Source organism: Microbacterium sp. NPDC089695, assembly GCF_044749085.1.
In the GTDB taxonomy this organism is placed as follows: Bacteria; Actinomycetota; Actinomycetes; order Actinomycetales; family Microbacteriaceae; genus Microbacterium.
The window spans coordinates 55,265-111,285 of sequence record NZ_JBIVHG010000003.1 but is presented as its reverse complement, the minus strand read 5'-3'; the positions used below and the strand labels follow the sequence as shown (position 1 = coordinate 111,285).

Here is a 56,021-nt window from a genome sequence, read left to right as displayed (position 1 = left end):
CCGCTCGAGCTGTCGCCGTCGTCGAACCTGCAGACCGGGGCCGTCGCGGCCTGGGGCAGGACGCTGGCCGACCATCCGTTCGATCTGCTCTATCAGCTCGGGTTCGCGGTGACCGTGAACGTCGACAACCGGACCATGAGCGGCACGTCCCTCACGCGCGAGCTCGCACTGCTCGTCGAGACGTTCGAGTACGACCTCGACGATCTCGAGTCCTTCCAGTTCAATGCCGCTGCGGGTGCCTTCCTGCCCGTCGAGGAGCGCGAGGAGCTCGTCGAGATGATCGCCGAGGGATTCGACGCCTGATCTGACCTGGCGATCGTCGCGGCTGGTCAGCGCTCAGGAAAGCCGGCGAAGAAGCCGACGAGCAGATCCGTGACCGCGACGTGCATGTCGTCGCGGGAGATCGTGGCCGTGCCGTCGCCCGCCTGCGCGCCGTAGTCGCCGAACGACGCGTGGGCGGCTCCGTCGATCTCGACGACCTCCGCGTCGTCCGGGAGGAGGTGTCGGGCGGCATCCACCTTCGCGGGCGTGGAGAGGCCGTCTTCGCTCCCCGAGATGCTGAGCACGGCCAGGTCGCTCGCCGACAGGTCGTCGGCGCAGTACGAACCGAACAGCACGAGCCCCTCGGCATCCGCGGCGAGCTGGCATGCCCGCACACCGCCGAGCGAATGCCCGCCCACGGCCCAGTCGTCGATGTCGGGCGCCGCGGACGTGAAGGCATCGAGCCCTCGCAGGTCGAAGAACGCGAGGTTCAGCCACGGATGCGTGATCACGACCGTGACGCCGTCGTCGGCGAGGCCCTGCAGGATCGACGCGTACGCCCACGGATCGACCTTCGCGCCGGGTACGAACACCAGACCGCGATCGGAGTCCCCGTCGGTCGGCGTCATCACGATGCCCTGCGGTGCGTCGTCGATGCGGATCGCAGGGTCGGCCCGCACCGCGGCGAGCGGTTCGGGCTCGGCGGCCATCACCCCGACCTGGCTCCAGACGAGGATGCCGCCCACGCCCAGCACGACGACGGCGAGAAGCCCCCAGAGCACGACCTTCCAGGCCCGGCGACGCCTCTTCTGCTGCATCTCCCCAGGCTACGTCCTCAGGCCGCGGCGCGGTGCCGCCTGCAGCGGTCGGGCGAGGGCGTCCTGCTCCTGTCGCACCGCCGCCCGATAGGCGTGGTTGTTGACGTAGTGCGCCATGCGATCGAGCGCGAGGTACCGGTATCCGCCCGTGACGTCGGGCCAGGGTGCGCCGACGACCCGGTCGCGGAATCGCGACGCCCGCTGCGGATCGTTCTCCACCGCGTCGAGATAGGACGCGAGGAGGTCGGCCTGTTCGTAGCGTCCCTGCCAGCCGATCCCGGATGCTTCGATCATGCCGACCACGTACAGTCCGTTGAACGACGCGGGGAACATGTTGAGGAACAGCCGCGGGGCGGCTCCTCGCCAGTGCAGGTGCTCACGCTCGACGAACGGGTAGTCCAGCGTGTAGCCGGTCGCGAGCAGCACGAGGTCGTAGTCGCCGCCGGACCCGTCGCGGAAGCGCACGCGGTTCCCGTCGAATCGTTCGACGTCGGCGCGGATGCGCAGGTCGCCCTGGCCCAGGTGGTTCAACACCATCGTGTTCACGATCGGGTGCGACTCGTAGATGCGGTAGTCGGGCTTCGGGAATCCGAACCGCTCCGGATCGCCCGTGAAGGCGCGCAGCACGCGGCTGTCGATCGCCTGCTTGAGGCGCGCGGGCAGCGGACGGCCCTGGTTGAGGGTGTCGCTGGGACGCCCGAACAGGTACCGCGGCACGAAGTAGTAGCCGCGCCGCACGCTCATGTCGACGGAGGTCGCATGGTGTACGGCATCCACCGCGATGTCGCATCCCGAGTTGCCCGCGCCGATCAGCAGCACTCGCTTGCCCGCCAGCTGCGACGGGGACTTGTAGGCGCTGGTGTGCAGGATCTCGCCGTCGAAGCGGCCGGGGAAGGTCGGGACGTGCGGTTCGGCGAGTGTTCCGTTCGCGAGCACGACGCCCGCGTACCACCGGGTCTGCTCACCGTCGGGCCCGGTACCGGTCACGTCCCAGCCGCCGTCTCGGGGCGTGAGACGGGTCACCCGCGTGCCGAACCGGAACAGGTCGGTGAGACCGAAGCGCTCGGCGTAGGCGCGGAAGTAGCGCAGCAGCACCCGGTGATCCGGGTAGTCGACGGTCGAGTCCATCGGGAACTCCGTGAACTCGGTGGTCGTGCGGGACGAGATCAGGTGAGCGGACTCGTACATCGTGCTGCGCGGGTTGTCGATGTCCCACAGCCCGCCCACGCCGTGCGAGGCCTCGTAGCCGTCGACATCGATCCCGCGGCGGGTCAGGGCGCGTGCGGCCGCGAGACCGGAAGGTCCTGCGCCGATCACGGCGTATCTGCTCATCCTGCTCCTCGCACGTCCTCGTGCCTCGCGCCGCCTCGTGCACACGTCGACGCCCCTGCCGATCGTATCGGCAGGGGCGTCGTGGCAGCAGTGGGCGCGGTCAGGCCCGCGATGCGGTCTGCCGGGACGCGACCGCATCGCGCACGGCCGGGAACAGCGGATGCTCGGGATCGAGCCCTGTCGTGCGCACCGTGAACGCGTGCGCGTCCTCCGCACGCAGCAGCTGCTGCAGCTCGACGGACTGCTCGTCCTCCGGATCCTCGAACTCGAGCGCGGCCGTGACGGCGCCGATCAGCGCGATCGTCGGCAGTCCTCGCTCGGCGGCCATCGCCGCGGGGCCGATGAAGCGCTCGTGCCGCGAGATCTTGCGCAGCGGCTGACGCCCCACCCGCTGCACGGTGTCGACCAGGGCGGGGTTGCGGAACCGCTCCAGGATCGTGGCGCGGTAGGCGGCGAGCTCGGCGGGGTCGAGTCCGTGCTCGGCGACGAGGACCGCCGAGGTCTCCTCGAGCGCAGCCGACACGCGGGCGGCGATGTCGGGATCGGCGAGCGCGTCGGAGATGCGCTCGATGCCGGCGCGCGCCCCGAAGTACGCGGTCGCCGCGTGACCGGTGTTGACCGTGAAGAGCTTGCGTTCGATGTACGGGCCCAGGTCGTCGACGAAGTGCGCACCCGGGATGCTCGGCAGATCGCCGCCGAACGCTCCCGACTCGATCGCCCACTCGAAGTACGGCTCGACCGTGACATCGACGCCGCCGTCGGCCGGCTGGCCCGGCACGATCCGGTCGACCGCGGTGTTCGCGAATACCGCGCGGGACAGCAGCTCTGCGGCATCCTCTCCCGCGGCCTTCTCGATCTCGGCGCGGAGGGTGTCGGTCGCGCCGATCGCGTTCTCGCAGGCCATGACCTGCAGGGGTGCCGCGTCGGGGGAGCGGCGGGCGAGCCCCGCGACGATCGTCGGTGCGACGAAACGCAGCACGGTCGGACCGACCGCAGTCGTGACGACGTCCGCCGTAGCGACCTCCGCAGCGACCCCTTCGGGGTCGTTCTTGCTGTTCACGGCGCGGAAACCCGTCACGACGTGATCGGAGCCACCGGGGCCGGCTTCGTGCACGGTGTACGAGTCGACCGCGTTGATCGCGTCGACCAGCGCGTCCGCGACGTCGGAGAACACGACCTCGTAGCCGCCTTCGTGCAGCAGCAGTCCCACGAATCCACGTCCGATGTTGCCCGCGCCGAAATGCACGGCCTTCCGGGGTGCGGGAGAGCTCATCAGGAGTTCACGTCCGCGAGCAGTGCGAACAGCTCGTCGGGCGTCTGCGCGGCGTTGAGCTTCGCGACGTCGTCCTCGTCGGAGAAGAGGATCGCGATCTGCGACAGGATCTCCAGGTGCTCGTCGCCGCGTCCGGCGATGCCGATCACGAACGTCGCCTGCTCGCCCGCCCAATCCACGCCGCCGTCGTAGCGGACGACCGAGAGCGCGGAGCCGAGGATCGCGTCCTTGGTCTCGTTCGTGCCGTGCGGGATCGCCAGGCCGTTGCCCATGTAGGTCGACACCGTCTCCTCGCGCTGACGCATCGCGTCGACGTAAGCGGGGGTGACGGCGCCGGCCGACACGAGGATGTCGGTGGCCTCCTGCAGAGCGGCCTCCTGCGTGCTGGAGCCGGAGTGGATGCGGACCTGGCCGAGGGTGAGGACGCCCATGGTGATTCCTTTCGGGTTCTGCGGATGTGGGGGCGGGGCGGATGCCGTGGCACCCGCCCCGCCCGGTCTGTCACTCGCCGGATTCGCGCTGCTCGCGCACCATCTCGACGACTTCTTCATACTGCGGTGCGTTCATGAAGTTGTCCACGGACACGTGCACCGAGTTCGGCGACTTCGAGCGCGCCCGATCCGTGAGCTGCTGCTGCGTGATCACGAGGTCGGCCGTGCCGTCGAGATTCGCGATGGCCTGGTTGGTGACCTTCACGTCCTCGATGCCCGCCTTCTTGAACTTGTTGCGCAGGACACTCGCGCCCATCGCGGACGACCCCATACCGGCGTCGCAGGCGAACACGATGTTCTGGATCGGCGTCGTGGCGACCGCGGTCGCCGTCGTCGCCGCCGCACCCGCGGTGCCGGATGCCGACGAGGCACGGAGGGCGTCCATCGCGGCGGAGGACTTGCCCTTGTTCGCCTCGGTCTGCGCGATCGCCGCGCCGAACGTGTCGCCCTCGGCCTCGAGATCGCGCTTGCGCGAGGCGCGCAGGATCACCGCGGTGATGAGGAACGTGACGACGGCCGCGATGACCACCGACAGGTACACGGTGAGGAGGTTGCCGACGCCGCCGCCGACCGCCGCAGCGGTCACGGCGATGATGCTGCCGGGAGCAGCCGGGAAGCCGAGGCCGCCGCCGAGCACCATGTTCGTCGTGACACCGGCCGCTCCACCCGCGATGAGCGCGAGGATCGTGGTCGGCTTGCTAAGCGCGTACGGGAAGTAGATCTCGTGAATGCCGCCGAAGAACTGGATGATCGCAGCTCCCGGTGCCGAGGCCTTGGCCGCACCGACGCCGAAGAACGTGAACGCGAGGAGCAGGCCGATGCCGGGTCCGGGGTTCGCCTCGATGAGGAACAGGATCGACTTGCCGGTCTCCGAGGCCTGCTCGATGCCGAGCGGGGTGAAGACGCCGTGGTTGATGGCGTTGTTGAGGAACAGCACCTTCGCGGGCTCGACGATGATCGAGACCAGCGGCAGCAGGTTCAGGGAGACGAGCCAGTCGACGGCTGCACCGAGCACCGCGCTGACGCCGAGCATGACGGGGCCGAAGGCGAAGAAGCCGACGATCGCGAGGATCATGCCGAGGATTCCGGCGGAGAAGTTGTTCACCAGCATCTCGAAGCCGGGGCGGATCTTGCCGTCCCACAGCTTGTCCATCTGCTTGGTGATCCAGGCCGCGATCGGGCCCATGATCATGGCGCCGAGGAACATCGGGATGTTCGTGCCGACGATGACACCCATGGTCGCGATCGTCGCGACCACGCCGCCGCGCTCGCCGTAGACCATGCGGCCGGCGGTGTTGGCGATCAGCAGCGGCAGCAGGTAGGTGACCATCGGGCCGACGAGGCCGACGTACGCGAAGAAGTTGCCCCCGTCGCCTTCCGCGAGGGCGGTCATGGCGCCGTTCCAGCCGATCGTGGCCGAGTCGCCGCCGCCGCCGATGATCTCGGCGACAGGGGCCCAGTGCCACCCGAAGGGGCTGTTCGCGCCGAAGAACCCGGCGGGGATGAACAGCATGGTGATGAAGCCCCACGCGATGAACGCCGCGATGTTGGGCATGATCATTCCGGACAGGAACGTGCCGAAGCGCTGCACGCCTGTTCGGAGGCCGCCCGATTTCGTCGCGGCCGGTGACGTCGTCGTCATGATGTCGTCTCTTTCTGGTGAGGGAGTGTCGCTGTGGCTTCGACCACGGCGTGGCGCGCACCGGCGGCGTCGTCGGCCGCCAGTGCCAGTTCGGCGAGGCTGCGGGCCTCGTCGAGAGTCCGTGCGGACAGGGTCTGGCGCACGTCCGCCAGGGCGGACGGTGCCATGGAGAGGCTCGTCGCGCCGAGGCCGACGAGCACGACGGCGAGCAGCGGGTCTGCTGCCGCCTCGCCGCAGATGCCGACGGGCTTGCCGAGACGGGCGCCCGCGGCGCCCACCTCCCGGACCAGGCGCAGCACGGCGGGGTGCCACGGGTCCTGGAATCCGGCGACCGATCCGAGGAGGCGGTCTGCGGCCATCGTGTACTGCGTGAGGTCGTTGGTGCCGATCGATGCGAAGTCCGCGTGGGCGAGCACGCGATCGGCGAGGAGGGCGCTGGACGGGACCTCGACCATGACGCCCGCGGTCTTCAGGCCGTATTCACGGGCGAGGGCCGTGAAGTAGGCTGTCTCCTCGACCGTGGCGACCATGGGTGCCATGACCCAGAGCTCGGCCTCGGTCGCGGCATCCGCCTCGGCGAGGGCCGTGAGCTGCTCGCGCAGGATGTCCTCGCTCGCGCGGAGCGCGCGGAGTCCGCGCAGACCCAGAGCCGGGTTCTCCTCGTGGGCGTCGTTGAGGAAGGCGAGCGGCTTGTCGGCACCGGCGTCGAGCATGCGCACGACGACCTTCTTGCCCGGGAAGGCCGCCAGGAGCTCCTGGTACGCCTCGCGCTGCTGCGCCACGGTAGGCGCCTGTGCGGAGGAGAGGAAAAGGAACTCGGTGCGGAACAGCCCGACGCCCTCGGCCCCACGTGCGACGGCATCGGATGCGTCAGCGGGCTTTCCCAGGTTCGCCAGCAGCGGGATCAGCGTGCCGTCGGCGAGGGCGCCGGGTGTCAGGGGAGCGGCGTCCGCAGAGCGGCGGGCCGCGGCGCGCTGCTCTGCGCGCTCCTTCTCGTCGTCGGTCGGATCGACCGTCACGATGCCGGCGGCGGCATCGACGATGACGCCGCGACCCGTCTCCAGCTCGGATGCCGCGGCGGCACCGACGATCGCGACGATGCCCTTCTCGCGGGCGAGGATCGCGGTGTGCGAGGTGGGACCGCCGTCGAACGTGACGAGCGCCAGGACCTGGTCGAGGTTCAGCAGTGCCGTGTCGGCGGGCGCGAGATCACGGGCGACGAGCACGAACGGGTGACCGGGGTCGGGCACGCCCGGCGCCTCCACGCCGCGCAGGCGGGCGAGCACCCGCTGTGCGATGTCGTCGAGGTCTGCGGCGCGCTCGCCGAGGTAGCCGCCGACGGCTTCGAGCGTCGCCCGGAAACCGGCGAACGCGTCATGAACGGCCCATTCGGCGGTCGCGCCGTCATCGATACGGGAGTCGACCTCGTCCTGCAGGGTCGGGTCCTCCGCGATCATCGCCTGCGCCTCGAGCACCTCCTGTGCCGACCCTCCGGCCGTCTCGCCGCGGGCCGTGAGCTCCTGGGCTACGGCGGCGATGGCCTCGCGGACGCGGGAGCGCTCGGCATCCGCGCCCTGGGCGCTCGGCGTGTTCTCGGGCGCGGGCAGCGCCTCGGTCATCCGGACGACCGGGCCCTGGGCGACGCCGAGTCCGATCCCCACTCCTCGCAGTTCGCTCATGCGCCGTCCTGGTCGTGGTCGGTGGTGAGGAGCTCGGTGAGCGTGTCGAGCACGGTCTCGGCGTTGTCGCCGTCCGCCGTGAGCGTGACGTAGTCGCCGTACTCGATCGCGAGCGCGATGACGCCGAGGATGCTGGCCGCGTTGACCGCCTTGCCGGAGTCCTTGGCGATCGTGACGGGGATGCCCGAGTCCTTGGCCGCCTGTGCGAAGAGCTTGGCGGGCCGGGCGTGGAGTCCGTGGGAGGAGCCGATCCGAACGGTGCGTGAAACGGTCATGGTGTTCCTTTCGGGGTGTTCCTGACATCGATGATCGAGCGCGCGAAGGCGAGCGTGCGAGAGCCGTCCCGGTCGGCGAAGACGTCGTCGGGGAGCAGGGCGACCGGGGCGATGACCGCGTCGCGGAGCGCATCGAGACGCGGTGCCATGTGCGGGCCCAGCAGGACGAGGTCGTGGTCGCTGCCGATGAGGGACCCTTCGGTGCCGGCCGCAGCGTCCCAGTCGAGCCCGGCGTCGGCCGCGGCGCGACGGAGTCGCTGTGCGACGAACGTGCTCGACGCGCCCGCGCCGCACACAATGAGGATCCTCATCGATGCCACCTTTCCTGAGAACATTCTGAGAACAGGTGCGGGCCGGGTGCCAACACGTTCCTTTCCGCCCCTGCGGAATACCGGTTTCGGAGCGGGCCGTTCCGGCACCTGGCAGGATGGAAGCCACGTCACGACAGTGCGGTCAGCACGGGAGAAGGGGAGGACGATGTCTCGGCAGCGCCAGGACCAGCTCCTCTCGACCCTGCTGCGGCGAGGCAGCTGGGCGACCGCGTCGAGCCTCGCCGATCAGCTCGGGGTGACGCCCCGGAGCATCCGCTCCTACGTCGCCGCGCTCAACGCGCGCACCGCCGACGCCGCCGCGATCGAATCTGGCCCTGCCGGCTACCGTGCCGGCGCGAGCGCACGCGAGGCGCTCCGCGCGCGGCAGGGCGGCGAGTCCGCACCGCGTGATCGCCTGCACGCGCTGGTGCGCGCCCTCCTCGACGACCCCGACGGCATCGACGTGTTCGGCATGGCGGAGCGGCTGCACGTCAGCGAGGCCACACTCGAAGCGGATCTCGCCCGCGTGCGCACGCTCCTGGACGACAGCGGTCTCGCCCTCGAGCGCGACCGCGAGGTCGTTCGGTTGCGCGGCGACGAGACGGCGCAGCGCCGGTTGCTCTCCCGCCTCGCGCACGATGAGATGGATGCCGCGTCGTTCCACCCCGAGACGTTCCGCCGGGCGCTCGCCGGGAGTGCCGTGCCCGCGCATGCCGTGGGGCCGTTCAAATCGGAGCTCGTGCGCGAGCTCGGAGGTCTGGGCTACTACGTCAACGAGCTCGCGATCTCCGACGTGCTCCTGCACATCGCGATCGCCGCCGACCGGGTGGCCGCCGGTCACGCGCTCGAATCCACCGCGGCCGGCGCACGTCCGGAGATCCCCGCCGTGGGGTCTGTGATCGCCCGGCTCGCCGAGCAGCACTTCGCGGTGGCCCTCGGCCCCGGCGACAGCGGACACCTGGCCTCCCTCGTGCTCACGCGCATCGTCGCGCCGGGGCAGGACGCGACGCGCGAGGTGGCTCGCAGCGGCGTCGACCCCGCGGTCGAATCCGCGGTGCGCGAGGAGATCGCCCGCGCCGCGGAGGACTTCCAGGTCGACCTCCTCGACGAGACGTTCGTGCTCCGACTCGCGCTGCACGTGCAGAATCTGCTGCGCCGGGCCGAGGAGAGCGCCCTCACCCGCAACCCGCTCACGCGCTCGCTGAAGACCTCGTACCCGATGATCTTCGAGGTCGCGGTGTCGATCGCGAGCGGGCTGCACGACAGGCTCGGCACGCCCATCCACGACGACGAGATCGCCTACATCGCGATGCACGTCGGCGGGCGGCTGGAGCGCAGCCGCAAGGCGGAGTCGATCCTCACCGCCACGATCGTGTGCCCGGGGTACTACGAGCTGCACGAGTTGCTGCGGTCGAGCGTGGACCGCTCTCTGGGCACGGCCATCGAGGTCACGAGCGTCGTCACGAACGTCGACCCGGACTGGTCGTCGTTCGACACCGACCTCGTGCTCAGCACGATCGAGCCCGGGGCATCGGGCGATCGGTTCGTGCGCATCCAGCCGTTCCTCACCGACGCCGACGTCGACCGCATCCAGCAGGCGGCCGGCCGTGTGCGCCGCGCGCGACGACTGGCGCGCCTGCGCACGGAGCTCGCCCGCTACTTCGTCGCCGAGGCGTTCGTCTCCCCGCTCCCCGACGAGGGGGAGGAAGCGATCATCCGACGTCTGGGCGGTCTGCTCGCCGACGCGGGGCTGATCGGCGAGGACTACATCGACAACACGATCGCTCGCGAGCGGATGTCGTCGACGGCGTTCACCGACTCGCTGGCCGTGCCGCACGCACTGCAGATGACGGCTTCGCGCACCGCGATCGCGATCGGGGTCGCCGACGGCTCGGCCGCGTGGGGCGAGGGGCGCGTGCAGGTCGTCGCCCTCGCCGCCTTCAGCGAGGGCGACCGCGCCGCGTTCCAGACCGTGTTCGAGCAGCTCGTCGAGGTGTTCAGCGAACGCGACAGCGTGCAGCGCATCGTGCGCCGAGGCACATCGTTCGAGGCGTTCCTCGACGAGCTGGTCGCCGTGATCGACGGCTGACCGGGCGGGAACGGATGGCGGCGTTGTATTCCGTCATGCCGTCATATGAGGAAGATTCTCGTTCTTTTGGTGGAAGTCAGCATCTAATCTGACCGACGAGGAGAGCGTCGCGAGAAGTCCGCGGCACCGCAAGATGTCGCGCTGTAGCTGCCGCGTCGACGGCTCTCTGGATCTCAGTGTCCGATGAGGAGAACCGATGAAGAGTGGAAACGACGTTGTGCGGGTGGCCTGCGCCCTGTTGATGACCGTCGCGCTCGTCGCGAACGGAGCCTCAGCCGCTAACGCTCAGGACACGACAGTGTCTGAGGCTCTCGACAGTGCGCCGATGAGCGAAGGCGTCCTGAACGGCCAAGAGGAGAGTCTGGCGCTCGAACTGTCAAGTGGTGAAGGAGACCTCGTCGCAATCAATGATGGTGTGCAGGAGGCGCGAATCTCCTACGACCTCGACTCAGGGGTGGCGTTGACCATCACCGCGCAAGACGACGCGAGCTCCGCGGGGGTGGAAACCACGGCACAGGTTCTCGATGATGAGAGCGCACGGCTCCTCAGCGTCTTCACGAACCCGAGTGACACTCTGGTGATGAACTACACGACCGAGATCCCAGACGGTTGGGTTCCCCAACTTCGCGCCGACGGTGGTGTGGACATCGTTCCGGGTGCCGTCCTTCGCGAGGGTCTGCGGGCCAACGGTCTGAGTGGCGAGTTCGTCCTCGCCACCGTCGATGCTCCGTGGGCGGTCGACGCAGCAGGCCAGGACGTCGAAACGTACTTTGAGATCAACGACGAACAGCTCCACCAGATCGTCAAGCCCGGCCAGGATGCCGTTTATCCGATCACCGCTGATCCCAGAGTTGTCGGACACGGGTACTACTTCTCGATCCACTACAGCAAGAAGGAAACCCGGGGCATGCGCGACACCGGCGCCGTCGTCGGGTTCATCCTCGCGGCTGGTGCCGCGATCGCAGCTCTACCTGGTGGTGTGGCCATCGCAGCCGTCCTATACACCGTTGGCGCAGGAGCGGTAGCGGCTATCGCAACGGTCGCGGGCAACGCATCTGGTGAGGACAGATGTCTGAAGCTGGATGTGCCGTCTTTCATTCCCACGAGCGTCAGGTGTTAGTGGGGTGAGCATGCTCTGGATGATGATGTCTGCGATGCTCTTCCTGGTCGTCTTCTTCTCGATCACCGCGCGATCGCGCAATAAGAAAAAGAACAAGCGACTGCCGAATCTCGACGAGTGACCGCATCACCGCAGATGCCCCGCGGGTGCGGTGAGGTCGTCTGTCAGCGAGATGGGTCGAGTACCCCCGCGAGCGTGTCGAGCACGGCATCCGCTCCTGCCGACTCGGCGGTCTCGAGCACCACCGCATCGCCCTTCGCGAGTGCGAGATCCATGATCGCGAGGACACTGCTGAGGTCGACCACGACGCCGCTGGACGTCTGCAGCGTCACGGTGTCGCGGTGCGCCTGGACGACCCGCACGAGCTCGGCCACGGGGCGGGCGTGCACGCCGTTGTGGACGCTGATCACGACGTGTCGGCGGGGCATGACAGCGCCTAGGACCTCTCGTCCAGCAGCTCGCGCACGGCCGATTCCAGCTCGTCGACCGCCTGCGCGGCGTGCGCGGACGAGTCGCCGGCCGCGTCGATGTAGACCTTGAGCTTCGGCTCGGTGCCACTCGGGCGCACGATGATGCGCGAGCCGTCGGCCAGCCGGTAGCGCAGCACATCGCCCGAGGGCTGCCCCTCCGCCGCCTGCAGCAGGTCCTCGGCTGCGGCGACCGCTCGGTCGCCGAACCGGGTCGGAGGCAGCGTGCGCAGCGACAGCATGACCTTCCCGATGATCGACAGGTCGTCCACGCGCACCGACACCTGACCGCTCGCGAAGTGGCCGTAGGTGTCGCCGAGCTCCACGAGCAGGTCGGCGAGCGAGGCGCCGCGCGCGTGGGCCTCCGCAGCGAGGCCGAGGATCGCGACGACCGCGGAGATGCCGTCCTTGTCGCGCACGGTCTCGGGGTTCACGAGGTAGCCGAGCGCCTCCTCGAAGCCGAACACGATGCCCGGGGCGCGCGAGATCCACTTGAAGCCGGTGAGCGTCTCGTGGAAGTCGAGTCCGTGGCGCGCCGCGATCGCGCCGAGGCCGGGCGACGAGACGAGCGAACAGGCCAGTGAGGCGCCGGGCGTCCCGGCAGCGGCGCGTGCGGCGCGAGCGCCGAGCAGCAGACCCACCTCGTTGCCCGTGAGCCGTCGCCAGCCGCCCTCGACGGACGCGTCGGGAACGGCGACGGCCAGGCGGTCGGCGTCGGGGTCGTTCGCGAGGATGAAGTCCGCCTGCACGCGCTTCGCGCGCGCGAAGGCCAGATCCATCGCCCCGGGCTCCTCGGGGTTCGGGAACGACACGGTGCGGAAGGTCGCGTCGGGCTGCAACTGTTCGCCCACGACCATCGGCTGCGGGTATCCGGCCGCCTTCACGATCGCCGAGACGGTCTCCCAGCCCACGCCGTGCATCGCCGTGTAGACCCAGCGCAGGCCCGACGCGGACTCGGGCGCGGGAGAGACGGCCGCGGTTGCGGCGACGTAGGCGGCGACCACCTCTTCGCCCGCGAGCTCGTACGCGGTCGAGCGGGGGAGGGCCGACACGTCTCCGGCATCCGCGACCCGCTGGATGTGCGCCGCGATGGCCGCGTCGGCCGGGGCGACGATCTGCGATCCCTGGTCGTCTCCGCCCAGATAGACCTTGTAGCCGTTGTCGTTCGGCGGGTTGTGCGAGGCCGTGACCATGACCCCCGCATCGGCGCCGAGGTGGCGCACCGCGAACGCCAGCACGGGCGTCGGCAGCAGACGGGGGAGGAGGATGGCGCGCAGGCCCGCGCCCGCGAAGATCTCGGCGGAGTCGGTCGCGAACACACGCGAATTACGACGTCCGTCGTATCCGATCACGACCGTCGGCGCCGCGCCGGCCGCCCGCTCGCGCAGGTAAGCGGCGAATCCGGCGGCGGCCTGTGCCACGAGCACGCGGTTCATGCGGTTGCTGCCGGCGCCGAGAGCGCCGCGCAGTCCGGCCGTGCCGAACGCGAGCCTGGCGCCGAACCGGTCGTCGAGATCGGTCGACGCGGCCTCGTCGCCGTTCCCGGCGCGGGTGATCAGGCCTGCGAGCTCGTCGCGGGTCTCGTGGTCGGGGTCCTGGCGCATCCATGCGCGCGCCTGTGCCAGGCGCTCGTCGTTCACAGCGCCTCGACCACTCGGGCGAGCAGCGCGGAGATGACCGGCTCGGCCTCGCGGCCCGCCTCGATCACCTCCGCATGGCTCAGCGGCGTCTTCTGGATGCCGGCGGCGAGGTTCGTGATGAGGGAGAACCCGAGAACCTCCATGCCGGCCTCGCGGGCGGCGATCGCCTCGAGCGCGGTCGACATGCCGACGATGTGACCGCCCATGTGCTTCGCCATCTGGACCTCGGCGGGCGTCTCGTAGTGGGGTCCGCGGAACTGCGTGTACACGCCCTCGTCGAGCGTGGGGTCGATCGTGCGTGCGATGTCGCGCAGGCGCGTCGCGTACAGGTCGGTGAGGTCGACGAAGGTCGCGCCCTCGAGGGGCGAGTCCGCGGTGAGATTGATGTGGTCGCTGATCAGCACGGGCTGTCCGGGCTTCCAGGTCTCGCGCACGCCGCCGGCGCCGTTCGTGAGGACCATGATCTTCGCACCCGTGGCGGCGGCGGTGCGGACGGAGTGCACGACCCTGCGCACTCCGTGGTTCTCGTAGTAGTGCGTGCGGGCGCCGATCACGAGCACGTTCTTGCCGCCGGGAGTGCGGATGCTCCGCAGAGTCCCGACGTGGCCTTCGAGCGCGGGCTTCGAGAATCCGGTGACCTCGGTCGCGGGGATGGTCGCGACGGTCTCGCCGATGATGTCGGCGGCCCTGCCCCATCCGCTGCCGAGCGTGAGAGCGATGTCATGGTTCTCGACGCCCGTGAGTCGGGCGATGTCGGCCGCGGCGGCTGCGGCGACCTCGCGCGGGTTCGCGGCCGGGTCGTCGAGAGGGTTGCTGTGGTTTTCAGGCATGGATCCACTCTAGGAAGGTGGACGGCCGGGGGCCAGGATTGCGGAAGAATGGAGACCATGTCTTCCACCCCTTTCGAACGCACTCAGCGCGTCGCCGTGCTCGGCGGCGGTCCCGGCGGCTACGAGGCGGCCCTCGCCGCCGCCCAGCTCGGAGCCGAGGTGACCCTGGTCGAGCGCGTCGGGGTCGGCGGCGCCGCCGTGCTGACCGACGTCGTGCCGTCGAAGAGCCTCATCGCCACCGCCGACGCGGCCGTCGCGATCTCCGAGGCCTCCGACCTGGGGGTGCAGTTCTACGCGAAGGGCGACCACGGCAAGCCGCTCAAGCCCGAGATCGCGATCAACCTCGCCGCCGTCAACAAGCGTCTGATCGCGCTCGCCGGCCAGCAGTCCGAGGACATGCGGGCGACGCTGCTCGAGGCGGGCGTGCGCATCCTGTCGGGTCACGGACGGCTCGAGGGCCCGAACGCGATCATCGTCTCGACCGGCCAGGGCGGCACGGACTTCGACCGCGTCGAGGCCGACACCATCGTCGTGGCCGTCGGCGCGTCCCCGCGCGAGCTCGACTCGGCCAAGCCCGACGGCACGCGCATCCTCACCTGGACCCAGCTGTACGACATGAAGGCGCTGCCCGAGCATCTGATCGTCGTCGGATCCGGAGTCACGGGTGCCGAGTTCGCCTCCGCCTACATGAATCTGGGCGCCAAGGTCACCCTGGTGTCGAGCCGCGAGCAGGTGCTCCCCGGTGAGGACCAGGATGCCGCGAAGGTGCTCGAGAAGGTCTTCAAGCGCGGCGGCATGGAGCTGCTGTCGAAGGCCCGGGCCGAGAAGGTCGAGGTGATCGACGACGGCGTCCGCGTGACGCTCGCCGACGGTCGCACGGTCGAGGGCAGCCACTGCCTCATGGCGGTCGGATCGATCCCGAACACGAAGGGCATCGGTCTCGAGGAAGCGGGCGTCGAGCTCACCGAGCAGGGCAACATCCGCGTGAACCGCGTGGCCCGCACCTCGGTCCCCAACGTGTACGCGGTGGGCGACTGCACGAACTTCTTCCCGCTCGCCTCCGTGGCGTCGATGCAGGGCCGCACGGCCGTGTTCCACGCGCTCGGCGACATCGTGATCCCGCTCGAGCTCATCAAGATCACGTCGAACATCTTCACGGCGCCCGAGATCGCGACCGTGGGCTACTCGCAGAAGGACGTCGAAGACGGCGTCGCCGACGGACTGGTCTACAAGCTGCCGCTCGCGGCGAACCCGCGCGCCAAGATGATGGGCATCAAGGACGGCTTCGTCAAGCTCATCGCCCGCAAGGGCTCCGGCACCGTGATCGGCGGTGTGATCGTCGCGCCCAAGGCCTCGGAGCTGATCTACCCGATCGCGGTCGCCGTCGAGCGCCGGCTCACGGTCGACCAGGTCTCGCGCGTGTTCGCCGCGTACCCGTCGCTGTCGAGCAGCATCACGGATGCCAGCCGCGCGATGCACCTCGTCAACATCAGCTAGGCGCTGACGCAGACGACAAGGGCGCCCCACCGCGGTGGGGCGCCCTTCTGCTGTGTCGTGCGCGTCAGCTGATCGTGAGGAGCTGGTGCCCGGCCGAGACGGTGGCCCCGGCATCCGCGTTGATGTTGCCCACCACGCCGTCCTTGTGCGCCTGCAGAGGCTGTTCCATCTTCATCGCCTCGAGCACCACGACGAGGTCGCCCTTGACGACCTGCTGGCCCTCCTCGACCGCGATCTTGACGACCGTGGCCTGCATGGGCGACTTCACGGCGTCGCCTGATGCGCCGGCGTTGGCGGCGGTCGCGTGGCTGCGGCGCGACGGCGGCACGGCGGCGGGACGCCCGGCGGTGCCGGCGGCGACGGCCACGCGGTCGGGCAGGCTGACCTCGAGGCGCTTGCCGGCGACCTCCACGACCACGGTGTGACGACCGGCAGCGGCGGCGGGGGACTCCAGCTCGCCGTCCCATGCGGGGATGTCGTTGACGAACTCGGTTTCGATCCAGCGCGTGAACACGCCGAACTCGCCGTCCTCCGCGGTGAAGGCCGGGTCGTTCACGACCTTGCGGTGGAACGGCAGCACGGTGGGAAGGCCCGCGACCTCGAACTCCTCGAGAGCCCGACGCGAGCGCTCGAGAGCCTCGGCGCGGTCCTTGCCGGTGACGATGATCTTCGCGAGCAGCGAGTCGAAGGCGCCCGACACCGAGTCGCCGGCCGTCACGCCCGAGTCGAGACGGATGCCTGGACCGCCGAAGGTCTTGAAGACGTGGATCGGACCGGGCTGGGGCAGGAAGCCGCGGCCCGGGTCCTCGCCGTTGATGCGGAACTCGAAGGAGTGACCCGACGGCGCGGGGTCGTCGTAGTCGATCGTGCCGCCTGCGGCGATGCGGAACTGCTCGCGGACGAGATCGATGCCCGTGACCTCTTCGGAGACCGGGTGCTCGACCTGCAGACGGGTGTTGACCTCGAGGAACGACACGGTGCCGTCCGCGCCGATCAGGAACTCGCACGTCCCCGCGCCGACGTAGCCGACCTCCTTGAGGATCGCCTTGGACGCGGAGTAGAGCTGTGCGTTCTGCTCGTCGGTCAGGTAGGGGGCCGGGGCCTCCTCGACGAGCTTCTGGTGACGGCGCTGCAGCGAGCAGTCGCGCGTCGAGATCACGACGACGTTGCCCTCGGCATCCGCCAGGCATTGCGTCTCGACGTGACGCGGCTTGTCGAGGTACTTCTCGACGAAGCACTCGCCCCGGCCGAACGCCGCGACGGCTTCACGGGTGGCGGACTCGAACAGCTCCGCGACTTCGTCGAGCTCGCGGGCGACCTTGAGGCCGCGCCCGCCGCCGCCGTACGCCGCCTTGATGGCGATGGGGAGGCCGTACTCCTTCGCGAACGCGACGACCTCGTCGGCTCCGGCGACGGGGCCGGGGGTGCCCGGAGCGAGGGGTGCGCCGACCTTCTCGGCGACGTGGCGTGCGGTGACCTTGTCGCCGAGCGCCTCGATCGCCTCGGGGGAGGGGCCGATCCAGGTCATGCCGGCGCCGATCACGGCGCGGGCGAAGTCCGCGTTCTCAGCGAGGAAGCCGTAGCCCGGGTGCACGGCGTCCGCGCCGGCGCGGCGGGCGACCGAGAGGATCTTCTCGATCTGCAGGTAGGTCTCGGCGCTGGTCTCGCCCCCGAGGGCGTAGGCCTCATCGGCGAGTCGGGTGTGCAGCGCATCCCGGTCCTGGTCGGCGTAGACGGCGACCGAGGCGATCCCGGAGTCGCGAGCGGCACGGATGATGCGTACGGCGATCTCGCCGCGGTTGGCGATGAGCACCTTGGCGATAGCAGGCATGATTGCCAGCCTAGCGAGTGGACTCCCGATCGCTTTGACGACTCCCCACAAGAAAGCCGCAGAAACGTCGAAGGGACCCTACGACCAGAGATCGGTCCAGCGGACGTCGAGCTGGGCCGCCAGTCGGCGGATCGTCGAGAGCGACATCCCGACGACGGTCGAGGGATCACCCTCCACGCGTGTGATGAACGCACCGCCCAGGCTGTCGACCGTGAACGCGCCGGCCACGTGCAACGGCTCACCCGACGCGACGTACGCCGCGATCTCGGCATCCGTGATGTCGTCGGCGAACGTGACAGCCGCCTCGGCGGTCGCCGTCGCCTCGACGGGGGCGGTGCCGGGGGACACCCGGTACACGGAGTGGCCGGAGTGCAGGATGCCGGTCGCGCCGCGCATCTCGTGCCAGCGACGGGTCGCCTCCTCGGGGGTGTAGGGCTTGCCGTAGACCCGGCCGCCGAGCGCGAACATCGAGTCGCCGCCGATCACGAGTCCGTCGAAGGAGCCCTCGTCGGCGAGGCGCCGGGCCACGTCGGCCGCCTTCGCCCGGGCGAGCAGGAGCACCAGGTCGGCCGGAGGGAGCGCGGCTCCGCGCTCGGCGGCTGCGGCCGCGGCCACGGCGTCCTCATCGACGTCGGGGGACTCCGTGAGGGGTTCGATGCCGGCCTGGCGCAGCAGCATGAGGCGGGCGGGCGAGGTCGAGGCGAGGCAGACGCGCATGTGCACCACCGTATCCTCGAAGGATGACTTCCTCCTCTGACCTGCTCGATCTGGACATCACCGGCATCGCGCACGGCGGTACCTTCGTCGCCCGTCATGAGGGGCGCGTCGTGTTCGTGTCGGACGCGATCCCCGGCGAGCGGGTGCGCGCCCGCCTGGACGCCGACTCGACGGGCGCCTCGAAGAGCTTCTGGCGTGCCGAGACGGTCGACGTGCTCGAGCCGTCGCCTCACCGCCGGTCGCACATCTGGGCGGAGGCCGACGTCGCGCACGCCCCCGAGTCGCGTCCCGGCGGCGCTGACCTCGGCCACATCGACCTCGCGCACCAGCGCGTCCTGAAGCGGCAGGTGCTCGCGGAAGCGCTCGACCGCTTCGCGGGCGGCGGCCTCGAGGTGCCCGCGATCGAGGCGGTCGACTCGTCGGACGGCACGGGATGGCGCACCCGCGTCACCCTGCACGTCGACGACGACGGTGCCGTCGGTCCCTACGCTGCTCGCAGTCACCGCGTCATCCGGGTCGGCGCGCACCCGCTGGCGAGGCCGGCGATCGCGGCGGCCGCCCTCGACCTCGCTGGCGGCCGTCCGGGGAGCATCGATCTGGTCGAGCCGGCCGACGGCGAGGTGCGCATCCTCCGCCGCGATCGGCACGACGAGCGTCCCGCACGTGGGCACGGTCGCCGGCCCGCCCCCGAGATCGTGTACGAGACGGTGGGGGATCGTCGCTTCCAGCTCGACGCGGGAGGGTTCTGGCAGGTGCATCCGCGCGCCGCCTCCGTGCTCGACGCCGCGGTCTACGGCGTGCTCGACGGGCACGTCGACGCCTCCGAGACGCACTACGACCTGTACGGCGGTGTCGGCCTCTTCTCCGCGACCCTGGGCGATCTTGGCGGCACCGACGTCGTCACGGTGGAATCCAGCAGGCGCGCGACCGCTCACGCGGCCGAGAACCTCGCCGCGCTCGATGTCACGGCGGTCACCGCCCGGGTCGACCGCTACCTCGCCGGCCTTCCGGCGACCGCCACGGCCGGAGCCGTGGTGCTCGATCCGCCTCGAGCGGGCGCGGGCCGAGCCGTCGTCGAGGCGCTGCACCGGCTCTCGCCCGATGCGATCGCCTACGTCGCCTGCGATCCGGTCGCGCTGGCCCGGGATCTCGGCACGTTCCGCGAGCTCGGCTGGCAGGTCCCGACGTTGCGCGGTTTCGATCTGTTCCCGCACTCCCATCACTTCGAGGTCGTCGCGCTGCTCACGCGCTGACCGCCCGCGCTCGCTCCTGATTCGGAATCAGTAGGCTGGGCGCATGAGCAGGGTCGCACTGATCGACGATCACGAGTCCGTCCGTCTGGGTCTCGAGGCCGCGTGCGCGCGTGACGGGGCGCAGACCGTCGTCTTCTCCGGCAGCACGGTCGGCTCGTACCTCGACTGGCGCGCGTCGACGTCTGCGGCACCTGCCGACGTCGTCGTGCTCGATCTCACTCTCGGTGACGGCACGACGGTGACCGAGAACGTCCGCTCCCTCGTCGCCGACGGCGCGAGCGTCGTGATCCACAGCGTCGCCGATCGTCCGGCCGCCGTGCGCGAGGCGCTCGTCGCCGGTGCCGCCGGCGTCGTGAGCAAGTCCTCCGCCCTCGACGACGTGCTCGACGCGATCCGCACGGTGGCGCAGGGCGATCCCCTCAACAATGTCGAGTGGGCGAGCGCGGTCGATGGCGACCGGGAGTTCGCGGACGCCCAGCTCTCCTCGCGCGAGCGCGAGGTGCTGCGTCTCTACGCGACCGGGCTGCCGCTCAAAGCGGTGGCCGAACGTCTCGGCGTGGCTTACTCCACCGCCAAGGAGAACATCACGCGCATCCGTGTGAAGTACGTCGACGTCGGGCGCCCCGCGCCGACCAAGGTCGACCTGCTGCGGCGGGCCATGGAAGACGGCATCGTCGCCGCCGACGGGGCCCCGAGTGCCCGCTGACCAGCTCAGCATCCGTGAAGCCTGGAGCAAGATCCCCTCTCCGGGCAGCGTGGAGACCGAGTTCGAGCGCTTCACCGGGACGCGGATGGAGCGGATCCTCGCGACCGTGGTCGCGATCGGATCCGCTGTCCTGGGCACACAGGCTCTGATCGCCGCATTGGCGACCACGTCATGGAGCGACGGCCCCCGCGTCGCGACGCTCCTCGCGGTGTACATCCCGCTCGCGGCGATGCTCGTCGGGTGCGTGATCGGCCGGGCGGTGCGCCTGGCCTCGGGTCTGTTCGCCGTCGTCTACGTGATCGCGCTCGGCGCCTGGCCGAGTCTCGTCGGCCCCGACGCCTCGGCGGCGGATCAGCCGTGGATCTTCTTCCTCGTGAACGTCGGGGTCGTCGCCGCGATGCTGGCTTTCCCGCTCTGGCTCCAGTTCGCGTGGGCCGTGGGTCTTCCGTTCGTGTACGGCTACGTGCGTCTCGTGGAGGGAGCGTTCGCGCGCGATTTCTGGGTCACGACCGCGTTCGACGTGTCGTTCACCCTCATCCTGGGCATCGTCATCATCTCCCTCGGGTGGATGTTCCGGTCGGTGGCCGCGGGCGTGGATGAGGCCCGGGCGCGCGCGGTGGCGTCCTACGCGGATGCCGCGGCCGCCGCGGCTGCGGAGGAGGAGCGCGTCGCGATGTCGGCGCTCATGCACGACAGCGTGCTCGCGGCGCTGATCGCCGTCGAGCGGGCAGAGGGCGACCGTGCGCGCGACCTCGCGGTCGGGATGGCACGTGAGGCCCTGACCCGGCTCGCGAACACCGAGGCCGCGGTGGCGCAGGAGGGCAGCGACGAGCCGATCGGTCTCGCGCAGATCGTGGTCGAGCTGCGCCGCGCGCTGTCGGAGCTCGGAGCCGATGCGCTCGTCGAGGAGCGCGGCGGCGTGGGGCTGATCCCCGGCCGCGCGGCGCGGGCGCTGGTGCTCGCGGCGCGGCAGGCACTCGGGAACGCCGTGACGCACGCCCACGGACGCGGCCTGCACATCGTGGCGGAGGGGCGTGGCGACGAGGGCGTCCTCGTCACGATCTCCGACACCGGGCCCGGATTCGACCTCGAGGCGATCGGCGCCGATCGCCTCGGTATCCGCGCGTCGATCCTCGCCCGCATGGCCGGCGTCGCCGGCACCGCGAAGATCGACTCGCATGCGCACGGTACGACCGTCGAGCTCGGGTGGGAGGCATCGTGAACCGGACGGTGCGCAGTGTGGCGACCTCGCTCGCGGTCGGGTTCGCGATGTACTTCGCCGCGCGCGGCGTGTGGTGGATCGAGCAGCCGACCGGTCCGCTGCTCATGGTGGCGGCGATCGGTCTGTACCTCGTCGTCGTGAACGCCGCGATCCTCTGGGATTCCGCTGTCGCGGTGAGGATGCCGCTGTGGACGGCGCTGGTCGCCCTGGTCTCGACGGCGCTCATCCCCGCGCTCGTGACGCTGTCGCTGGATCCCGCGACGCTCCGTGCTCCCTTCGCGACCTGGTACATCGGAGCGCTGGGACTGCTCGGCGTCGTGTGCGTGGTCCGGCGTCGATTCGTGATCGGATGGCTGAGCGTCCTCGTCCTGATCGCGGCGTCCTCCCTCGCCCTCGGGTTCCTCAGCGCGCTCTCCCTCGGGTTGGTCGGATCGATCATGTGGGTCGCCGTCGCTCACCTTCTCGTCATGTTCTGGGACAGGGCCGTGCGCGACACGGAGCGCCTCGCCGGCATCCAGCAGGCCGTCTCCGCGTGGCATGCGACGCAGCAGGTGCGCCAACAGGAGCGGCGCCTGCGCACGCAGTTCGCGCTCGCCGTGGCGGGCCCCGTGCTCGGCAGGGCGGTCGCGACCCGCGGAATGCTCGACGACGACGAGCGCCTCGAGGCGCGTCTCGCCGAGGGGCGGCTTCGTGACGAACTCCGTGGTGCCGACCTCCTCAACGATGCGGTCCGGGACGCCATCGAGGATGCTCGGCGACGGGGAGCGGTGGTGACCGTGTTCGACGAGGGCGGGCTCGACGACGTGGGCGAATCGCGTCGGGCCGAGATCCGCGACGAGCTCGCGACCGTGTTGCGGGCCGGCGACGCCGAGCGGTGGATCATCCGCGCCTCTCGCGATCCTCGGACGGCCGTCACGGTCGTCGGGCGTGCGGCGGCCGGTGCGTCGAGCGACGACGACGCCGTCGACGTCTGGCTCGAGATCCCCCGCGCGCCGACCGAGTGACTCTTCTCCTCGACTCCGGCCGGGGGAGGTGGCCGGAGGCGAGGGGAGAAGAGAATGGGCGAGGGGCGGCGAAGCCGCCCGCCCCTCGCCGCGCGGAACAGTTACCCGAAAACCGTCCGCAGGAGACCGGTCTGCGTCTGTCTACCCTGGGACAGAGAGACCAGCCGAACGCGAAGCGTCTCCTCAAGTCTCGGGGTTAATCACGTCGTTGTCTGTAGGTATTTTGGGGGACACGGAAATCGCGCGTGTGCGAGATGATGAGGCATGGTCATGCGGCGCGGAACCAACCTTCCCCGGATGGGGGATTTCAATCAATCCGTCATCCTCGAGGCGATTCGGCGGTCCGGTGAGGGGCTGAGCCGGATCGAGCTGGTCGACGCGACCGGGCTCTCCGCGCAGACCATCACGAACATCACCCGCCGACTCCTCGACGAGAAGCTGATCGTCGAGGCCGGGCGCACGATCAACGGCCCGGGCAAGCCTCGGGTCACACTGCGGCTCGTCGCCGAGAGCCGCTACTCGGTCGGCGTGCATCTCGACCCCTCGGTCATCACGGTGGTGCTCCTCGACATGGCAGGCACCGTGGTCCACCGGCACGTCGTGCGGACCCCCGACCGCGATCCGCATCGGATCGTCGAGACCATCGCCCGCACGATCGAGGCGCTCATCCGCGACGCGGGGATCGATCGGTCGCGGGTCGCAGGCGCGGGGATCGCCGCCCCCGGACCGCTGGATGCCGAGCGGGGCACCGTGATCGATCCGCCGAAGCTCGACGGGTGGCGTCGCGTGCCTCTGCGTGCCGTGCTCGCAGAGGCGACCGGCTTCGACGTGACGCTCGAGAAGGACACCACCGCCGCCGCCGTGGGGGAGCAGTGGACCGGACGGTGGGATGCCGACCGGTCGTTCCTCTTCGTCTACCTCGGCACCGGCATCGGCACCGCGCTCGTGCGCGACAGCGAGGCGGTCCGGGGCAGCTCCCACAACTGGGGCGAGGTCGGCCACGTGATCGTGGATCCCGATGGGCCGGAGTGCTCCTGCGGGTCGCGGGGCTGCGTCGAGGTCGTCTGCACTCCGCAGGCGATCGTCGACCGTGCCGTCGCCGCCGGGGTCGAGGGAGTCGCCGAGGCGGACGGCGTAGAGGGGCGGTTCACGGCGCTGTGCGATCGGGCGACCGCAGGCGACGAGACGGCGCTGGGTGTGCTCCGCCGCGCAGCGGGTCACCTCGCCGTGCTGATCTCGTCGCTCACGAACGCACTCGACGTCGACCGAGTGGTGCTCGGCGGTCCGTTCTGGTCGCGCGTGTCCGATGTCTACCTGCGCGAGCTCCCCGGACTCCTGGAGCGACGCAATGCCACGCGGGCGCTCCGGACGCTTCCCGTCGACAGCACCGTGGTGGGTGACGACGTCGCTGCAGTGGGGGCCGCGTGCGTGGTGCTGGACGAGATCCTCAGCCCGCGTCCGTCGGATCTGTACCTCGATGACTGAATGATCCTGCAACCCGTATACCGGTATATCGGTCGAAACATCCGATCGGTATGTCCACTCGATGTACTATCGAAACGGATGCGATGACTGGGGTACCGAGGGGGAAGCCGTCACGCATTTACGACGGAGGCTGTCTGCGCGGTCCGTGAGCTGGGGGGCTCGCGGGCCCGCAGATTCAGCTGCCCGTCGCGCTCAGCCCGAGAACCGTCCCCAGGGGATGTCCCGACGGAGCGGCCTCCGCAGAGCGCGCTGGGTGCGGGTCCACGCCGAGACGCGCGGTTCGTCCGCCACGGCCTCCGCGGCCTCCTGCGCATAGGCGTCGCTGACCACGGCGATGAGCGCCGCCAGCTCCTCCTCCGTGGCGTTGCCGCGCGTGATCTCGATGGTCGGCGGCTCTGCGCCGACCATCGCGTCCCGGTCGTCCCGATCGGTCACAGCGGGATGTTCCCGTGCTTCTTGGGCGGCAGCTCCGCGCGCTTGCCGCGCAGCGCTCGGAGTGCTTTCGCGATCGACACGCGCGTGTTGGCGGGCTCGATGATGCCGTCGATCTCGCCGCGCTCGGCGGCGAGGAACGGCGAGGTGACGCTGTAGGTGTACTCGTTGGCCAGGCGCGTCCGCACTGCGGCGACGTCTTCGCCGGCCTCCTCGGCCTTCTTGATCTCGTTGCGGTACAGGATGTTCACCGCGCCCTGTCCGCCCATGACCGCGATCTCGGCCGTCGGCCACGCGAGGTTCACGTCGGCTCCGAGCTGCTTGGAGCCCATCACGATGTACGCGCCGCCGTACGCCTTGCGCAGGATGACGGTGACCAGCGGCACGGTGGCCTCGGCGTACGCATAGATGAGCTTGGCGCCGCGACGGATCACACCCGTCCACTCCTGGTCGGTGCCGGGGAGGTAGCCGGGCACGTCGACCAGGGTCACGATCGGGATGGAGAACGCATCGCAGAAGCGCACGAAGCGGCTGGCCTTCTCGCCGGCCTCGATGTTCAGCGTCCCCGCCATCTGCGAGGGCTGGTTCGCGATGATGCCGACCGAGCGGCCCTCGACGCGACCGAAGCCGATCAGGATGTTCGGTGCGAACAGCGGCTGCACCTCGATGAAGTCGCCCGCGTCCACGACGTGCTCGATCACCGCGTGCATGTCGTAGGGCTGGTTGGGGGAGTCGGGGATGATCGTGTTCAGCGAACGGTCGGCATCCGTGGTCTCCCACTCGAAGCCGCTCTCGTACCCGGGGATCTCCGCCATGTTGTTGTCGGGGAGGAAGCCCAGCAGGGTGCGCGCGTAGTCGAGCGCGTCGTCCTCGTCCTGTGCGAGGTAGTGCGCGACGCCCGAGCGGGTGTTGTGCGTGAGCGCGCCGCCCAGCTCTTCCATGCCGACGTCCTCGCCGGTGACCGTCTTGATGACGTCGGGGCCGGTCACGAACATCTGGCTGGTCTTGTCGACCATGATGACGAAGTCGGTGAGCGCGGGGCCGTACACGGCCCCACCCGCCGCGGGGCCCATGATGATCGAGATCTGCGGGATCACACCCGAGGATCGGGTGTTGAGGCGGAAGATCTCGCCGTACTTGCTGAGGGCGAGCACGCCTTCCTGGATGCGGGCGCCACCCGAGTCGAGGATGCCGATGATCGGCATCCCGTTCGTGAGCGCGAACTCCATGATCTTGATGATCTTGTCGCCGGAGACCTCGCCGAGCGAGCCGCCGAAGGTCGTGAAGTCCTGCGAGTAGACGGCGACCGTGCGGCCGTTGATGGTGCCGACGCCCGTGACGACCGAGTCGCCGTACGGGCGGTTGCGGTCCATGCCGAACGCGGTCGTGCGATGGCGCACGTACTCGTCGAACTCGACGAAGCTCCCGGGGTCGACGAGCAGCTCGATGCGCTCGCGGGCGGTCATCTTGCCCTTGGCGTGCTGCTTCTCCTTCGCGACCTTCTCGGCGTCGACAACGGCTTCGTTGTAGCGAGCGCGGAGGTCTGCGATCCTGCCGGCGGTGGTCGAGAGTTCGGGCTGTTCCGTCACGGATTCCACCCTATCGTCGCTCCGGCGCCGCTCGTTGGATGCTCGCTACAACGGCCCGCCGGATCCTTTGGCATGTCTCGTGAATGCGCCGCGTGACCCGTCAGTCGCGGCCGCTGTCGGCCGGTGCCGACCAGGAGCCGTCCGGCAGTGCGTGATCACCGGCCGCCTCGATCGCGGGAGTTTTGCTCCCGCGCCGACCACGCCCCACCGACGCGACCGTGCGCGCGGCCCAGCCCGCCCCGCGCGCGGCGGCCCCTGCGGCGCCGGCCACGGCGTTTCCGACGTACTGCGCGCCGTGCAGAATCCGCAGCTCCAGCTTCTCGGCGCCGTCGACGGGCTCGAGCTCGAGCGGGAGATCCACGGGGGCTGCGCCGAAGGCATGGTGGGAGGTCGTGAGCACGCGTCGGCCGAGGATGTGGTTGCCCGTGCCGCCGATCGCTGCTCCGACGCCGAAGGGCAGGGCCTTTCCGAGGAAGGACGCGCCGCCGCGCGCGGCGAACTGCTTCACGAACATGCTCTTGAGCCGGTCGACGAGAGGGCCGACGGCGGCGCGGGGGAGCGACGTCGTGATGAGCTCGCCCCAGTACGAGGAACGGGTGCCGCCGCGTCCACTGGCCTGTCCCGCGAGCTGCCCGATGAGGTCCACGCCCTCTTTGCCCAGCATCAGCGTCATGACGAGGGCCCGCGCACGATCGGGGTCGGAGACGGCGATGCCGTGCACCTCGGCGACCGATTGCGCGAACAGCGCGGTCGATTCGACGAAACCGACCGTCTCGACGCCGGAGAGGGCGAGCGTCACGCCCGTGCCGATCCCCGGGATGACGGCGGTCGCGCCCACGGCCGCGCCGCCCGTCGTGACGGCCGCGAGATATCGGCGCTCCAGGATGCGGATGATCTCCGCCGGGGTGGCCTGCGGGTGGCGCAGGCGGATGCTGCGGATGTGCGCGAGGACGAGAGGGCGCTGGATCGACAGCACGCGGTCGAGTCCGCGGACCATGAAGGGATGCTCGGTGGACCCGACCGGGGGCACACCCCTGTCCCAAGGGGCATCGTCGGGGAGGGAGTGGATCTTGTGCACCTTCGGGGCCATGCCCCCGATCCTAGGAACGTATGCCGCGAGAACGCCGAAAGCCCGGCCCCGTTGACGGGGCCGGGCTTTCGTGCAGTGGCAGGCGGGTCAGACGAAGAGGTTCGCCCGCTCCAGGTCTTCCGCGAAGTCCACCTCGACCGCGTAGAGGTCGGAGACGTCCATCGGCTCGAGCAGCACGCCGTCCTCGGCGATCGCGAGCTCGAGGCCGCGCTCGAAGTAGTCCTGGTCCTCGACGCGCTGCAGCTGGCGCATGAACGCCTTCTTGTGCGTCGACGAGATGTAGTTGATGCCCACGGCCTCGCCGAGACCGCCCTTGACCGTCTTCGACAGCTCCTTGATGAAGCCCTCGGCGGTCACGGTGTACTTGACCTCTTCGTCGCTCACCTTGGAGGTGTTGACGGTGACGAACGACTGGTCGCGCTCGATGTACTCGGCCGCACGGCCCAGGATCATCGGATCGAACACGACGTCGCCGTTCATCCACAGCACGCCCGAGCGGCCGGTCGCGCCGAGCGCGCGCAGCAGGCTCTTCGACGTGTTGGTCTCGTCGTAGCGCTCGTTGTGGACGTAGTTCGCGGTCGGGAACGCCTCGATGATGGTCTCGGCGCGGTAGCCCACGACCGTGGTGATGCGGGCGTCGGTGCCGAAGGCGGCGCGGATGTTGTCGTGCTGCTGCCGCATGATGGTGCGGCCGTCGCTGAGCTCGGTGAGCGGCTTCGGCAGCGCACGGCCGAGGCGCGAGCCCATGCCGGCTGCGAGGATGACGGTCTGAAGAGTCACGAGTGCTCCTAAGGATTAGGTGTTCACGGTCGGTTCACCGACCGGACACTTCGTCGTGCCGTGAGTCATGCTAGCGACAGAGCCTGGGAAGCTCCGGGGCGAGAGATGCCCGTTGCCATTTCGTGATCCAGTACACACCGAACACTCAGATTCGTCCAGGGGTTGACAGTCGGCGCCGCAATCGCGTCGTTCCGGGCGTTTTCTTACGATCGACGGAGGAATCGGCGCACCCCGTTGATACCGTAGGACGGTGACTGCTTCCCCCGACGACCGGACCGATCCGGCATCCGATGCCGTGACCCCGCCCGCGAAGAAGACGGCGGCGCGCACAGCGCGTTCCGGACGCGCCCCCGCGAAGAGCACGCCTGCGCGCTCCGCGGCGGAGCAGGCCGCCGCGACGGCGGAGGTGGTGGCCGAGCCGAAGCCCCGCGCGGGCGGCGCCGCGACGGGCTCTTCGAGCCCGCGGACCGCGTCGAAGAGCGCGCAGACCAAGAGTGCGGCGGCGAAGTCCGCGGCGTCGAAGTCCGCGGCGTCGAAGAGTGCAGCGTCGAAGTCCACGGCGTCGAAGAGTGCGGCGTCGAAGAGCGCAGCCGCGAAGTCCACGGCAGCGAAGACGGCGGCGGCGAAGTCCACGGCCGCCTCGTCCGCCGCGAAGGCCACCGCCGCCCGCACGACCGCGGCCAAGACCGCGGCGGCGAAGGCGGCGGCGGCGAAGTCCGCCGAGGCGACGACCACGGCGCGCACGACGGCCGCCCGCAGTTCCGCTGCGCGGACGGCCGCGGCGAAGAAGGCGGCGGCGACCAGAGCGGCGAAGGCGGCCGCGGCGAAGGCCGAGGCCGAAGCGCTCGCCGCGCAGGAGGCCGAGGCGCCCGCCGCCGAGGACGTCGAGATCTCGGCGTCGGAGCCGGCAGCGGCGACGGAACCGCCGGCCGATCAGGGGGCAGACGCCGTCGTGGCGCCTGCGGATCCTGAGCCCGCAGTCCTTGCGGAGACCGAGCCCGCCGACGCCGCCGACGCTCCCGACGCCGAGTCGGGAACGGCGGTCGTCGTCGATGACGTCGAAGAAGCGGCAGTCACCGCAGACGTCGCTGATGCCGCAGACGCCGCAGTCGCAGACGCTCCCTCCTCCGCGCCGGAGTCAGCGCCCGCGCCGTCCGTGGTCGCCGAGCCGGTCGTCGACCAGACCCCTGCCGATGACCGCTCCACGTCGGGGGAGTCCGCATCCGCCGTCGAGGCCATCCGCATCCGCGGTCTGGTGAAGACCTTCGGGGATCACACCGCCGTCGGCGGGATCGACCTCACCGTCCCGTCCGGTTCCTTCTACGGGATCGTGGGACCCAACGGGGCGGGCAAGACGACCACTCTCTCTATCGTCGCCGGACTCCTGCGCTCCGACAGCGGCGAGGTCGTGATCTGCGGCGTCGACCAGGCGGCGAACCCGCTCGCGGCCAAGCGCATGATGGGCGTGCTGCCCGATCGCCTGCGCACGTTCGACCGGCTCACCGGACGACAGCTGCTCTACTACTACGGCCTGCTCCGCGGACTCGCCTCGGATGTCATCGAGAAGCGCGTCGGCGACCTCGCCCGGGCGTTCGACCTCGGCGACGCCCTCGGTCGCGTGGTGTCGGACTACTCCGCGGGAATGACGAAGAAGATCATGCTCGCGGGAGCGATGATCCACTCGCCGCGCGTGCTGGTGCTCGACGAGCCGTTCGAATCCGTCGACCCCGTGTCGTCGGCCGTGATCCTCGACATCCTGCGCGCCTACGTCGCGCACGGCGGCACGGTGATCCTGTCGAGCCACGGCATGGACCTCGTGGAGCGCGTCTGCTCGCGGGTCGCGATCATCGTCGGCGGCGACGTGCTGGCCGAGGGCACGATCGATGAGGTGCGCGCCGGGCAGACGCTCGAGGCGCGGTTCGTCGAGTTGTCGGGCGGCATCAGCGAGGTGGAGGGGCTCGAGTGGCTGCACACGTTCTCCGACTGAGGGCGGCTCTGCTGATCGGATCGCTCCGCGGCGAGCGTCGGGTGCGGACGCTCCTCATGCTCGCCGTCGTGGTCGTGATCACGGTGCTCGTCTGCACGGCCGTCCTGAGCCTCGAGAGCGCGCACGTCGACGTCGCACGCACGGTCGTGGTGCTCGGCAGCGCCGCGCTGTTCCTCGGATTCCTCGTGGGACCGATCCTCGTCGGCGCGGTCGACCAGCTGGATCCGCGTCGATTCGCGGTGTTCGGGGTCGACGAGCGCCGGATGCCGGGGACTCTCGCGCTCGCGTCGATCGTCAGCGTGCCGAGCCTTGCCGTGATCGCGGTGCACGTCAGCGTGTGCATCGTCGCGGTGCGCCTCGGCGCCCCATGGCCCGCCGCTCTGGTGGTCACGATCATCGGCGCCCTCTCGACGATCCTCGCCGCGCGCGTGGGCATGGCGATCAACGCCCTGCTGCTGCCCGAGCGCCGCTCCCGCGAACTCACGGCGTTGTTCGCGCTCGCGGTGATCGTCGTGGCGTTCCCGGTCGCGGTGTTCCTCGCGTCCCTCAAGTGGGACGGCCAGGTCCCGGCGATCGTCGGCACCCTGACGACTGCCGTCGGCGTGACTCCGCTCGCCGCCGCTCCTCGCTTCCTGTTCGATGTCGCCGCGGGCGATGTCGCCGGCGCGTGGGTGAGCGGCCTCATGGCGGCCGCCACGGCCGCCCTCCTGTGGGTGCTGTGGTCGTGGCTCGTCCGGCGGCTCCTGACCACGACCGAGCGGCCCGTCGCCTCGCGCGAGCGCACGGGACTCGGCTGGTTCGGTCTGCTGCCGTCGAACGCGTTCGGCGCCATCGCCGCCAGGAGCCTCGTGTACTGGCTGCGCGACCGCCGGTACATCATGAACATCATCGTGGTCCCGGTCGCGGGCATCCTCACCGTGCTTCCCCTCGTGGTCGCGGGAGTGCCTCTGGAGATCGCCGCGCTCATCCCGGTTCCGGTCATGGCGCTGTTCTTCGGCTGGCTGCCGCACAACGACGTCGCCTACGACTCGACGGCCCTGTGGACGCACGTCGCGAGCGGTGTCCGCGGTGTGCCCGACCGTCTCGGTCGCCTCGTCCCCGTGCTGCTCGTCGCCCTGCCCGTGCTCGCGATCGCGGTGCCGCTCACCCTGCTGTCGATCGACGACTGGCGGCTGCTGCTACCTCTCGTCGGCGTCGGTGCCAGTCTGCTGCTCTCGGCGCTCGGTCTGTCGAGCATCGTGTCGGTCATCGCTCCCTACGCGGTCTCGCGCCCGGGGGACAGCCCGTTCCAGCAGCCGCAGCGTCCGACGTCGCGCGGTGCGTACGGCCCTGCGGCCGCGTTCCTCGGCGCGATCGTGCTCAGCGGGCCGACGATCTGGCTCTTCGCCCTCACGACGATCGAGGGCGCCGCATACGCTCCCGCGACGTTCTGGGTCGGTCTGTTCAGCGGCGTGGTCGTGCTCGCGCTCGGCGTGGTCATCGGCGGACGGATCTTCCAGCACGAGGGTGAACGGCTGATGGAGTTCGTCGAGACCGCATGAGGCCGCCCCACGGCATCCTCTCGCGACTAGACTCAGCGCATGAGTACTCCGCTGGACAGCCCCGATCAGGGCGGCGTGGCAACGCTTGATCGCGAACTGGAAGAGCTTCTCCGCGAGGAGAACCTCGAGCCGGGCGACCATGAGCGCTTCTCGCATTACGTCAAGAAGGACAAGATCCTCGAGTCCGCGATCACCGGCAAGCCGGTGCGGGCGCTGTGCGGCAAGAAGTGGACCCCGGGTCGCGACCCGGAGAAGTTCCCGATCTGCCCCACGTGCAAGGAGATCTACGAGTCGATGATGGGCTGAGGACGCTCCTCAGTCCGCGTCGACGAACACGGTGGGGATCGCCGGGTCCGACTTGCTGAGCGCCAGAGCGCGCACCGGCAGTTCCTCGCGCACGCGGAGGTGGTGCTCGCGAGCGGATGCCGTGCCCTCGGCGCCCTCGTACGACGCGTCGATGTCGCCGGCCTCCATGAAGGTCACCTGCAGAGCGCGGCCGTCCGGGTGATCGGCGGCCGTGTCGAGCCGCTCGAAGCCGTCGGAGACGACCACCGTCTCGGTGGTCGCGACGCCGTCGACGATCGTGCGGAACGCGGCCTTGCGCCCGCCGTGCGACGCCTTGTCGGTGGATGCCTTGGCGACGCCGACCCAGGAGCCGTCTGAGCCCTGCCGTGCCACGAGCTTGTAGACCATGCTCGCGGTGGGATAGCCCGAACCGGTGACGACCGATGTTCCCACGCCGTAGGCGTCGACGGGGGCCGCGGCGAGGGTCGCGATCGCGTACTCGTCGAGGTCGCTCGTGACCGTGATGCGCGTGCCGGTCGCGCCGAGCTCGTCGAGCTGTGCGCGGACCTCGGCCGCGACGATCGGCAGGTCGCCCGAATCGAGGCGCACTCCGCCGAGGCCCGTCCCTGCGACCCGGATCGCCGTCTCGACGCCGGTGCGGATGTCGTAGGTGTCGACGAGCAGGGTGGTGTCGACGCCGAGGCTCTCGATCTGCGAGCGGAACGCCTCCTCCTCGCTGTCGTGCAGCAGCGTCCACGAGTGCGCCGCAGTGCCCATCGTCGGGATGCCCCACTCCCGGCCCGCCTCGAGGTTGCTCGTGGCACCGAAGCCGGCGATGTACGCCGCGCGGGCGGCGGCGACGGCCGAGCGCTCCGCCGCCCGGCGCGACCCCATCTCGGCGAGCGGACGCTCTCCCGCGGCGATGCTCATGCGCGCGGCGGCCGTGGCGACCGCGCTGTCGTGGTTCAGCACGCTCAGCGCGAGGGTCTCGAGCACCACGGCATCCGCGAACGTGCCCTCGACCGTCAGGATCGGGGAGCCGGGGAAGTACAGCTCGCCCTCGCGGTAGCCGCGGATCGAGCCGGTGAAGCGGTAGTCCTCGAGATAGGCGAGCGATGCGGCATCGACGACGTCGTTATCGCGCAGGAAGCGCAACTCGTCGTCGCCGAAGCGGAAGTCGCGCAGCAGGGTGAGCAGGCGCCCGGTGCCGGCGACGACGCCGAAGCGGCGACCGCCGGAGAGCCGGCGGGAGAAGAGCTCGAACACGCTCGGCCGTGAGGCTGTTCCGTCGCGGAGAGCGGCGGCGAGCATCGTGAGCTCGTAACGATCGGTCAGGAGCGCCGTGGACGTCGTCATGCGCTCAGCATAGTGACGACCACGCCGTCGTCGGCGCGCGCGCCGGGGTGTGCGCGACTAGGCTGGGGAGTCATGAACGACGCGCCGATCGGAATCTTCGACTCCGGTGTCGGCGGGCTCACGGTGGCGAGGGCCATCCGGGCCCAGCTGCCCCGCGAGTCGTTCGTCTACATCGGCGACACCGCGCACTCGCCCTACGGCCCCAAGCCGATCGCCGATGTGCGCCGCTACGCGCTCGAGGTGCTCGACACGCTCGTCGACCAGGGCGTCAAGATGCTCGTGATCGCCTGCAACACGGCATCCGCGGCGATGCTGCGCGACGCGCGCGAGCGTTACGACATCCCGGTCGTCGAGGTCATCGCGCCCGCCGTGCGCCGCGCCGTCTCGACCACGCGCAACGGCCGCGTCGGCGTGATCGGCACGGTCGGCACGATCGGCTCGCGCGCCTACCAGGACATGCTCGAGGTGAACGAGCGGCTGTCGGTCTTCACGGCGGCGTGCCCCCGCTTCGTCGAGTTCGTCGAGGCGGGCATCACCGACACCCCCGAGGTTCTCGCGACGGCCGAGGAGTACCTCGCGCCGCTGCGGGATGCCGGAGTCGACACGCTCGTGCTCGGATGCACGCACTACCCGTTCCTGCGCGGCGCGATCAGCTACGTGATGGGCGAGGACGTGACGCTCGTGTCGAGCGACGACGAGACGGCGGGCGATGTGTTCCGCCAGCTCGTGCGCGGCGATCTGCTCGCCCCCGCCGACGCCGAGGCGTCGTACGTGTACGAGGCGACCGGCGCCTCGACGACCGAGTTCACCGGGCTCGCGAACCGTCTGATGGGCCGCGAGGTGCGCGACGTGCAGCTCGTGCAGACCGGCGTGATCACTCTGCCCGACGCCGTGCTCTGACGTCGGCATCCCTCTTCTTCCCCGCAGTCCCGTCCGTGTCACCCGACCGAAGGAACACCATGTCAGACATCGTCCGTGCCGATGGCCGCTCCACAGACCAGCTCCGCGAGGTCACGATCGAGCGGGGCTGGAGCGCCCACGCCGAGGGGTCGGCGCTGATCAGCTTCGGCGGCACCAAGGTGTTGTGCACCGCCTCTTTCACGAACGGCGTGCCGCGGTGGCTCACCGGCAAGGGCAAGGGCTGGGTCACCGCCGAGTACTCGATGCTGCCGCGGGCGACGAACAGCCGCAACGACCGCGAGAGCGTCAAGGGACGCATCGGCGGCCGCACGCATGAGATCTCGCGTCTGATCGGACGCGCGCTGCGCGCGGTCGTCGACACCAAGGCACTGGGCGAGAACACGATCGTGATCGACTGCGACGTGCTGCAGGCCGACGGCGGCACGCGCACCGCGGCGATCACGGGGGCCTACGTCGCGCTGGCCGATGCGATCGAGTGGGGCCGCGAGAAGAAGTTCATCGCCAAGAACTCGACGCCGCTGATCGACTCGGTGTCGGCGATCTCGGTCGGCATCATCGACGGCGAGCCGATGCTCGACCTCGCGTACGTCGAGGACGTGCGCGCCGAGACCGACATGAACGTCGTGGTCACCGGCCGCGGTCTCTTCGTCGAGGTGCAGGGCACGGCCGAGGGGGCGCCGTTCGACAAGCGCGAACTCGACGCGCTGCTCGACCTCGGTGTGGCCGGTTGCGCCGACCTCAAGAACCACCAGCTCACGGCGCTCGCGGGCTGATGAAGGTCGTCCTCGCCACGCACAATCCGCACAAGGTCGCGGAGTTCCAGCAGATCGTGTCGCTCACGCGGCCCGACCTCGAGATCGTCGCCTACGACGGACCGGAGCCCGTGGAGGACGGCGTGACCTTCGCCGAGAACGCGCTGATCAAGGCGCGCGCGGCGGCGGCGCACACGGGACTCGCGGCGCTCGCCGACGACTCCGGCATCTGCGTCGACGTGCTGGGCGGATCGCCCGGCGTGTTCTCGGCGTACTGGGCCGGACAGCAGAAGGATGCCGCGTCGAACCTCGAGCTGCTGCTCGACCAGCTGCGCGACATCGCCGACCCGCACCGCACCGCGCACTTCACGTCGACCATCGCGCTCGTGACGCCCGACGGGGCGGAGCGCGTGGTGGAGGGGGTGTGGCCCGGGCGGCTCGCGCATGCGGCATCCGGTGCCGGCGGGTTCGGCTACGACCCGATCTTCCTCCCCGACGGCCAACCCGCGGGGGAGGAGCGCTCGGTGGGCGAGTTCACGGCCGAGGAGAAGCAGTCCCAGTCGCACCGTGCTCGCGCGTTCGCAGAACTGGTGCCGCTGCTCGCCGAACTCTAAGGTTCCGCCGCAAGTAACCACTACGCTTGACGTACTTCATTCGTAGTGGTTATGGTAGTGCTCATGAGAGAGCTCACCTATTACATCGGCGTCACCCTCGACGGCTTCATCGCGGGACCCGACGACGAGGTCGACTTCTATCCCGTCACGCCCGCGTTCGCCGAGACGCTGGGCACCGAGCTCGCCGACCTGCAGCCGGCCTTCGTGCGCGCGGCGCGCGGGGGAGCGGACCAGCCTCTCACCGGCTTCGACACCGTCGTGATGGGACGCCGCACCTACGAGCCGGCGCTCGACCAGGGCGTGCGCGATCCGTACTCACACCTGCGCACGGTCGTCGTCAGCACGACGCTCGACGATCCGGGACACGAGAACGTCGAGATCGTGCGCACCGACCCCGTGGCCCGCGTCCGCGCGCTCAAGGCCGAGGAGGGTCTCGGCATCTACCTGGCTGGAGGAGCGGGCCTCGCAGGCGCGCTCCTCGACGAGATCGACCGGCTGATCGTCAAGAAGTACCCGGTGATCGCCGGCTCCGGCATCCCGATGGTCGCCCACGGCTTCCGGCCCACCGCCTTCACGCTCGATCGGGCTCGCGCCTACGACAACGGCTGCGTCTTGCTGGAGTACACCCGCGCGCGGTGAACAGCGGTCGCGAGACTACTGAGAATCATCACCATTCCCGAGTACGCGGATCCGCCCCGGTCGCACGGAAACCGACCCTAACCTGGTCGTATGCATGATCACGCGCCCGCCGCCGGCGGCATCCGCTCGGCCGGGCATCGCCGCCTCCTGGCGATCTCGCTGACCCTCACTGCGACCATCATGGTCGTGCAGGTGATCGGTGCGATCCTGACCGGGTCGCTGGCCCTGCTCGCCGACGCCGCGCACATGTTCACCGACGCGTCGGCGCTCGTGATCGCCCTGATCGCCGCGGCCGTGGCGGCGCGTCCCGCCGATGACCGCCGCACGTTCGGGTACCAGCGGGCGGAGGTCTTCGGAGCGCTGATCAACGCGATCATCCTGATCCTGCTGTCGGGGTGGGTCGGCATCGAGGCCATCGGTCGTCTGCTGAACCCCGGCGAGGTCGAGGTCGCCGGCGGGCTCATGCTCGTCGTCGCGGCGGTCGGCCTGATCGCGAACGCGATCTCGATGTGGCTGCTGAGTCGTGCGCAGCGCACCAGCATCAACGTGCGCGGCGCGTACCTCGAGGTCATGGGCGACCTGATCGGCTCGGCGATGGTGATCGTCGCGGCGATCGTGATCGTGACGACCGGATGGATGCCGGCGGATGCGATCGCGTCCATGGCGATCGCGGTGCTGATCATCCCGCGGGCGATCGCGCTGCTGCGGGAGGTGTTCTCGGTGCTGTCGGAATCGGCGCCGAAGGGCACGGCCGTGAGCGACATCCGTCAGCATCTGCTCGACTACGACGGTGTCGTCGGCGTGCACGACGTACACGTATGGCAGCTCACCCGCGGCGCTCCTGTGTTCAGCGCGCACGTCAGCGTCGAGCCCGCTCTGCTCGAGGACGGACGTTCGGGCCGACTGCTGACGGAGATGCAGGAATGCCTGGCCGAGCATTTCGACGTCGAGCACTCGACGTTCCAGATCGAGCCCGCCGAGCAGTCTGACTGCGAGCCGCACCACGCCTGAGGTGCAAGCGGTCAGCTCTCGACCACGACCTCGTCGGGGGACTTGTCGGGGCGGAGACCCCGCCATCGCGCGTGGCGCAGTACCCCGTCTGGCGTCCAGTTCGCGAACTCGACCTCGCCGACGAGCTCAGGCCGCACCCAGAGAGCGTCCGAGGCGTCGAGGGCCGGCACGCCGTCGAGCGGAGCATCGTCCACCCGTAGCGGCGCGAGACGTGCGAGCAGATCGCGCAGCATCCGGTCGGTGAAGCCGGTGCCGACGCGTCCGACGTAGCGCAGGCGCCCGGCATCCGGCACCGCCAGCAGCAGAGAGCCGAAGGTGTGCTCGCGATCGCCCTTGCCGGGGCGGATGCCGACGATCACGGCCTCCTGCATGCGGGTGTGCTTGATCTTGAGCCAGGACGGTGAGCGCTGCCCCGCACGGTACGCCGACCGCGGGTCCTTCACGACGACGCCCTCCAGGCCGAACTCCTCGCTCGCGGCGAGAGCGGCGTCGAGGTCGTCGAACACCGGAGGCACGCGCATCGGCGCATCGAGATCGGCGACCACGTCGTCGAGCAGCGTCCGCCGCTGCGTCAGGGGCATCGACGTCAGATCGTGTCCGTCGAGCCGCAGCAGGTCGAACACGAGGTACACGATCGGGGCGCGCACGACCTCGCGCTCGATCTCGCGGGCGCGTGTCAGATGCATGCGGTTCTGCAGCAGCGAGAAGCTCGGGCGGCCCTGCGCGTCGAACGCGACGATCTCCCCGTCGAGGATCGCATCCGCCACGGGAAGGAACGGAGCCCCATCCGCCGTGAGTTCCGGGTACCGCGCCGTGATGTCTATGCCGCTGCGGGCATGCAACCGCATCCGTCCTTCTGCCCAGGTGCCGATGGCACGGATGCCGTCCCACTTGACCTCGACCCAGGGCGGCGTGCCGAGGCCGCGCGCGATCGCCGGAGTGCCGTTCTCGGCGAGCATCGGGTCGAGGGATGCGGGGACGGCATCGGCAGCGGGAGCCGCGGCGATGCGGGGGCGGTGCTCTTTGCGGGCCGGTCGATCCGTGCTCGCGCGCTCGCCGTGGTCCCCACGCGGCACCGGCGGGTTCTCCGGTCGCAGTGTGGACAGCGGGTCCATGTCCGAGGCGGCACGTGCCAGCACCTCGTCGAGATCGAGCTGCGCGAGGTCGGGGTCGTCGAGCTCCTCCCACGTGCGCGGGGCGGCGACCCAGGGCTGCGCGCGTCCGCGGAGCGAGTACGGCGAGATCGTGGTCTTCTTGCCGTTGTTCTGGCTCCAGTCGAGGAACACCTTGCCGCCGCGGGCGGCCTTCGCCATGGTGCTCGTCGCGAGGTCGGGATGCTCGGTCTCGATCAGCCGGGCGACCTCCTTCACGACCCCGGAGATCTCGTCGCTGGTCTGTTCGCCGGGCACGGCCGCGTACAGATGGATGCCCTTGCTGCCGCTCGTGACCGGCAGTGGATCGAGGCCGATGCCGGTGAGGATGCCGCGGGCGAGACGTGCGACCTCGGCGCACTGCGCGAGACCGACACCCGGACCGGGGTCAAGGTCGAGCACGAGGCGGTCGGGTCGCCCGGGGAGTCCGGCCGCATCGAAGCGCCACTGCGGCACGTGCATCTCGATCGCCGCGACCTGCGCGAGCCACACGAGCGTGGGCACGTCCTCGACCAGCGGGTACTCCTTCGGCCCGTCGGAGTGCTGGATCGCCTGCCGCGGGATCCACCGAGGCGCCCCCGGTTCGAGCTGCTTGGTGAAGAACGCGTCGGCGGGAGCATCCGTCGTCCCGACGCCTTCGACCCAGCGCTTGCGCGTGACGGGGCGGCCGTCGAGCAGCGGGAGCAGGAGCGGCGCGATCGCGGTGTAGTACGCGAACACCTCGCCCTTGGTCGTTCCCGTCTCGGGGTAGACGACCTTGTCGAGGTTCGTGACGCGCAGACGGCGGCCGTCGATCTGCACGTTCTGCGCCTCGGCTGCCATAGGGCCAGCGTAGTGACGGCTCCCCGGATGAGGGGGAGGCGCCGTCAAGGACTGGCTGTGACCGGTGCGACTGGTGTTCACTGGTCGCATGAGGACGATCTGGAAGGGCGCGCTGACCTTCGGTCTCGTGAACGTGCCGGTCAAGGTGTATTCGGCCACAGAGGATCACGATGTGCCGCTGCATCAGGTGCACGACAAGGACGGCGGACGCATCCGCTATCAGCGCACCTGCGAGGTGTGCGGTGAGACCGTCGCGTACGCCGACATCGACCGCGCCTATGTCGACGAGGGCCAGACCGTCGTGCTCACGAAGGACGACCTCGCGGCCCTGCCCGCCGAGAAGAGCCGCGAGATCGACGTCGTGGAGTTCGTGCCGTCCGACCAGGTCGACCTGCTCACGCTCGACAAGCCGTACTACCTCGAACCCGACTCGAAGTCGCCCAAGGCCTACGTGCTGCTGCGCAAGACCCTCGAGCAGACCGACCGCACCGCGATCGTGCGCTTCACGCTGCGGCAGAAGACCCGGCTCGCGGCGCTGCGGGTGCGCGGCAAAGTGCTCGTGCTGCAGACCCTGCTGTGGGCCGACGAGGTGCGCGAGGCCGAGTTCCCCTCGCTCGACGAGGACGTGAGCATCTCGAAGAAGGAGCTCGAGCTCTCCGCCTCGCTGGTCGACAGCTACTCGGCGGACTTCGATCCGGAGTCGTTCGTCGACGAGTACCAGAAGGAGCTGCGCACCCTGATCGACGCCAAGATCGACGCCGGCGACACCTTCGACGTCTCCGACACGTTCGGCGAGGAGGATGCCGACGCCAAGAGCGGCGAGGTCATCGATCTGATGGAGGCGCTGCGCGCGAGCGTCGCGAAGTCCAAGGCCGCGCGGTCGGGCGGTTCGAGTGCGGACGCCGATGAGAAGGCGAAGCCGAAGAAGGCGCCGGCGAAGAAGAAGGCCGGCTGACCGGCATCCGTACTCGGGTCAGTGCTTGCCGTCGCCGTCGAGGTCGGGGGCGCGGTCGAACACCTCGGAGTCGAGCGCGAGCTCCTCGGCTTCGGCGGCATCCGTCTCGCCCTCTCCGGCCATGGCCTCCTTCTTGGCCTTCCGGCGCTCGGAGAGGTAGTGCCACAGCGTGACGATCGCGGTGCCTCCGACCGCTGCGAGCAGGATGAGGTCGATGTAGCTCTCGACGAAGTGCGCGACCGGCGGGATGAAGCCGATCAGGTAGCCGAACATCGTGAGGCCGAAGCCCCAAAGCACGGCACCGATGAGGTTGTACAGCGTGTACTTGCGCCACGGCATGTGCCCGACGCCCGCCGCGACGGGCGCGAACGTGCGGACGATCGGCACGAAACGGGCGAGGATGACGGTGATGCCGCCGAACCGCTCGAAGAACGCGTTCGTCCGCTCGACGTTCTTCTTGCTGAAGAGCCCGGACTCCTTGCGCTCGAAGACCGCGGGGCCGCCCTTGTGGCCGATCACGTAGCCGACCTCGCCGCCGATGAACGCGGACAATCCGATCAGGATCGCGACGAACCAGACGTTGATGCCGAAGACGCCGTGCTCCGCGCCCGCGATCGGGTGCGACAGCAGCCCGGCGATCACGAGCAGCGTGTCGCCCGGGAGCAGGAATCCGACGAGCAGGCCCGTCTCGGCGAAGACGATGAAGCACACCACCAGAAGCGCCCACGGGCCGGCCGTGCCGATGATGGTGGCAGGGTCGAGCCAGGGGATGAGAGCGGCGTGGTGCATGGGAGTCCCGTCGTGGAGCTGTGTGCGGCGGTGATGTCGTCGGTCGCCGAAGATGCGACTGATCGGTGCGGAAGGTGGGACTTGAACCCACACGCCCTGAGGCACAGGAACCTAAATCCTGCGTGTCTGCCAATTTCACCACTCCCGCGCGGTGGGATAAGTCTACTGACCGGGGGATCCCTCGATGCTGGGGATCCGCCCGCAGTCGTTTGACGACACGTGTGGATAACTCCGCCGGCCGTGCGGCGATTCTTGCGAGGATGCCCGGGTGCCTCAGCCCTCCGTCATCATCGCCGACCGTGTGCGGCGACGTCTCAGGACCGAGGGGATCGAGCCCGCGCTCGATGCGGACGCTGCGCGGTCGGTCGCGCAGTCCGAGGTGCGGCGCTACAACGACGTCGCTCTCGCCCGCGGGGAGGCGCTGGCCGAGGACGAGGCCCGGTGCGTGCGCGACGTCCTGGCCTCCGTGCACGGATTCGGCGTGCTGCAGCCCCTGCTCGACGATCCCGAGATCGAGGAGATCTGGCTGAACGGCCCCGACAGCGTGCACGTCGCGCGCGGGGGAGTCGCCGAGCGGATCGGACTGCGGCTCGGCGAGACACAGCTCCGCGATCTCGTCGAGCGGATGCTGCAGTCCACCGGACGCCGGGTCGACATCGGCCAGCCCTTCGTCGACGCCTCCCTGCCCGACGGATCGCGACTGCACGTCGCGATCGCCGATGTCGTGCGCGGCGGGTGGGCGGTGAACATCCGCAAGTTCCTGACACGGCACCGGTCGATCGGCGCCCTCGTCGCGCAGGCGGCGCTTCCGGCATCCCTCGCCGATGAACTGACCCGCGCGCTGCGCGCCGGTCGCAGCGTGATCGTGTCGGGTGCCACGCACGCGGGCAAGACGACCATGCTCGGAGCCCTGCTCGAGAGCGCGGCGGAGTCGCAGCGCATCATCACGGTCGAGGAGACGTTCGAGCTCGCGATCGAGGGTCCCGACGTCGTGGCGCTGCAGGGTCGTCAGGCGAGTCTCGAGGGCACGGGGGAGATCACGCTCCGTCGCCTCGTGAAGGAGGCGCTGCGCATGCGGCCCGATCGGATCGTGGTCGGCGAGGTGCGCGACGCCGAAGCGCTCGATCTCGTGCTCGCGCTCAACACGGGAGTGCCGGGTGCCGCCACCGTGCATGCGAACTCGGCGGCGGAGGCGTTGGAGAAGCTCTCGCTGCTTCCACTGCTCGCCGGACGCAACATCGACCGCGGCTTCATCGCCCCGGCGCTCGCCGCGTCGATCGACCTCGTCGTCCACTGTGTCCGCACACGCGACGGACGCCGTCGCGTGGAGGAGGTCATCGCCCCCACCGGCGCCGTCGTCGACGGTCGCATCGAGGCGCGCACGGTCTTCGCGCACGGTGTCGCGGAGGCGCGCAGCGTCGGGGGCGGGCTCGCATGATCGCCCTGTTGGGCGCGACCCTCGCCGCCGGATTCCTGCTCGTCAGCGCCCCGTGGCTCTGGCCGCCGCGCGAGGACGGCGATCGTGCCGTGCGCCGCGGCGTTCTCGTGCGGATGCTGGAGGAGGCGGGATTCGCGACGGCGCCCCCTCGCGTGCTCCTCGCGGTGATGGCCGGACTCGCTCTCGCCGCGGCATCCCTCGTCTGGCTGCTCACCGCGATTCCCGTGCTCGCTCTCCTGGCCGCGGGGGCGGCGGGAGTCGTGCCCGTGACGTTCCTGCGCGCACGACGGCTGCGGCTCCGCAAAGCACGCCGGCAACTGTGGCCCGACGTCTGCGACCTGCTGATCGCGTCGATCAGGGTGGGCCTGTCGCTGCCCGATGCGGTCGCCTCGCTCGCGGACGCGGCGCCGCTCACGATGCGCCCCGCGTTCGTGGTCTTCGCCCGTGACCTGCACGCGACGGGACGCTTCGAGACCAGTCTGGATCGGCTGAAGGCGACGCTCGCCGACCCGATCGCCGATCGGATCATCGAGACCCTGCGTATGGCGAGGCAGGTGGGCGGCACCGAGCTCGGCGCCGTGCTGCGCGCGCTGTCGACATCGGTGCGCGCCGATGCCGCGCTGCGCGGCGAGGTCGAGGCGCGGCAGTCCTGGATCCGCGGCGCCGCTGTTCTCGGCGCCGTCGCGCCCTGGGTCGTGTTGGGACTCCTCGTGATGAGGCCCGAGGGCGCTGCGGCGTACGGCACACCGGAGGGCGTCGCGGTCATCTGCACGGGCGCCGTGGTGTCGGTCGTCGCGTACCGGATCATGATCCGGATCGGCCGACTCCACGAACCCGAACGGTGGTTCGGATGAACGCGGTCTCGGCTGCGGCTGTCGCGGTGCTCGGCGGAGGGACGCTCGCGGCGGGGTTGCTTCTCGTGCTGCTCGCACTGCCGCGGTGGTCGGCTCCATCGCTCGCGACGCGGATCGCCCCTTACGTGCGCGACGTCGTCAGTGACGACGTGCTTCCCCGCCTGGCGCTGCCCCGAGCCGGTGCGCTCCCCGCAGGAGAGCGCGCGATCCTCTCCCGAATGGTCGCCGCCGTCGAGCGGATGCTGGGCGGGAGCGACACGCTGCGCCGCCGCCTCGCGCAGGCCGGCGTCCCCGGACAGCCCGAGCGGTTCCGCAGCCGTCAGCTCGGGTGGGCGGTCGGGGGGATCGCCGCGGGAGCCGTCGCCCTCATCGCGCTCGCACTGGTCGGCCGAATGACTCCGCCCGTGGCGTTGCTCCCGATCCTCGCGGGAGGCGCGGCCGCGATCGGCTACGACATGCGGCTGAGCGCACGCGTCGCGGCGCGGCGTCGACGACTGACCGACGAGTTGCCGACGACCCTGGAGTTCCTCTCGCTGTGCCTCTCGGCCGGGGAGGGGCTGCTCGACTCGCTGCGGCGTGTCGCCGCGGTCGGCACAGGCGAGTTGACGGTCGAGGTGCGTGCCGTGGTCGTCGCGGTCGGGACCGGGGCTCCGCTCGGCGAGGCGCTGCGGGAGCTGTCGAGCCGGCTCGAGCTCCCCGGTCTCACTCGCGCTGTCGATCAGGTGGTCGCGGCGCTCGAGCACGGAGCCCCGCTCGCGGGTGTGCTCCAGGCGCAGGCGGGCGATGCGAGGGAGGACGCCAAGCAGGTCCTGATCGAGCAGGCGGGGCGCAAGGAGATCCTGATGCTCCTCCCTGCTCGGTCGGCTTGCATCTGACACCCCGGCCACCCTCCCGAAGTTTCCGTTCGAGGTCTCCCTCCGGGAAGTCGCTGAGGCCGCGTGATGCGCTATCTCGACGTGGTGACTTGTGCCGCGAGGTCGAGCACGGTTTTGTCTCGCGCGAAAGCTCTCGCCAGCCAACAACTGACGGGTCAACCAGGACGAAGCCCACCCATGGATCTGTGATCCGCCCAGGGCGAGGTCCACCCAGAGAATCGAGATTCAAATGACCATCAACACCGCACCCTTCGTGCAGGCATTCCTGATGTTCCGCCGCTCGGTGGGACAAGCCGTCGATTTCACCGATGTGAAGTGGACGAACTCGGCAGTCACGCGTGAGCGCTTTGAGCGGATGATGAAGGCACGCGCCGCGCTCAACGACCTGATCCCGGCAGAGAAGGACGCCGATGCGGACGCGCAGATTGCGGAGGTGATCGAGGGGCTCGCGCCGAAGAACGGCGATGAGGTGACGCTCCAGGAAGCCGAGTGGCGCAAGGTCACCACGCTCCTGGCCGCGCACCGCTCGCTGGAGCAGATCATCTTCGAGGCGAACCCGCTCCGCCTCGCAGCGATCGCGCAGTGGATCGAGGTCTCCCCGGAGGCGCTCGCATCGGTCGACCCGGTCGGGGTAATCGCCGAGGTCCGCGAGCTGGTGTTCCAGCAGTTGGTCGCGAAGGGCGTCCCGGCGGCAACGCGGGTCCGAGACCTGACGGCGGACGCCAGCCTGGTGTCGGCGTGGCGTGCTGTGCTGATCGAGGCGCTGGAGGGCGCGGTCTCGCTGGGCACGATGTCGCGTGTTGCCCGCCTCGACCCGCAGGGCTACGCGGCGCTCGGGATCGACGAGAACCTGGAGCGTGATATCCACATCGACGCCCAGGTGCAGCGACTCGATGGTCTCCGCCTCCGCCGCGACGCCATGGCAATCAAGGGGGCGTGATCGTGTCCGCGCGTCAGTCCGGAGTGCGGACGCCACCGGAGGTGGAAGCGGAGATCGAGCACCTGGTCCGCGATGGGCTGACGCGCGGTCAGGTAGCCAAGGCTGTGGGTGTTCATCCCGCGACGGTCTCTCGCGTTGTACGTGACACTGAGGGTCTGGAGTTCGCCCGCACAGGCTCCAGTTCCTCGGGCACGCCTCAGGCTATGGCTAGGGCTCGGGGGGTGCAGAGCGAGTACGCGCGGAACCGGCGGGCAGCGCTTTCCGACCGGATCATGGATGCGACGGAGAAGACGCTTGACCTGTTGGAGTCGACCACGTCTCCTCGGGAGCGGCAGTTCCTGTCTCAGGCGCTGCGAAACCACACGGCGGCATATGCCGACTTGTCGGCTCAGGATGCAAAGGCGGCTCCGGACATGCAGGTCGTGGTGTCCATCTTCGACAAGTTCAACAACGGGATGGAAGCCTTCGTCGCGGCTGTACCGCCTGCCCGCTCCGGACTTATCCAGGACTGAGGCGTAGCCCTCCGCGGGCTCCGTCTCTCCTACGACCTGACAGAGCCAGATCCCTCTTCCCAGGGGCCCGAGCCTTGCGAGTTCAAGGAAGACCCCACGGAGCGCCGCGCATACGTGCCCCACTACTATCTGGTTTATGGATCCAGCAGTTCTGTGGACCGCCATCGGCGTGATGGTCGGGGGTGTTGCCATTGTCATCGGTTGGTTCCAGTGGAATGCAACGCGTGGGCGAGTCCGCGTGAAAGTCGACTACGGCAAGTACAGTGTCTCGGTTCGGATCGACTCACAAACACCTAACGAGGTCGTGATCAACCGTCTGTCCATTCTCGGCGCTCGTCACCCGCTGCTCTCTCGCATCCGCACCCTCGCACTTGGGCGTCCGATGCCTAGAAGGTACGCCTTTAGCAAGTTCCACGCCGATAGCTTCTGGATCGACATGCTGATCCACGGTGACCGCTTCGAAGACATGGACATGTCGAACTCCTTGCCGCTTGCGCCCTATAGCACTCTCTCGTGGGGCTACAGCGTGTCAGGCCACATGCAGCACGAAGTCCGCTCGCCCGACGCTCGTTTGAAGGAGACCTTGAAAGACCCGCGAGTGAAACTACGTGGGTATGCAGACGTATCCGGCCACCCAACCCGCGTCACCGTAAGCCGGTGGCAACGACAGAAGCACTACTAGCTGCGGCTCCGGACGCCTCCCGCCTCGTCCTCGAATAGAGAAGGCCCGGCGCCCCTGAGAGGGCGTCTGGCCTTCGCCGTGTCCAGAAAGAACGTGCCGGAGGCCGAGGAATGACGTCCGGACAGTGGTTATATGGTCAAAGGAGTCTTAGGTCAGCATGAAGGGGTTCAGCTCATGACAGATGACAAGACAGAGCACGGCCGTCGAGCCAATGCGTGGCGCTACGGCGAGGGCACGATGTGGGGCCAGGACCAGTTCTGGTATCCGGGCTCCGGTGAAGGCATCCCGCTTGAGGACCTTGAAGCGTCTCATCTCGCGAACATCATTCGCAAAGTTGAGCGTGGGGGGCACTCGGACATGGCCGAGAATACACCGCTGATGCGTCGGCTCCGGCAACTACGGAATGATGGATGATCTCGCACAGAAGAAGATGCATCGGCGACTCCGTGAAGAGGGGCTGAACACGCCGCACGGTCCGCGCTGCTTGGGCCGTATGAACCCGTAGAAGTTGGGGGCGAGGTCGTGTGGCGTTGCTCCGATTGCGACACGACGGCTTAGCCGTGGGAGGTTGGGAGAATAGCTCTGATGACTCTCACGCTCGCCCCGCTCCTTCTAGATGCTGGCATCGATGTCGCCGATGCAATCGCAATCCGCCACGCTTACACAACTGAGCCAGACGGCATCCACGCTGACTCGACCGACGACGAGATCCTCGTCTACACGCGGACACAATCGGCTTCAACCGCGAAGTTTCTGGCCGCACCGCCGAAGTATTGGGTGGTGTTCATCCGAGAGGGCGGTGCCGAGGCGCGGCTGTGGTCCGTTGTGGAGAACCGGGGCGAGCTTTGGAACGACGGTACGCGCCGCGGGTTTGACGTGGCGAGGACCGACCACATGGTCGAGCTCCGCAGCCGGCTCGTGATTGGCTGGCGTCCCACGCGTAGGTGGTGGATGAGAGCGGCGACCGCCGCGACCTACCCCGTAAATGGCATTGCCGATGCCGAGCCGATCCCATTCCCCGGATTCGACCGACTTGTCCTGAGCTACACCAAACTTCAAGCTGTGATGCGTGAACCGCGATACGCGTCCTGGTGCACCGCGCTCGCGTCGGTAGTGGGTATCTACCTGATTACGGACACGCGCGACGGTCGCCACTACGTTGGGAAGGCGGATGGCTTGGAGAACATTCGCCAGCGGTGGAGTGCCTATGCGGCCAATGGCCACGGGGGCAACGCGGAGTTACGTGGCCTCGACCCGAGCACATTCCGATACTCGCTCCTGCGGGTGTTCGACCCGTCGACGCCGACCGCTGAAATCAACATCGCCGAGGGCCACTACAAGTTGGCTCTGGGCAGCCGCGTACCCCACGGGCTCAACAGAAACTAGGCCCGCCGACATCCCATCGGAATACCGGTTCGATGATCGCTCAGTCGGGCCAGTGCGCTGGCTTCTAGCCGGGAGGCAGGTCCCGGCACAGGTGCGTTGAGCCGAGAGAGTGTCCCTGGTTCCAGATAAGATCGTGGCACGCGGGAGCTCGCCCGCAATCACCCAAAGGAGCGTCACGCAGACGTGTCGAACACCGAAAACCTCACCTCTGCCAAGTCGGCCAAAGAGGACGAGTTCTACACGCAGCTTCCCGACATCGAGCGCGAACTCAGGCACTACCGGAAGCACTTCGAAGGCAAGGTCGTCTACCTCAACTGCGACGACCCCCGTATGAGCAACTTCTTCCACTACTTCAGCTACAACTTCGAGAAGCTCGGCCTCAAGAAGCTCATCGCCGCCTGCTACAAGAGCCAGGACGTCGACCTGTTCAGCCAGTACGACGCCGAACAGGCCATTTACCTCGAATACGACGGCGACAAGAGCGGCAACGGGGTGCCCGACCCTGAGGAGATTGGAATCGTACCGCTCAAGGGCAATGGAGATTTCCGGAGCGCGGAAAGCATCGAACTGCTCAAGCAGGCCGACATCGTGGTCACCAATCCTCCGTTCTCGCTGTTCCGCGAATACGTCGCACAACTGGTCGAATACGACAAGAAGTTCCTGATCGTAGGCCCTCACAACGCGATCACCTACCAGGGCATCTTCCCGCTCATCCAGCAGAACAAGCTCTGGCTTGGCTACGGGTTCCAGGCGGGCAACGCGTTCTTTGCAATCCCCAGGGATGCGGAGTATGCGAAGGGCGTCTACGACCCAGCCACCGGCCTCGTGAAGTTCCGGAACGTGACGTGGTTCACCAACATGGACATCTCGAAGCGTCACGAAGAGCTGGTGCTCTACAAGAACTACAGTGCCGACGAGTACCCGGCCTACGACAACTACGACGCGATCGAGGTCGGCAAGACGAGCGAGATTCCCGCCGACTACGACGGCGTGATGGGCGTCCCGATCACGTTCCTCGACAAGTACAACCCAGACCAGTTCGAGATCATCGGTATCGCCAAGGCTCCGATGGGGGAGCCGACCAAGATCTACCCGACTCAGACGCAGGTGAGCGCAAAGGGTATTCGTAGCACCGTCAAGAAGCTGAACGACGGGCCAGTGATGAAGGTCGACACCCCACCGAAGAACAAGACCTACTACGAGGTGGGCGGCGAGCTTTACGTGCAGATGTACGCCCGCATCCTGATTCGCCGCAAGGGAGCAGCAGCTTGAAGATCGAACTGACGTCGGTGCCCGTGCGAGAACTGGCCGCGGACTACGAGGACAACCAGGAGGCTGGTGTCTCGGGATACGCCGGGAAACTCGACATTCGCCCGCCCTACCAGCGTGAGTTCGTCTACGACGACAAGCAGCGCGAGGCCGTCATTGAGACCATCACGAAAGGCTTCCCGCTCAACGTTATGTACTGGGCCGTCCGCGACGACGACACCTTCGAAGTAATCGACGGCCAGCAGCGCACCATCAGCGTGTGCCAGTACGTCGATGGCGAGTTCGCCTACAAGGGGCGCTACTTCCACAACCTCCAGGCTGATGAGAAGGAACAGCTTCTCAACTACGAACTGATGGTCTACCGCTGCACCGGCAGCGACAGTGAGAAGCTGGAGTGGTTTCGGACCATCAACATCGCGGGGGAGGAGCTCACTCAGCAGGAGCTTCGCAATGCCGTCTATGCAGGGTCATGGGTCTCCGAAGCCAAAAAGATCTTCAGCAAGAACGGCTGCCCGGCGTACGGGCTCGGCTCGAAGTACATGAAGGGTTCGCCTATTCGGCAGGACTACCTCGAAACCGTCATCAAGTGGTTCAACGACGGAGACATCGAGGGCTACATGGCCGTTCACCAACACGACCCGAACGCCAACGAGCTGTGGCTCTACTTCCAAGCCGTCGTGGCGTGGGTCAACAGCACGTTCCCGCACTACCGGGCGCTGATGAAGGGCCTGCCCTGGGGCGCGCTCTACAACCAGTACAAGGGCAAGTCGTGGGACTCCGCGAAGCTCGAAGAGCAGATTGCGGCTCTCATCCAGGATGACGACGTGACCAACAACAAGGGCGCTTACGCGTACGTGCTGAGCGGCCATGAGAAGCACCTCAACATTCGCGCGTTTAGCCCGAGCGAGCGCCTGGCCGCGTACGAGCGTCAGCAGGGGATCTGCCCAGTGTGCGGCGAGCACTTCGAGCTCAACGAGATGGAAGCCGATCACATCACGCCTTGGCGCGACGGAGGCCCCACGAGCGCGGCGAACTGTCAGATGCTCTGCATTGAGGACAACCGCCGCAAGGGCGCGAAGTAGGAGAGCTCGAGTGCGTGTCGCGTACGTCGATGACACAAAGCAGCGCGGGCGTCGCCGCGACATGGGCCAGCTTGTGGCGCTTGGGGCTGCGATCTTTGACGAGGAGCAGATCCAGCCGTTTGCGCAAGCGTTCCGTGCGCTCTACGACGAGTTCGACGTGCCTCACGGCGTCGAGTTGAAGTGGTCGAACCCGCAGGGCCGGAACTGGTGGGCCGAATCGGACGCGAACAGAGCCAAGCAGACTCCGATGCGCGAGCGAGTGCTTGAGCTCGCCCAGCAGCACGATGTTCGCGTCATTGTGGTCGTTTGGGATGAGGGCGGTGGCGTCGCGACTGCGGGCGGCGACGGGCCCGAAGACGGCGTGATCAAGTTCATGTTCGAGCGCATCTCGGCGCAGTTGGAGAACGCCCGACAGCGCGGACTCATCGTTTTCGACAAACCCGGAGGAGACCATCGGGACGAAGATAACTGGCTCACCGGACGCGCTGACATGGTGCGCCTGGGCACTGAATACGTCAAACCGAACGCGATCGTGACGCAGATCCTCACCGCCCCGTCGCACCTTCATCCGCATTTGCAGCTAGCTGATCTCATCGCGGGGAGCGTCACTGCCGCAGTCGCGGGAAATCGCTACGGCCTTGCACTGGCCCCGCTCGTCAAGCCGATGATGTGCATCAACTTCTGGAGCTATATCGGAGGCACCGGCTTGAAGATTTATCCAGATCGCGTCAACAATCTGCACCACTGGGTGCTGGGTGAGGACACCTTCATGCGCCGGGGTAGCGGGGTGACGCTACCGTACGCGAGTTGGCGCTACTCCGACGACGACGGGCTCTAATCGGGGCGGCTTCCCGCGTGCGGGGGCGTCCCTGCTGTCACCTTGACTGAGCGTCACTGTGTACATCAAATAAAGCTGCTTATGAATCTTCACAAGCCTCGTTTTCAATACTTATGAGGCTGGGGTCGGTACCGGTAAGGTTCCTGACGTTCGGCACCGAAAGGCGCTGAGCGACAACTACATAAGCTTCCTTGGGGCTGGCAAGAAGACACCATGCCTCTCGGAGCCGGAGTTCCGGCAGTCGCTACCCACGCCCGTGGATCGGGTTGCTCACCGCGTGTCAAGAGATGCGGTGAGTGATCGAACCACGGGCGTTTGCTGTTTGCAGGGCCCGTGATCCTGGAGGTCACGGTGGTTACATCACCAACAACACATTGGGAAGCTCTAGAGTTTCCGCCCGAATCGGTCAGCAGGCTTTGCCAGCTGCTGTTCGCCCCCGTCGCCGACGCACCCGAGGGGGTGCAGGCGGCATGAGTACCATCCATCTGCCCCGCAACCTGCGCCGCTACCTTCCAGGCAGGCCGGACGCCGACACCGCAGTGTGGCTCACCGTTCTGGGGGCCGCGTTCGCCTTCGACATCGGCTTGGTGGTACTCATCACCCGAATGGCAGGCGTCTGATGGTCAGGCTCGATCCGGAAGCCGTACAGCTGCTTGGAGGCCCTGATGAGCCCGATGTTGTCACCACGGCACTCGAATGGGCGGAGCGAGGATGGGCGGTCTTCCCGCTCCGCCCCAACGAGAAGATGCCCGCGATTGCGAGCCCACACCCGAAGGGTTCAAAGGAGAGGGCCGAGTGCACCGGCCAGTGCGGCAAGCTCGGCCACGGAGCGCACGACGCCAGCCGGGACCCAGAGAAGATCCGCCGGATGTTCGCGGGTCGACCGAATGCCAACATCGGCGGTGCGACCCTCGGGCGCGTGGTGTTCGACTTCGACATCCACCACGGAGGTGAACGGCGCGACGTGTTCCCGGTGACACGTGAGCACCTCAGCGGCCGAGGCAATGGCAACGTCCACGTGGTGTACCTCGTCGGAGGTGGCATCGCACAGCGGATCAGGTCGGGGACCCACGTCTTTGGGGCCGGGGTGGATATCCGCGCCGGGGCGGGCTCCTACATCGTCCTCCCGCCCTCCACTCACCCGGAAACCGGCAAGTCGTACACCGTCGCCGACGACACTGTGCCGGAGCACGCACTGACCGATGACGACGTGCGCGTGATCTGGTCGGCGTACGGCGCAAATCTCCCGGGTAAGGCCTCTCCTGCGCCTTCCCACGACCTCCCGGTGGGTGGGGTGCGTCTTGGTGGTCCCAGCATCGTCGAGCTCCTCTCGAATCCACCGGAGCGGGGGAGCGGGCAGACCAACGACTGGCTGACAAAGGTCGCGGGACACTACGCGCACCGGTACCACGACAAGCGGGATCTCTACGTGCTGCACGTCCGGCTTGCCGCCGCCATGGTCGATTCGAGCTACGAGGACATCGAGACCGTCATGGACTCCATCTGGGGCAGCGAGCAGTCCAAGCCGATCCCGGCGGACGAACGCGAGCAGCGGATCGCGGAGCGGGTAGAGGCGAAGCTGATCGAACACGAGGCCAAGGCGCAGTTCAACCGGGCGCTGGCGGAACTCGAACCGGCTGAGCCGTTCGACGCGGGGTCGCTCGCGGAGATCCTCGCACGTCCTGACACCACTCGGTTCCGTGTGGATGGTTTGGTGCTCTCCGAGGGGTTCACCACAGTGGTGGCGGCACGCAAGACCGGCAAGACCACGTTCAACCTGAACCTCGCGGACTCGCTACTCACGGGTCGTGACTTCCTCGGGCGGTTCCCGGTCGAGCCTGTCGAGGGGCGTATCGCGCTGCTCAACTTCGAGGTGGCAGCGAAGCAAGTCGCTCACTGGGCCAACCTCGTTGGGGTTGATCCTGACAGGTTCGACATCGTGACGCTTCGCGGTCGCCGGAACCCGCTGCTGCACCCGCAGGATCGCGCCGACCTCGCGGAATACCTGCGTGGCCGCGAAGTCGAGTTCCTGTTCGTGGACCCGCTGTCACAGGCCTTCTACGGCGACAACGCCAACGACAACACGCAGATGCAGCGGTTCTTGTCCGACCTCGACACCTTCGCACGCTCGGAGGTCGGCGCGACTGATGTGGTGTTGAACGTCCACGCGGGCTGGAACGCCGACCGCTCACGCGGCGCATCCGCCACTGAGGACCACCCCGACTCGATCATCTGGCTCAAGCCCGGCGACCGGGAGAAGGGCGACCGGTCGACCTATATCGAGGCGAAGGGCCGCGACGTGGACGTGGAGGAGATGCAGCTGGCATTCGACCCGACCACCTATCGGTTGAGCCTGACCGGCGAAGGTTCGCGACGCGAGGTCAAGCAGGCGCAGAAACGAAGCGACCTCGAACCCGAGATCCTCCGGCTTGTGGCCGCGAAGCCCGGTATCAACTCCGGTGCGATCACGGTGGGGCTCAAGGAGCGGGGCAACAGCTTCCAGAAGGGAACCGAGAACGACGCCCTCCGAGCGATGCGAGCCGCTGGCCGCATCGGGTGGAAGAAGGGGCCGAACAACGCTTCGCTCTGGTTCCCGGCAGGGCACCCTAGCGCGGCGACGACGGCACCCCTCGCAGGTATCGGGGAGGAGGCGTTCTGATGCCGGTTTCCCCGAGTTTCCCCGCACCCGGTTTCCCCGAGTTTCCCCAAGCCGGCGAGCCGCGTCACGACACGGTTTCCCCGAGTTCCCCCACCGGTTCCCCCGGCCAGTTCCCCCGCCCCCTTTAGAGGGGCGGGGGAGCGGGGAAACCCCGGGGTACCCCAGCCCGGCGCACCCAGCAGCACAAGCCAAGAACGACAACCTTCTCATCTCTTCCCAACCTTTCGCGCGCGCGATGGAGGCGCTCTCATGAACAGCAACGAATCGCAAATCCCCGGCTGGCTCGCGCCTCACGTCGCGGAAGTTGAGTCCTGGGGTCCCGTGGCGATGGTCGCCAAAGAGTGCTGGGTTGACGGGTGCGCCCGTCCCTCTGAGCGTTCTGGACTTTGCCGAACTCACTTCCGGCGGGCGCGCCGTGCGTGGCATCCGTCGCCGTCCGAGGCCGAGCGTGCCCGTGAACCCGAGCACGGACGACCGTCCCGGCTCGAAACCGCCGACTAACTAGAACCCCCGGCGGCTGTGAGCGTCCCGCCCGGACGTCCGCGACAGCCGCCGGGTCTCAACCAAACAGTTCAACCCAGCCTGAGGAGGCAAACCATGCGAGAAGACCTGGTCGCGCTCGACCCCGTATTCGCGATCCCTTACCGCCAGCGCAATGTGCTGCAACTCGTCCGCAGCTGGGAGTTGAATGGTGACTGGTGGTCGGCGTTCGTCAAACTCGTCGGAGACCCAGTAGAGGCGAAAACCCTCGTCGTCGTCGCAGCGAGCAAGCTCGGCTACGGCATGCACGCGATTCCGGCCCCGCCCGCGATTCGAGAACTCGAGAACTTCGTCGCCGACATCGTGACGCAGGGGGTCGGGTCGCTCCGGGGTCGCGACTACATCGAAGAGTGGGTTGCGCAGAACGTTCGTGAGGAGCGTGCGGACGCCCGCGCACGCCGCAAAGGGCGTAGATGACCGCGCGTCGGGGTGGGGCGCATCGATCCGTCCAGCCCCAACGCGATTCCGCGGGCGAGGCATCCAATCGCGGCGTATGAAGATCGCAACATATGAAGGGGCGCGCTCGGCGCAGGCGTTGCTAGCCAGTATCAGTCTGCTGGCGGTGTCGCCGCCTCGCGGTCCCGAGGCACTGTCGGGTGGCTCGTCAGATCAGCATGCCGACCGAATCCAGCACCTTCAAGCTAGCGAGGACTGGATGGTCACGGTACTGCGTGCGACCGGCCATGGCTCTCACTTTCTGCACGACTTCCGCAGCGCCGACAACGCGGAGCGGATATCCGCCCATCACTTGGCTACCGGCCCATTCCCGAATGCGAGCTTCGTGGCCGCCGCCTGCAAATCGACCAACGTAAAGTCGCATCTCGACGTGCTCGTAGTCATACCCGAAGCGTTTCGCCGCTTGAGCAAGCACGGCGGCCCGGATCTCAGACTCGTTGAGGAGCGCATACCAGCTCGTGTTTCCCGAGAGGCCCATGACGTGATCCGACACAACTCCGCGCGAGCCGAAGAACGACTTCACGGTGGCAAGGACCAGTCGGTCAGCACGTGCGCCGACCAAGTCGACCTCGTACCCGTGTGTCTGCCACTCCTCGTATTGCAGCTTCCGGGTACGCCGCCGCACGTCGAACTTAAGCGCGCCCGAAACGACAAGCCCCTCGGTCTCCATCGCCAACGCGACAAATTGCTCGAAGGCCTCCACCTTGTACTCCAATCGCAGTGCAGATTTCTGCACGATAGTGCAGGTTTCGACACTGCGGATGTATACCGCGCCGCGTTGGACTCGTCGTGTGAGCTATCCGACCCGCGACCCCGACTTCGAGGCGCTTCGGCTGGCTCTGGCAAGGCTTCGCGACGAGCGCGGCTGGTCCTTCGATGAGCTCGCGGAGCGTTCTGGCGTCAGTCGCCGGACCCTCATCTCTATGGAGCATGGATCGACGCGAGGGCGTCTGGATTCCTGGTTCCGGGTCTCCCAAGCGTTCGAGATCAGCATTAGCGACCTTCTGGCTGTCCTCTGACGCCCCCGCTGGCACGGTCGCCGAGATACGCGCCTGGGCGACGCGTCGTCTGACTCACGCTGCTGCAGGCCCCCGCCTGTTTGGCTGGGGCCTAGTGCGACGCGGAGGGGGCATGAGGTGATGAAATCAGCGCAATTCACGGCATCACGGTTTTCAGCCGGGGTGTCCGTCCTGCTTCCGGCTGGCGCTCCTGCGAGTCCGACGGGCTCGACTCCGCTCCGGCCCGTCCCGGTATCCGCGAGTTCGACGGAGGCCCCGCCGGAGGCCGGGGAGCTGCATGCCCGGCTGATTGAGCAGGTGGGCGCGGCTATCGATGCGGGGCAGGCGATCCCGTGCGTAGGTCCGGATGGGGCGGCGTGGACGTCTGACGACTTGGCCGACCAGCAACGTGCAGCAGACCGCCGCTGGGACTGCCCGCTCGTGTTCCAATGCCGTGCCTACGCGGTTGCGGCCGATGAGCCCGCCGGAGTGTGGGGCGGCTACGCGCCCGAGGTTGAGCGCGCGCAGAGTCGTCGGCCATACAGGCCAACTGCGGAGGCGCGGCATCGCGCGAAGGAGCGGCGGCGGGCTCTCCGTACGGCTCGGAAGGCCGAGGCTGCGCAGAGGGATTGTGCGGACGCATATGCGTACATTTTGATGGGAAGTGAGGCAAGGAAAGCCCAGATCAGAGAGCAGATTGGAAACCCCACCATGAGCACCATGGCCACTGCCACAGAGGTCTCGACCGGATGCAACTGCGGATGCGGAGAGGCTATCGGGCGACGTGCGCTCTACCGCCCCGGCCACGACGCCAAACACGTGTCCCGCCTCGTCG

55 protein-coding genes, 1 tRNA gene and 1 pseudogene (2 of these 57 running past the window's edge) are annotated in these 56,021 nt (G+C 68.6%); 35 read left to right on the top strand and 22 right to left on the bottom strand.

Annotated features, from left to right (window positions below):
• A protein-coding gene (locus ACIPYT_RS15130; protein WP_401076004.1) for an adenosine deaminase crosses the window boundary here: on the top strand, window positions 1-303 show its end. It extends 813 nt beyond the left edge of the window; only the last 303 of its 1,116 coding nucleotides appear in the window; its start codon lies beyond the left edge, outside the window; its stop codon occupies window positions 301-303.
• Window positions 304-329: 26 nt separating this feature from the next.
• Here the strand turns inward: ACIPYT_RS15130 and ACIPYT_RS15125 are convergent, their stop codons facing one another.
• From ACIPYT_RS15125 to ACIPYT_RS15090, 8 genes are all read right to left on the bottom strand, one after another.
• Window positions 330-1,079: an alpha/beta hydrolase gene (locus ACIPYT_RS15125; protein ID WP_401076001.1), complete on the bottom strand. Its 750-nt coding sequence runs from the start codon at window positions 1,077-1,079 to the stop codon at window positions 330-332.
• A gap of 9 nt (window positions 1,080-1,088) precedes the next feature.
• Window positions 1,089-2,411: a flavin-containing monooxygenase gene (locus ACIPYT_RS15120; protein ID WP_401075998.1), complete on the bottom strand. Its 1,323-nt coding sequence runs from the start codon at window positions 2,409-2,411 to the stop codon at window positions 1,089-1,091.
• A 100-nt stretch (window positions 2,412-2,511) separates the two neighbouring features.
• Window positions 2,512-3,684, bottom strand: a complete 1,173-nt coding sequence (locus ACIPYT_RS15115; protein ID WP_401075995.1) for a mannitol-1-phosphate 5-dehydrogenase — start codon at window positions 3,682-3,684, stop codon at window positions 2,512-2,514.
• On the bottom strand, window positions 3,684-4,115 hold the full coding sequence (locus ACIPYT_RS15110; RefSeq protein ID WP_363370073.1) for a PTS sugar transporter subunit IIA: 432 nt from the start codon (window positions 4,113-4,115) through the stop codon (window positions 3,684-3,686). Before ACIPYT_RS15110 ends, ACIPYT_RS15115 begins: the two co-directional genes overlap by 1 nt.
• A 70-nt stretch (window positions 4,116-4,185) precedes the next feature.
• Complete coding sequence (locus tag ACIPYT_RS15105) at window positions 4,186-5,817, bottom strand: PTS mannitol transporter subunit IICB (RefSeq protein WP_401075989.1); 1,632 nt, start codon at window positions 5,815-5,817, stop codon at window positions 4,186-4,188.
• Window positions 5,814-7,496: a phosphoenolpyruvate--protein phosphotransferase gene (ptsP, locus tag ACIPYT_RS15100; protein WP_401075987.1), complete on the bottom strand. Its 1,683-nt coding sequence runs from the start codon at window positions 7,494-7,496 to the stop codon at window positions 5,814-5,816. Before ptsP ends, ACIPYT_RS15105 begins: the two co-directional genes overlap by 4 nt.
• A complete protein-coding gene (locus ACIPYT_RS15095; protein WP_401075984.1) occupies window positions 7,493-7,771 on the bottom strand; it encodes an HPr family phosphocarrier protein in 279 nt (92 codons plus the stop codon). The genes ptsP and ACIPYT_RS15095 overlap by 4 nt, the downstream gene beginning before the upstream one ends.
• Window positions 7,768-8,082: a PTS sugar transporter subunit IIB gene (locus ACIPYT_RS15090; RefSeq protein ID WP_401075981.1), complete on the bottom strand. Its 315-nt coding sequence runs from the start codon at window positions 8,080-8,082 to the stop codon at window positions 7,768-7,770. Before ACIPYT_RS15090 ends, ACIPYT_RS15095 begins: the two co-directional genes overlap by 4 nt.
• A gap of 166 nt (window positions 8,083-8,248) precedes the next feature.
• On the opposite strand from ACIPYT_RS15090, the gene ACIPYT_RS15085 reads away from it, so the two are divergent.
• Window positions 8,249-10,171, top strand: a complete 1,923-nt coding sequence (locus ACIPYT_RS15085) for a BglG family transcription antiterminator (RefSeq protein ID WP_401075978.1) — start codon at window positions 8,249-8,251, stop codon at window positions 10,169-10,171.
• A 196-nt stretch (window positions 10,172-10,367) separates the two neighbouring features.
• Window positions 10,368-11,291: a hypothetical protein gene (locus tag ACIPYT_RS15080; protein WP_401075975.1), complete on the top strand. Its 924-nt coding sequence runs from the start codon at window positions 10,368-10,370 to the stop codon at window positions 11,289-11,291.
• A 164-nt stretch (window positions 11,292-11,455) separates the two neighbouring features.
• Here ACIPYT_RS15080 and ACIPYT_RS15075 read toward each other — a convergent pair whose 3' ends face one another.
• The 3 genes from ACIPYT_RS15075 to ACIPYT_RS15065 are packed head-to-tail and all read right to left on the bottom strand — an operon-like array spanning window position 11,456 to window position 14,228.
• Complete coding sequence (locus ACIPYT_RS15075; protein ID WP_401075972.1) at window positions 11,456-11,719, bottom strand: HPr family phosphocarrier protein; 264 nt, start codon at window positions 11,717-11,719, stop codon at window positions 11,456-11,458.
• 8 nt (window positions 11,720-11,727) lie between these two features.
• Complete coding sequence (locus tag ACIPYT_RS15070) at window positions 11,728-13,398, bottom strand: phospho-sugar mutase (RefSeq protein ID WP_401075970.1); 1,671 nt, start codon at window positions 13,396-13,398, stop codon at window positions 11,728-11,730.
• Entirely contained in the window at window positions 13,395-14,228 is an 834-nt protein-coding gene (locus tag ACIPYT_RS15065; RefSeq protein ID WP_401075967.1) for a purine-nucleoside phosphorylase, read from the bottom strand. Before ACIPYT_RS15065 ends, ACIPYT_RS15070 begins: the two co-directional genes overlap by 4 nt.
• Before the next feature lie 48 nt (window positions 14,229-14,276).
• Here ACIPYT_RS15065 and ACIPYT_RS15060 point away from each other — a divergent pair, with 48 nt between their 5' ends.
• Window positions 14,277-15,725 (top strand): NAD(P)H-quinone dehydrogenase, encoded by a 1,449-nt coding sequence (locus tag ACIPYT_RS15060; RefSeq protein WP_401075964.1) that lies wholly within the window; start codon window positions 14,277-14,279, stop codon window positions 15,723-15,725.
• A 64-nt stretch (window positions 15,726-15,789) separates the two neighbouring features.
• On the opposite strand, the gene ACIPYT_RS15055 is transcribed toward ACIPYT_RS15060, so the two are convergent.
• Window positions 15,790-17,556 carry an acetyl/propionyl/methylcrotonyl-CoA carboxylase subunit alpha gene (locus ACIPYT_RS15055; RefSeq protein ID WP_401075961.1) on the bottom strand — a complete coding sequence of 589 codons (1,767 nt, stop codon included), beginning with the start codon at window positions 17,554-17,556 and terminating at the stop codon, window positions 15,790-15,792.
• 78 nt (window positions 17,557-17,634) lie between these two features.
• A complete protein-coding gene (locus tag ACIPYT_RS15050) occupies window positions 17,635-18,273 on the bottom strand; it encodes a Maf family protein (RefSeq protein ID WP_401075958.1) in 639 nt (212 codons plus the stop codon).
• Window positions 18,274-18,296: 23 nt separating this feature from the next.
• Between ACIPYT_RS15050 and ACIPYT_RS15045 the strand changes: the two genes are divergently transcribed.
• The 5 genes from ACIPYT_RS15045 (at window position 18,297) to ACIPYT_RS15025 (ending at window position 23,943) form a co-directional block, all read left to right on the top strand.
• A complete protein-coding gene (locus ACIPYT_RS15045) occupies window positions 18,297-19,526 on the top strand; it encodes a class I SAM-dependent RNA methyltransferase (RefSeq protein WP_401075956.1) in 1,230 nt (409 codons plus the stop codon).
• A gap of 43 nt (window positions 19,527-19,569) precedes the next feature.
• Window positions 19,570-20,232: a response regulator gene (locus ACIPYT_RS15040; protein WP_401075953.1), complete on the top strand. Its 663-nt coding sequence runs from the start codon at window positions 19,570-19,572 to the stop codon at window positions 20,230-20,232.
• Complete coding sequence (locus tag ACIPYT_RS15035; RefSeq protein ID WP_401075951.1) at window positions 20,222-21,454, top strand: ATP-binding protein; 1,233 nt, start codon at window positions 20,222-20,224, stop codon at window positions 21,452-21,454. Before ACIPYT_RS15040 ends, ACIPYT_RS15035 begins: the two co-directional genes overlap by 11 nt.
• Window positions 21,451-22,458, top strand: coding sequence for a hypothetical protein (locus ACIPYT_RS15030; protein ID WP_401075948.1), 1,008 nt, complete (start codon window positions 21,451-21,453; stop codon window positions 22,456-22,458). The genes ACIPYT_RS15035 and ACIPYT_RS15030 overlap by 4 nt, the downstream gene beginning before the upstream one ends.
• A 297-nt stretch (window positions 22,459-22,755) precedes the next feature.
• Window positions 22,756-23,943 carry an ROK family transcriptional regulator gene (locus tag ACIPYT_RS15025; RefSeq protein ID WP_401075945.1) on the top strand — a complete coding sequence of 396 codons (1,188 nt, stop codon included), beginning with the start codon at window positions 22,756-22,758 and terminating at the stop codon, window positions 23,941-23,943.
• 192 nt (window positions 23,944-24,135) lie between these two features.
• On the opposite strand, the gene ACIPYT_RS15020 is transcribed toward ACIPYT_RS15025, so the two are convergent.
• The 4 genes from ACIPYT_RS15020 to ACIPYT_RS15005 all read right to left on the bottom strand — a co-directional run bounded on the left by ACIPYT_RS15020 (window position 24,136) and on the right by ACIPYT_RS15005 (window position 27,834).
• Complete coding sequence (locus ACIPYT_RS15020) at window positions 24,136-24,378, bottom strand: acyl-CoA carboxylase subunit epsilon (protein WP_401075942.1); 243 nt, start codon at window positions 24,376-24,378, stop codon at window positions 24,136-24,138.
• Complete coding sequence (locus tag ACIPYT_RS15015) at window positions 24,375-25,964, bottom strand: acyl-CoA carboxylase subunit beta (RefSeq protein WP_401075939.1); 1,590 nt, start codon at window positions 25,962-25,964, stop codon at window positions 24,375-24,377. The genes ACIPYT_RS15020 and ACIPYT_RS15015 overlap by 4 nt, the downstream gene beginning before the upstream one ends.
• Window positions 25,965-26,064: 100 nt before the next feature.
• Window positions 26,065-27,054, bottom strand: coding sequence for a hypothetical protein (locus ACIPYT_RS15010; RefSeq protein ID WP_401075936.1), 990 nt, complete (start codon window positions 27,052-27,054; stop codon window positions 26,065-26,067).
• Between the two features lie 87 nt (window positions 27,055-27,141).
• Window positions 27,142-27,834 (bottom strand): NTP transferase domain-containing protein, encoded by a 693-nt coding sequence (locus ACIPYT_RS15005; RefSeq protein WP_401075933.1) that lies wholly within the window; start codon window positions 27,832-27,834, stop codon window positions 27,142-27,144.
• A 250-nt stretch (window positions 27,835-28,084) separates the two neighbouring features.
• On the opposite strand from ACIPYT_RS15005, the gene ACIPYT_RS15000 reads away from it, so the two are divergent.
• Genes ACIPYT_RS15000 through ACIPYT_RS14990 form a run of 3 tightly spaced genes read left to right on the top strand, consistent with a single transcriptional unit; the run spans window position 28,085 to window position 31,668 of the window.
• Window positions 28,085-29,821: an ABC transporter ATP-binding protein gene (locus tag ACIPYT_RS15000; RefSeq protein WP_401075930.1), complete on the top strand. Its 1,737-nt coding sequence runs from the start codon at window positions 28,085-28,087 to the stop codon at window positions 29,819-29,821.
• Window positions 29,797-31,362: a hypothetical protein gene (locus tag ACIPYT_RS14995; protein ID WP_401075927.1), complete on the top strand. Its 1,566-nt coding sequence runs from the start codon at window positions 29,797-29,799 to the stop codon at window positions 31,360-31,362. The genes ACIPYT_RS15000 and ACIPYT_RS14995 overlap by 25 nt, the downstream gene beginning before the upstream one ends.
• Window positions 31,363-31,401: 39 nt before the next feature.
• Window positions 31,402-31,668, top strand: coding sequence for a DUF3039 domain-containing protein (locus ACIPYT_RS14990; protein WP_017828506.1), 267 nt, complete (start codon window positions 31,402-31,404; stop codon window positions 31,666-31,668).
• Between the two features lie 9 nt (window positions 31,669-31,677).
• Here ACIPYT_RS14990 and ACIPYT_RS14985 read toward each other — a convergent pair whose 3' ends face one another.
• Window positions 31,678-33,003 (bottom strand): nicotinate phosphoribosyltransferase, encoded by a 1,326-nt coding sequence (locus ACIPYT_RS14985; RefSeq protein ID WP_401075924.1) that lies wholly within the window; start codon window positions 33,001-33,003, stop codon window positions 31,678-31,680.
• Between the two features lie 72 nt (window positions 33,004-33,075).
• Between ACIPYT_RS14985 and murI the strand changes: the two genes are divergently transcribed.
• The 5 genes from murI to ACIPYT_RS14960 all read left to right on the top strand — a co-directional run bounded on the left by murI (window position 33,076) and on the right by ACIPYT_RS14960 (window position 36,940).
• Window positions 33,076-33,903 carry a glutamate racemase gene (gene murI / locus ACIPYT_RS14980; protein WP_401075921.1) on the top strand — a complete coding sequence of 276 codons (828 nt, stop codon included), beginning with the start codon at window positions 33,076-33,078 and terminating at the stop codon, window positions 33,901-33,903.
• A gap of 59 nt (window positions 33,904-33,962) precedes the next feature.
• Entirely contained in the window at window positions 33,963-34,697 is a 735-nt protein-coding gene (rph, locus tag ACIPYT_RS14975; RefSeq protein WP_401075918.1) for a ribonuclease PH, read from the top strand.
• Entirely contained in the window at window positions 34,697-35,290 is a 594-nt protein-coding gene (rdgB, locus tag ACIPYT_RS14970; protein WP_401075915.1) for an RdgB/HAM1 family non-canonical purine NTP pyrophosphatase, read from the top strand. Before rph ends, rdgB begins: the two co-directional genes overlap by 1 nt.
• 63 nt (window positions 35,291-35,353) lie before the next feature.
• Window positions 35,354-35,929 carry a dihydrofolate reductase family protein gene (locus ACIPYT_RS14965; protein ID WP_401075911.1) on the top strand — a complete coding sequence of 192 codons (576 nt, stop codon included), beginning with the start codon at window positions 35,354-35,356 and terminating at the stop codon, window positions 35,927-35,929.
• A 90-nt stretch (window positions 35,930-36,019) separates the two neighbouring features.
• A complete protein-coding gene (locus tag ACIPYT_RS14960) occupies window positions 36,020-36,940 on the top strand; it encodes a cation diffusion facilitator family transporter (RefSeq protein WP_401075908.1) in 921 nt (306 codons plus the stop codon).
• A gap of 11 nt (window positions 36,941-36,951) precedes the next feature.
• Here the strand turns inward: ACIPYT_RS14960 and ligD are convergent, their stop codons facing one another.
• Complete coding sequence (gene ligD / locus ACIPYT_RS14955) at window positions 36,952-38,913, bottom strand: non-homologous end-joining DNA ligase (protein ID WP_401075905.1); 1,962 nt, start codon at window positions 38,911-38,913, stop codon at window positions 36,952-36,954.
• An 88-nt stretch (window positions 38,914-39,001) separates the two neighbouring features.
• Between ligD and ACIPYT_RS14950 the strand changes: the two genes are divergently transcribed.
• Window positions 39,002-39,868, top strand: a complete 867-nt coding sequence (locus ACIPYT_RS14950; RefSeq protein WP_401075902.1) for a Ku protein — start codon at window positions 39,002-39,004, stop codon at window positions 39,866-39,868.
• Between the two features lie 18 nt (window positions 39,869-39,886).
• On the opposite strand, the gene ACIPYT_RS14945 is transcribed toward ACIPYT_RS14950, so the two are convergent.
• Together ACIPYT_RS14945 and ACIPYT_RS14940 are read right to left on the bottom strand one after the other, a co-directional pair.
• On the bottom strand, window positions 39,887-40,657 hold the full coding sequence (locus tag ACIPYT_RS14945) for a DedA family protein (protein WP_401075899.1): 771 nt from the start codon (window positions 40,655-40,657) through the stop codon (window positions 39,887-39,889).
• Window positions 40,658-40,723: 66 nt separating this feature from the next.
• Window positions 40,724-40,805, bottom strand: a tRNA-Leu gene (locus ACIPYT_RS14940).
• A 120-nt stretch (window positions 40,806-40,925) separates the two neighbouring features.
• On the opposite strand from ACIPYT_RS14940, the gene ACIPYT_RS14935 reads away from it, so the two are divergent.
• The 14 genes from ACIPYT_RS14935 to ACIPYT_RS14870 all read left to right on the top strand — a co-directional run bounded on the left by ACIPYT_RS14935 (window position 40,926) and on the right by ACIPYT_RS14870 (window position 54,149).
• Window positions 40,926-42,095: a CpaF family protein gene (locus ACIPYT_RS14935; protein ID WP_401075896.1), complete on the top strand. Its 1,170-nt coding sequence runs from the start codon at window positions 40,926-40,928 to the stop codon at window positions 42,093-42,095.
• Window positions 42,092-42,949 (top strand): type II secretion system F family protein, encoded by an 858-nt coding sequence (locus tag ACIPYT_RS14930; RefSeq protein WP_401075893.1) that lies wholly within the window; start codon window positions 42,092-42,094, stop codon window positions 42,947-42,949. The genes ACIPYT_RS14935 and ACIPYT_RS14930 overlap by 4 nt, the downstream gene beginning before the upstream one ends.
• A complete protein-coding gene (locus tag ACIPYT_RS14925; protein WP_401075890.1) occupies window positions 42,946-43,824 on the top strand; it encodes a type II secretion system F family protein in 879 nt (292 codons plus the stop codon). The genes ACIPYT_RS14930 and ACIPYT_RS14925 overlap by 4 nt, the downstream gene beginning before the upstream one ends.
• 229 nt (window positions 43,825-44,053) lie before the next feature.
• Window positions 44,054-44,764: a hypothetical protein gene (locus ACIPYT_RS14920; RefSeq protein ID WP_401075887.1), complete on the top strand. Its 711-nt coding sequence runs from the start codon at window positions 44,054-44,056 to the stop codon at window positions 44,762-44,764.
• A gap of 221 nt (window positions 44,765-44,985) precedes the next feature.
• Complete coding sequence (locus ACIPYT_RS14915; protein WP_401075884.1) at window positions 44,986-45,276, top strand: hypothetical protein; 291 nt, start codon at window positions 44,986-44,988, stop codon at window positions 45,274-45,276.
• Between the two features lie 136 nt (window positions 45,277-45,412).
• On the top strand, window positions 45,413-45,958 hold the full coding sequence (locus ACIPYT_RS14910; RefSeq protein WP_401075881.1) for a hypothetical protein: 546 nt from the start codon (window positions 45,413-45,415) through the stop codon (window positions 45,956-45,958).
• A gap of 174 nt (window positions 45,959-46,132) precedes the next feature.
• A complete protein-coding gene (locus ACIPYT_RS14905; RefSeq protein WP_401075878.1) occupies window positions 46,133-46,372 on the top strand; it encodes a hypothetical protein in 240 nt (79 codons plus the stop codon).
• Between the two features lie 171 nt (window positions 46,373-46,543).
• Entirely contained in the window at window positions 46,544-47,344 is an 801-nt protein-coding gene (locus ACIPYT_RS14900; RefSeq protein ID WP_401075875.1) for a GIY-YIG nuclease family protein, read from the top strand.
• Window positions 47,345-47,527: 183 nt separating this feature from the next.
• Complete coding sequence (locus ACIPYT_RS14895) at window positions 47,528-48,616, top strand: adenine-specific methyltransferase EcoRI family protein (protein ID WP_401075872.1); 1,089 nt, start codon at window positions 47,528-47,530, stop codon at window positions 48,614-48,616.
• A complete protein-coding gene (locus ACIPYT_RS14890) occupies window positions 48,613-49,695 on the top strand; it encodes an HNH endonuclease family protein (RefSeq protein WP_401075869.1) in 1,083 nt (360 codons plus the stop codon). Before ACIPYT_RS14895 ends, ACIPYT_RS14890 begins: the two co-directional genes overlap by 4 nt.
• A 10-nt stretch (window positions 49,696-49,705) precedes the next feature.
• Window positions 49,706-50,533, top strand: coding sequence for a DUF3800 domain-containing protein (locus tag ACIPYT_RS14885; protein ID WP_401075866.1), 828 nt, complete (start codon window positions 49,706-49,708; stop codon window positions 50,531-50,533).
• Window positions 50,534-51,003: 470 nt separating this feature from the next.
• A complete protein-coding gene (locus ACIPYT_RS14880) occupies window positions 51,004-51,153 on the top strand; it encodes a hypothetical protein (protein WP_401075863.1) in 150 nt (49 codons plus the stop codon).
• A complete protein-coding gene (locus ACIPYT_RS14875) occupies window positions 51,153-53,192 on the top strand; it encodes an AAA family ATPase (protein WP_401075860.1) in 2,040 nt (679 codons plus the stop codon). Before ACIPYT_RS14880 ends, ACIPYT_RS14875 begins: the two co-directional genes overlap by 1 nt.
• A 597-nt stretch (window positions 53,193-53,789) precedes the next feature.
• Window positions 53,790-54,149, top strand: coding sequence for a hypothetical protein (locus tag ACIPYT_RS14870; protein WP_401075857.1), 360 nt, complete (start codon window positions 53,790-53,792; stop codon window positions 54,147-54,149).
• Window positions 54,150-54,336: 187 nt separating this feature from the next.
• Here the strand turns inward: ACIPYT_RS14870 and ACIPYT_RS14865 are convergent, their stop codons facing one another.
• Entirely contained in the window at window positions 54,337-54,924 is a 588-nt protein-coding gene (locus tag ACIPYT_RS14865; RefSeq protein ID WP_401075854.1) for a hypothetical protein, read from the bottom strand.
• 55 nt (window positions 54,925-54,979) lie between these two features.
• On the opposite strand from ACIPYT_RS14865, the gene ACIPYT_RS14860 reads away from it, so the two are divergent.
• From ACIPYT_RS14860 to ACIPYT_RS14850, 3 genes and pseudogenes are all read left to right on the top strand, one after another.
• On the top strand, window positions 54,980-55,207 hold the full coding sequence (locus ACIPYT_RS14860) for a helix-turn-helix transcriptional regulator (protein WP_401075851.1): 228 nt from the start codon (window positions 54,980-54,982) through the stop codon (window positions 55,205-55,207).
• 120 nt (window positions 55,208-55,327) lie between these two features.
• A pseudogene (locus ACIPYT_RS14855) lies at window positions 55,328-55,699 on the top strand (WhiB family transcriptional regulator); the annotation flags it as partial.
• Window positions 55,700-55,906: 207 nt separating this feature from the next.
• A protein-coding gene (locus ACIPYT_RS14850; RefSeq protein WP_401076365.1) for a hypothetical protein crosses the window boundary here: on the top strand, window positions 55,907-56,021 show its beginning. Its footprint extends 164 nt past the window's final position; only the first 115 of its 279 coding nucleotides appear in the window; it begins with the start codon at window positions 55,907-55,909; its stop codon lies beyond the right edge, outside the window.

Bases quoted from the DNA above. Each gene is read 5' to 3' on its own strand.
- ACIPYT_RS15095 (WP_401075984.1), bottom strand. From the start codon at position 7,771: ATGACCGTTTCACGCACCGTTCGGATCGGCTCCTCCCACGGACTCCAC.
- ACIPYT_RS14925 (WP_401075890.1), top strand. From the start codon at position 42,946: ATGAACGCGGTCTCGGCTGCGGCTGTCGCGGTGCTCGGCGGAGGGACG.
- ACIPYT_RS15080 (WP_401075975.1), top strand. From the start codon at position 10,368: ATGAAGAGTGGAAACGACGTTGTGCGGGTGGCCTGCGCCCTGTTGATG.
- ACIPYT_RS15115 (WP_401075995.1), bottom strand. From the start codon at position 3,684: ATGAGCTCTCCCGCACCCCGGAAGGCCGTGCATTTCGGCGCGGGCAAC.
- ACIPYT_RS14965 (WP_401075911.1), top strand. From the start codon at position 35,354: ATGAGAGAGCTCACCTATTACATCGGCGTCACCCTCGACGGCTTCATC.
- ACIPYT_RS14950 (WP_401075902.1), top strand. From the start codon at position 39,002: ATGAGGACGATCTGGAAGGGCGCGCTGACCTTCGGTCTCGTGAACGTG.
- ACIPYT_RS15050 (WP_401075958.1), bottom strand. From the start codon at position 18,273: ATGCGCGTCTGCCTCGCCTCGACCTCGCCCGCCCGCCTCATGCTGCTG.
- ACIPYT_RS15045 (WP_401075956.1), top strand. From the start codon at position 18,297: ATGACTTCCTCCTCTGACCTGCTCGATCTGGACATCACCGGCATCGCG.
- rdgB (WP_401075915.1), top strand. From the start codon at position 34,697: ATGAAGGTCGTCCTCGCCACGCACAATCCGCACAAGGTCGCGGAGTTC.
- ACIPYT_RS15065 (WP_401075967.1), bottom strand. From the start codon at position 14,228: ATGCCTGAAAACCACAGCAACCCTCTCGACGACCCGGCCGCGAACCCG.
- ACIPYT_RS15060 (WP_401075964.1), top strand. From the start codon at position 14,277: ATGGAGACCATGTCTTCCACCCCTTTCGAACGCACTCAGCGCGTCGCC.
- ACIPYT_RS15055 (WP_401075961.1), bottom strand. From the start codon at position 17,556: ATGCCTGCTATCGCCAAGGTGCTCATCGCCAACCGCGGCGAGATCGCC.
- ACIPYT_RS15040 (WP_401075953.1), top strand. From the start codon at position 19,570: ATGAGCAGGGTCGCACTGATCGACGATCACGAGTCCGTCCGTCTGGGT.
- ACIPYT_RS14880 (WP_401075863.1), top strand. From the start codon at position 51,004: ATGAGTACCATCCATCTGCCCCGCAACCTGCGCCGCTACCTTCCAGGC.
- ligD (WP_401075905.1), bottom strand. From the start codon at position 38,913: ATGGCAGCCGAGGCGCAGAACGTGCAGATCGACGGCCGCCGTCTGCGC.
- ACIPYT_RS15105 (WP_401075989.1), bottom strand. From the start codon at position 5,817: ATGACGACGACGTCACCGGCCGCGACGAAATCGGGCGGCCTCCGAACA.
- ACIPYT_RS14870 (WP_401075857.1), top strand. From the start codon at position 53,790: ATGCGAGAAGACCTGGTCGCGCTCGACCCCGTATTCGCGATCCCTTAC.
- ACIPYT_RS14990 (WP_017828506.1), top strand. From the start codon at position 31,402: ATGAGTACTCCGCTGGACAGCCCCGATCAGGGCGGCGTGGCAACGCTT.
- ACIPYT_RS15075 (WP_401075972.1), bottom strand. From the start codon at position 11,719: ATGCCCCGCCGACACGTCGTGATCAGCGTCCACAACGGCGTGCACGCC.
- ACIPYT_RS15110 (WP_363370073.1), bottom strand. From the start codon at position 4,115: ATGGGCGTCCTCACCCTCGGCCAGGTCCGCATCCACTCCGGCTCCAGC.
- ACIPYT_RS14920 (WP_401075887.1), top strand. From the start codon at position 44,054: ATGACCATCAACACCGCACCCTTCGTGCAGGCATTCCTGATGTTCCGC.
- ptsP (WP_401075987.1), bottom strand. From the start codon at position 7,496: ATGAGCGAACTGCGAGGAGTGGGGATCGGACTCGGCGTCGCCCAGGGC.
- ACIPYT_RS14985 (WP_401075924.1), bottom strand. From the start codon at position 33,003: ATGACGACGTCCACGGCGCTCCTGACCGATCGTTACGAGCTCACGATG.
- ACIPYT_RS14960 (WP_401075908.1), top strand. From the start codon at position 36,020: ATGCATGATCACGCGCCCGCCGCCGGCGGCATCCGCTCGGCCGGGCAT.
- ACIPYT_RS15090 (WP_401075981.1), bottom strand. From the start codon at position 8,082: ATGAGGATCCTCATTGTGTGCGGCGCGGGCGCGTCGAGCACGTTCGTC.
- ACIPYT_RS15010 (WP_401075936.1), bottom strand. From the start codon at position 27,054: ATGGCCCCGAAGGTGCACAAGATCCACTCCCTCCCCGACGATGCCCCT.
- ACIPYT_RS15125 (WP_401076001.1), bottom strand. From the start codon at position 1,079: ATGCAGCAGAAGAGGCGTCGCCGGGCCTGGAAGGTCGTGCTCTGGGGG.
- ACIPYT_RS14930 (WP_401075893.1), top strand. From the start codon at position 42,092: ATGATCGCCCTGTTGGGCGCGACCCTCGCCGCCGGATTCCTGCTCGTC.
- ACIPYT_RS14945 (WP_401075899.1), bottom strand. From the start codon at position 40,657: ATGCACCACGCCGCTCTCATCCCCTGGCTCGACCCTGCCACCATCATC.
- ACIPYT_RS15085 (WP_401075978.1), top strand. From the start codon at position 8,249: ATGTCTCGGCAGCGCCAGGACCAGCTCCTCTCGACCCTGCTGCGGCGA.
- ACIPYT_RS15120 (WP_401075998.1), bottom strand. From the start codon at position 2,411: ATGAGCAGATACGCCGTGATCGGCGCAGGACCTTCCGGTCTCGCGGCC.
- murI (WP_401075921.1), top strand. From the start codon at position 33,076: ATGAACGACGCGCCGATCGGAATCTTCGACTCCGGTGTCGGCGGGCTC.
- ACIPYT_RS14875 (WP_401075860.1), top strand. From the start codon at position 51,153: ATGGTCAGGCTCGATCCGGAAGCCGTACAGCTGCTTGGAGGCCCTGAT.
- ACIPYT_RS14905 (WP_401075878.1), top strand. From the start codon at position 46,133: ATGACAGATGACAAGACAGAGCACGGCCGTCGAGCCAATGCGTGGCGC.
- rph (WP_401075918.1), top strand. From the start codon at position 33,963: ATGTCAGACATCGTCCGTGCCGATGGCCGCTCCACAGACCAGCTCCGC.
- ACIPYT_RS14910 (WP_401075881.1), top strand. From the start codon at position 45,413: ATGGATCCAGCAGTTCTGTGGACCGCCATCGGCGTGATGGTCGGGGGT.
- ACIPYT_RS15025 (WP_401075945.1), top strand. From the start codon at position 22,756: ATGGGGGATTTCAATCAATCCGTCATCCTCGAGGCGATTCGGCGGTCC.
- ACIPYT_RS14900 (WP_401075875.1), top strand. From the start codon at position 46,544: ATGACTCTCACGCTCGCCCCGCTCCTTCTAGATGCTGGCATCGATGTC.